Here is a 57,671-nt window from a genome sequence, read left to right on the forward strand (position 1 = left end):
AATGCATTTTGCGCCGCTTGGTGCTCTGCCAGCTGTTTCTTCGCTGCCGCCAATTCGCTTTCTAACGCCGCTTTCTGGGCTAATTTCGCGGTTTGATCCGCCAATGACGCTTGGATTTTATCCGCTTGCTGCGCTTTGTCTTGCAACTGCTTCGCCAACTGCTGGTTCTGCTGCTCTAAAGCTTTCGCCGCCGCTTGCTGTTTGGCTAACGCTTCGCGCGTGGTTTGGCTTTCTGCTTGCGCTTTTTCCAACCCAGCTTCTTTTTGTTTCAATAACGCAATTTGTTTATTCAAGTCTGCCGTCAGCGCTTTCACTTGCTCATCGCTGGCTTGGCTCATCATGGCGGTTTGTTTTTCCATGTTTGCTTGCAGTTTTTGCAGCTCTGCATTGGCTTGTTTTAACTGTGCCTGTGCCGTGGCGTAATCCTGTTCATTTTTCTGCAAACGCGCTTGCAGCGCAAGTTGCTGCTTCTCGCTGTCAGTAAACTGTTTCGATAATGCATTTTGCGCCGCTTGGTGCTCTGCCAGCTGTTTCTTCGCTGCCGCCAATTCGCTTTCTAACGCCGCTTTCTGGGCTAATTTCGCGGTTTGTTCCGCCAATGACGCTTGGATTTTATCCGCTTGCTGCGCTTTGTCTTGTAACTGCTTCGCCAACTGCTGGTTCTGCTGCTCTAAAGCTTTCGCTGCTGCTTGTTGTTTGGCTAACGCTTCGCGCGTGGTTTGGCTCTCAGCTTGCGCTTTCTCCAACCCAGCTTCTTTTTGTTTCAATAACGCAATTTGTTTATTCAAGTCTGCCGTCAGCGCTTTCACTTGCTCATCGCTGGCTTGGCTCATCATGGCGGTTTGTTTTTCCATGTTTGCTTGCAGTTTTTGCAGCTCTGCATTGGCTTGTTTTAACTGCGCCTGTGCCGTAGCGTAATCCTGCTCATTTTTCTGCAAACGCGCTTGCAGCGCAAGTTGCTGCTTCTCGCTGTCAGTAAACTGTTTCGATAATGCATTTTGCGCCGCTTGGTGCTCTGCCAGCTGTTTCTTCGCTGCCGCCAATTCGCTTTCTAACGCCGCTTTCTGGGCTAATTTCGCGGTTTGTTCCGCTAATGACGCTTGGATTTTATCCGCTTGCTGCGCTTTGTCTTGCAACTGCTTCGCCAACTGCTGGTTCTGCTGCTCTAAAGCTTTCGCTGCTGCTTGTTGTTTGGCTAACGCTTCACGCGTGGTTTGGCTCTCAGCTTGCGCTTTCTCCAACCCAGCTTCTTTTTGTTTCAATAACGCAATTTGTTTATTCAAGTCTGCCGTCAGCGCTTTCACTTGCTCATCGCTGGCTTGGCTCATCATGGCGGTTTGTTTTTCCATGTTTGCTTGCAGTTTTTGCAGCTCTGCATTGGCTTGTTTTAACTGCGCCTGTGCCGTGGCGTAATCCTGTTCATTTTTCTGCAAACGCGCTTGCAGCGCAAGTTGCTGCTTCTCGCTGTCAGTAAACTGTTTCGATAATGCATTTTGCGCCGCTTGGTGCTCTGCCAGCTGTTTCTTCGCTGCCGCCAATTCGCTTTCTAACGCCGCTTTCTGGGCTAATTTCGCGGTTTGTTCCGCTAATGACGCTTGGATTTTATCCGCTTGCTGCGCTTTGTCTTGCAACTGCTTCGCCAACTGCTGGTTCTGCTGCTCTAAAGCTTTCGCTGCTGCTTGTTGTTTGGCTAACGCTTCACGCGTGGCTTGGTTTTCAGCTTGTGATTTTTCTAAGCCTTCTTCTTGTTGCTTGAGCAAAATAATTTGCTTATTCAAATCCGCCGTCAGCGCTTTCACTTGAGCATCGCTGGCTTGGTTCATCATAGCGGTTTGTTTTTCCACATTCGCTTGCAATTTTTGCAGTTCTGCGTTGGCTTGTTTTAACTGGGCCTGTGCAACTGAGTAATTCTGCTCATTTTGGCTTAATTGAGCCTGTAATCGTGCTTGTTGTTTTTCGCTATCTACTAATTGTTTTGCGAGTGTGTTTTGTGTGGTCTGGTGATTGTTAAGCTGTTCTTGAGCTTCTTTTAATGCAACTTCTAAAGCGGCTTTTTGTTCTGCTTGAAGTGTTTTTTCTGCTAATGATGCCTGGATTTTCTCAGCTAACTGTTCTTTCTCAACTAATTGCGACTGCAACTGTTGGTTTTGTTGTTCTAATAATTTCGCACTATCTTGCTGCGCCTTCAAAGCCACTTGAACATCATCTTTTTGGCTCTGTACTGCTGCTAATTCACTTTCTTTCTGCTTAAGCAACTCTTTTTGCTGCAACAGTTCAGCAGTGACTGATTTTATTTGCTCATCAGTATTACCTGCCATCTGTAATTGATTTTTCGCATCTAACTCTAATTTAGCAATATCCGCCGTAAGTTGTTCAATCTTCAGATTTGCTGCAACAAATAATTGTTCTTTCTCAGCCAATTGCTGTTTAAGTTTTGATTGCTCAGTAATACTATCATTCAGTTGATTTTCAAGTTGAGCAATGGTTTCTTGTGTTTGTTGGTTTTCTTGGCTTAATTGTTCAAGGCTATTTTGTTTTTGCTCAATAGCTTTTTGCGCTTCAGCTAATTTAGTATTCAAAGTATCAATTAGCGATTGATCATCTGATGAATCTAATACAGCCTGTAATTGTGCGATTTGCTCTTTATTTTTAAGCACCTCAGCATTCAGTTTATCAATCTCAAATTGTTTCTCAGTGATTGTATGCGTCAACTGAGCAATACTCTTATTATGATTAATAAGTTCTGCGACTAATTGATCATCGTTCAACAAGTTGTTATACGCAATTAATTGCCCTACCCCTTGCGCAATACCAAATTTATATAAATTGGTTAATTGCTGACGTTCAATAAGTTTAGCTAATTGCTCAAGGTAAGCTGAAGCATCAATACCCGTTGGTTTCGTATATTTAGATGAATACAAACCCAGTGGATCGAGGACAAGTTGATATTTCACAAAGTCTTTCGCGAGATAGGCCGGATTCCATTGATTACTTTGGAAAAAATAAGGATAGGACGACAATAAAACAGGTGCAACCACATTTTCGGTTGTCACTGCACAAACTTCAGGAAAGGTTGTTGTATCTGAATTTTCAGCCTCAGTTTTCGCTACATCATTTTTCTTGTTTGATGCCGCAGGTGATTTTTTCTTCCCTGAGTTCTTTCCTTTGGTCCCTTTGTTGGCTGCCGCAGACTTTTGTTTTTCATTTGGCGCAGGGACCGTAGATAGCGAAGAAAAGATATCATAACCTTGGTTTTGTGTATTAACTGGTAATTGTTGTTTTTGCTCTTGCACCTTACCTTCTTTTTCTAATTGAAGGTAAGTATCAAAATCATCAATAACATTGTTAAAGCGCTCTGCTTTTGGAGCATGACTAAAAAAAGTCGTAACAAGTGCCAGCGACACACAAAGCCTAAGGTTTATTCTCATAATCCACTAATTTTCTTCAACGTTGATTCGGTAGACAATACTGAGTTATAGCGAACTTTTGCGCACAACACTTTAGTTTTAGACTCTATTGCCATTTGTAATAGTTCAATTGTGTCGGGGCTAGCAGTACCTTCAACTTGTCGATATAGGCGGTTGATTTCGCTAACCTCTTTAAATGAACCTACTAAGCGATTGTAATCTTTAGGTGAGAGCGTTTTTAATGCGTTTAATTCTTTAACACACGTATTTAGATGAGCAAATGTTTGCTGGTTAGCCGCATTACCACCATAACTTGTGGATGCTATTGGTGTGCGGTCGATAGCATTATTTAGAACTTTTTGAGATTCAGGGTAAGAATCATCAACCTGCCCTTGAGTTGCGGTTGCATCCGCTACTGGTTGAGCGGTATTAGTATTGACTACCTGCTTACTTGGGGTGTTCGGTGTTGCTGTATTGTATGTGTCTGAGCCAAATGTACAACCTGAAAGAAGAGCTGTACTTGCTATAAGCAAAGATGCAACATAAAATTTATTTTTTAAAAACATATGGTTACCTTACCAGCACTTTTCTTCGCTATTATAATGATGTCCAAGAAACCTAGTGTAAGCTAAAAATTAGCTATTTTCTATAAGCCCGAATGTAGAAATAGAGTGTTCTCATAAATTTATGATTAAATTAATTTTAGTTTCAAAATAATTTTATCGCTACATTTTAGTTATTTTTATGAGCTTATTCTCATTAATACGCCAAATAAGTGATAACTCAACACCTATGAGTAGGCTTTTTAATTATATTATGTTAGCAAAAGATTATTTAAACCGTTAACCTAATCGTAAATCAAACAGTCTAATAACATCTTAGGTCAAGCCTAATTCTAAGTATTTCTTTGTAACACTTGCTAACAAATAAAGCAGTCATCCACTTTGCAAAACAAATTTATTTTTCATTTTTATTACAAACAACGGGTTAAAGAATGCTTTAGCATAGCGAAGAGCTATCCATAATAAATGCAGTTCACTTTAAAACATTAGCTACAAACTTCGCAAAAAAAACAATAAAACTTATACTTAATCAATATGTTGCATAGAAGCACACATTAGTATAACAGTAATTTTGCGCCATCAATTATACCAGCTATCTGTCAGAATTACTTATATTAAATTGATACCATTCGTAACTCAAATTTATTTTTGATTTTAATATATGTTTCATTCGTCGTATTTAGCAGGGGCACAGCGATTAAATGTGCAAACTTAAACGAGACATTGCAATATAAAACAAACAAGGTAGTAATTTTACAACTAAAATGATGAGCTTGAATAAAGCATAAAAAGAGTAAAAGGATGGGGATAAATAAAATGCCCAGATTTAACTGGGCATATATAGTATTTAAGCTTTACTTGGACGCAATGCAGGGAACAAAATAACATCGCGAATTGTATGACTGTTAGTAAACAACATCACCATACGGTCAATACCAATACCAAGACCAGCTGTTGGCGGTAAACCATGTTCTAATGCAGTAACATAGTCCTCGTCATAGAACATCGCTTCGTCATCACCTTCATCTTTTTGACGAACTTGTTCGGCAAAGCGCTCTGCTTGGTCTTCCGCATCATTTAATTCCGAGAAACCATTACCGATTTCACGACCACCGATGAAGAATTCAAAACGGTCAGTGATGAATGGGTTATCATCATTGCGACGCGCTAATGGTGATACTTCAGCCGGATATTCGGTGATAAAAGTTGGTTGGATTAAATGACTTTCCGCAACTTCTTCAAAAATCTCACATTGAATGCGGCCAAGACCCCAGCTCTTCTCAATTTTGATACCAATTGATTGAGCAATCGCAACCGCTTTATCCATATCGTCTAAGTCAGCAACATTAGTTTCTGGACGATATTTACAGATAGCTTCTTTCATTGTTAATTTAGTAAATGGTTTACCAAAATCAAACTGCTGCTCACCATATTGAACAACCGTATTCCCTAACACTTTTTGTGTCAGTGTACGGAAGAGATCTTCAGTTAAAGCAATCAGATCACGGTAATCCGCATACGCCATATAGAGTTCCATCATAGTGAACTCTGGGTTATGGCGTGGAGATAGCCCTTCATTACGGAAGTTACGGTTAATCTCAAATACACGTTCAAAACCACCAACAACTAACCGTTTTAAGTACAGTTCTGGTGCAATACGTAAATACATATCAATATCTAACGCATTATGATGAGTAATGAACGGACGAGCAGATGCCCCGCCAGGGATAACTTGCATCATTGGTGTTTCGACTTCCATAAAGCCATTATCCACCATGAAATTACGGACTTCTGCAAGGATCTTCGAACGAACAATAAATGTATGACGTGACTCATCGTTAGCAATCAAATCAAGATAACGCTGACGATAACGTGTTTCTTGGTCTGCTAACCCATGAAATTTATCAGGCAAAGGGCGAAGCGCTTTAGTTAATAAACGCACTTCGTGACAATGAACCGTTAATTCACCTGTTTTGGTTTTAAATAAACGACCTTTTGCACCAAGGATGTCACCTAAGTCCCATTTTTTGAATTGCTCATTGTAGACGCCTTCGGCTAAATCATCGCGAGATACGTAAATCTGGATGCGCCCACCAACATCTTGTAACGTGGCAAATGACGCTTTACCCATAATACGGCGAGTCATCATACGACCTGCAATCGACACTTCAATATTTAAGTCTTCAAGCTCTTCTGATGTTTTATCATCATATTGAGCATGAATTTTGTCAGAAATATTTTCACGACGAAAATCATTGGGGAATGGAATACCCTTTTCACGCAATGCCACTAATTTTTCTTTGCGGGCTTTAAGTTCGTTATTCAAATCAGGTGCTTGTTCAGCGCCTTGTTGTTCCTGAGACATTTTTTCCTCACAGGCCAGCTTTTAAACTAGCTTCAATGAATTTATCCAAATCACCATCCAGTACGGCTTGCGTGTTACGCGTTTCCACACCAGTACGTAAATCTTTTATTCTTGCATCATCAAGGACATAAGAACGAATCTGGCTTCCCCAGCCAATATCGGATTTGTTCTCTTCCATCGCTTGCTTATCTGCATTTTTCTTCTGCATTTCCAGTTCGTATAACTTAGCTTTTAACTGGCGCATCGCTTGGTCTTTGTTTTTATGCTGCGAACGGTCATTCTGGCATTGAGTCACAATATTCGTTGGAATGTGTGTGATACGAACCGCTGACTCTGTTTTGTTAACGTGCTGACCACCAGCACCAGAAGCACGGTATACATCAATACGCAGATCCGCTGGATTAATGTCGATATCAATATCGTCATCCACTTCAGGGTAAATAAACGCAGAACTAAAAGAGGTGTGACGGCGCCCACCTGAGTCAAACGGGCTCTTACGCACTAAACGGTGAACCCCGGTTTCCGTTCTTAGCCACCCGTAGGCATAGTCACCAATAATTTTGACCGTTGCAGATTTCAGCCCAGCAACATCACCATCAGATTCTTCAATAATCTCGGTTTTAAAGCCCTTTGACTCTGCCCAGCGCAAATACATGCGTAACAGCATACTTGCCCAATCTTGCGCTTCAGTACCGCCAGAACCTGCTTGTAAGTCAATGTAGCAATCAGCGCTGTCATACTCACCTGAGAACATACGGCGGAATTCGAGCTGCTCTAACTTACCTTGTAGTAGCTCTAACTCAGCACCGGCTTCGTTGAAAGTATCTTCATCGTCGGCCTCAACAGCCAACTCCAATAAACCTTCTACGTCCTCAAGGCCTTGAACCATCTGGTCAATCGTTTCTACGATAACTTCAAGGGATGAGCGTTCTTTACCAAGTGCCTGAGCCCTTTCTGGTTCATTCCAGACATCTGGTTGCTCAAGTTCAGCGTTGACTTCTTCTAAGCGTTCTTTCTTGGCATCATAGTCAAAGATACCCCCTCAGAACCTCTGTCCGTTCAGACAGGTCCTGAATCTTACTTTTTACTGGGTTTATTTCAAACGTCATTTTTCAATATCTTATGGTTAGTCAAAAATAAAATTTTTATTTACAAACCGTTTAGTATAACGGAATTTATCTCAGGTTTATAGCGGCATCAAACGCTATTTCTCTGGCTATTTGTTAGCTCAATCCGGCCAAATATGTTCAACCATTAACTGGACATTTTTTTGCCCACGGTATTCATTTACATCAAGTTTAAACGCAATTTTTGCTTTCTTGATGCTGTTATCAGGCCACCGGCGAACATCAATATTAAACATGATGGCATCTAGCATAGGCCCACCACAAACAGGTTCTAACATCAATTTAAGGTGACGCTCCCCAACTAACCTTTGTTGTAGCAACTGGAAATGCCCGTCAAATACAGGTTCAGGGAATGCTTGCCCCCATGGGCCACTTTCGCGAAGAAGCTCAGCTGTTTCTAAACAAAATTCATGGCGCGATAACTCACCATCGCTCCAAACTACGCCTGAAAGCTGCTCGGGCTGAATGAGCTCACCCATTAATAGTTCAAAATGATGTTTAAAAACATCAAATTTATCGACGTCCAAAGTCAACCCAGCCGCCATGGCATGGCCACCAAATTTTTGCATCAGCCCAGGTTGTAAGGTATTTAGCCGCTCTAAAGCATCTCGCATATGTACACCTTGAATTGAACGCCCTGACCCTTTTAATATCCCATCCCCTGCCGGTGCAAAAGCAATAACCGGGCGATGGTATTGTTCTTTTATCCTTGAAGCCAAAATCCCAACAACACCTTGGTGCCATTCAGGATGGTAAATCGCTAAGCCATTAGGCAATGGGTTATTACCGTATTCAAGTTTATTAAACAGAACCAATGCTTCTTGTTGCATCCCTGCTTCAATATCGCGACGTGTTTGGTTTAAACCATCAAGTTCGTTAGCAAGCTCCCGAGCATGGGCCATATCATCTGTTAATAATAACTCAATACTCACGGACATATCGTCTAACCTACCCGCAGCATTTAGCCTTGGACCAAGTGCAAAACCGAAATCATTTGCGACTAACCTAGATAAGTCCCGTTTAGAAACTTCAATTAATGCTTTAATACCAACACAGCAACGGCCTGCTCTAACACGGTTTAAACCTTGATGAACTAAAATGCGATTATTGGTATCAAGGGGAACCACATCTGCCACAGTCCCTAATGCGACTAAATCAAGGTACTCTGCTAAATTAGGCTCACTAAGACCTTGTTGCGTAAACCACCCTTGTTGGCGTAAATGTGCACGCAATGCAGACATCAAATAAAAGGTCACGCCAACACCAGCGAGTGATTTGGACGCAAAACGGCAATCATTTAGATTTGGGTTAATAATTGCATCAGCTGCAGGTAAAACTTCGCCGGGCAGATGGTGATCCGTAATAATGACATTTATTCCATATTGGTTAGCTACGGCAACTCCCTCATGAGATGAAATACCATTATCAACAGTAATAATTAAATTTGTCCCGCGTTTATAAGCTTCTTCAACAACAAGCGGCGTTAAACCATAGCCATTTTCAAAACGATTAGGAACAATATAATTAAGGTTTGCATAGCCCATCGCTTTTAAGGCGCGGATAGCTAATGCCGTGCTCGTTGCCCCATCTGCATCAAAATCACCAACGATGGTGATCGCCTGATGTTCAACCAATGCGCGATAAAGCAGTGATAACGCATCCCCAATACCAGCTAATGAACGATAGTCCAATAAATTAGACGCTTTACGTTCTAATTGCGTTATGTCCGTGATCCCCCGATGCCGATAAATGCGCTGTAACAGCTCCGGTAAACCAGGTAATTGGACAGCCGAGTTATCTTGGGTTCTTTGTTGTAATAACGTTTCTACATTCACAATAATTAACTATTTTTGGTCAAGTAACTGGATAAGAGCATCTGGCTTAAGAAAACCGGGTAACATTTGGCCGTCTGGTAATATGATGGCAGGCGTCCCTGTGACTTTAAATAAATTGCCGACATTCATATGTTTGCTTAAGTCAATTTTGCAACCATCAATCATCGCAATTTCGTCCCCTTTAAATGCCTGAGTCAAGGCTTTTTGAGGGAGACCATTACACCATATTGATGCCATTTTTTTACCTACGTCGCTATCAGCGCCTTGACGCGGATATGCAAGATAACGAACCGTAACCCCTTTACTGTTTAACTCACCAACAGATTCATGCAATTTTTTACAGTAACCGCAGCTAATATCGGTAAAGACAGTAACAACATATTTTTCTCGAGGCGCTTTGAAAATAATCATTTCATTTTTTAGTGCTTCAATTTTTTTCATCAGTGGCTGATTACTAATATTGACTGGGTTTTTGCCACTCATGTCATAAATCGGCCCTTGCAGTAAATATTTACCGTCGTCAGTGATATAAACAATACCAGTTGTTGTTTCAACGACATTCAAGCCGACTATTGGTGAGGGTTTAATTGCCTCAACCGACATATCGTATTTTTCTAACGTATCGCGGATCACTTTTTCTTCGGTTGCGCCATATACTGTCGCTGTAAATGCCGTAATACACGCGGCAGCCAATAATAACAATTTGCGTTTCATAGATAATCCTTTAATCATACATCACCCCCTTGGGTGATGTTGCTCATGTAACATGCGTAACCGTTCTGTGGCAACATGGGTATAAATTTGTGTTGTGGATAAGTCACTATGACCTAATAACATTTGCACAACACGTAAATCCGCCCCGTGGTTCAATAAATGGGTTGCGAATGCATGCCTCAGTACGTGGGGTGAGAGTAGTTCAGTATCAATATGAGCAAGTACTGCATAATATTTTATCCGATGCCAAAAAGTTTGCCGTGTCATTTTAGTGCCACGCTTACTGGGAAATAAAATATCGCTGGTTTTGCCATTCAATAGTTCAGGACGACTTTCATCAATATATTTTTCTAGCCAGTATATTGCCTCTTCTCCCAATGGAATCAATCTTTCTTTATCACCCTTACCTACCACACGGATGACACCTTGACGTAAACTGATATCTGAAAATGTTAAGCCTATCAATTCAGATACTCGCAAACCACAAGCGTACAACACTTCTAACATCGCTTTATCTCGTAACTCAAGCGCATCCTCTGTTGCGGGTGCATTCAATAAATCTTCGACTTGCCGCTCACTTAAATCCTTAGGTAAACGCTGAGGGATTTTGGGTGCTGCAATAACCGCAGATGGGTCATCGAGACGTATTTTTTCACGATACAAATACTGAAATAACCTACGCATAGCACTTAATAGGCGAGCAGAGCTGGTCGCTTTATAACCGCCATCAATGCGTTCTGCTAAAAAAGATTGCAGGTCAATTGACTGAACACTTTCTAAATACAATTGGTGAGCATCAAGCCAGTTGTCTAACGACTGAAGGTCATTACGATAAGATGCCAAAGTGTTTTCGGCAAGATCTTGTTCTAACCAAATGGTATCAAGAAATTGTTCAATTAATGGATTAAGTTGTTTTGTTTCCACGAAAAATGAGCTTCCTTAGGGTAAGACCACACAATTCTATTATGCCTGAATGTAGTTGCTTCTGTTACAATACATCTCTTGTGATGAAAACCATAGCTGGACATAGTAACAATATATATGAAAATAGGTCTTTTTTACGGTTCTAGTACCTGTTATACCGAAATGGTTGCAGAAAAAATACGTGATATTCTGGGCGATGATTTCGTCACACTGCATAACGTTAACGATACACCGCCAACTGAAATGGAACAGTATGATATTCTTATTTTGGGAATACCAACGTGGGATTTTGGTGAAATACAAGAAGATTGGCTAGAAATTTGGGAAGCGCTTCCCACTCTTAACTTAGCAAATAAAATTGTTGCTATGTACGGGTTAGGAGATCAAATAGATTATAGCGAATGGTTTCTTGATGCCTTGGGCATGTTATACCACCAATTAAAACCAACAGGTGTCAAATTTGTCGGTTTTTGGCCTACTGATGGCTATGAATTCGAAAGCCCAAAACCCTTAAATGAACAGGGTGATAAATTTGTTGGGCTAGCATTAGATGAAGTTCATCAATTTGAGCAGACCGATGAGCGCATTGCGCAATGGTGTGTGCAAATTTTGCAAGAAATCGAAGCTTCCCTGTAATACATGAACATCAGTGACTAAGGTTCTTTACGGCTACTTGTTTTTCAGTAGCCTTAAATATCAGGGTATTGAAGTAATAATTGGTTCAAATTACGCCAACTTTCCTCAGAAACAGAGTCTTTAGCAACCCATAGGTGAATTTTTTGTTGCTTACCTTGTAAAGCTTCTAATGACAATAAGATGCCATAGCGGCTCAACCAAGGTGCTTTCACAATATTCCATTCATTCTTTTTCCATTGGACTTTATTACCATTAACCAACACAGCAACCCCTTTTATTTTGCTGATGTTCTTTTGGCTTTTTGCCCAACTAGCCACCACAACCGCAAGAAGTGGCAACCATATCATTGAATGAGCCGGTGCCCATGGTGCAACAAGCAAAAACATGCCTACTGCCCCATGAACACAGGTTGAAAAAAACTGTGTTTTCCATGAAATGGAAAGATTAGATTTCCACAGGACCACGATTTTTATTTTTTTCCTGAATCAGTTTTACCATACGAAATAGCTCGTCGTCATCTGGGCGACCGTGATTCATTAACCAGTTAAATAAATCAGGGTCAGCACACTCCAATAAACGGACAAACACCTGTTTATCATTGGTTGTCAGACTATCATATTCATACTCAAAAAATGGCATGATTGAAATATCTAGCTCACGCATACCGCGGCGACAAGCCCAATGAATTCGCGCCTTGTTCTCAATATCCATTCCACTACGACCTTTTGTTGCAGTTAACTGATAAGATTGATTATTTTCAATACTCTAACAGATTATCTACTGAGAAAACATGCCATAGGCTACATTGTTGTAATTTTAGTAGTAAAATGCCGTTTTTCTACAAACAGATAACAAAAAAATACTCAATAATACCCGTGGTATCATAATAACTACTTGCAATGTTATCTAGCTATTTTACCATTAAGCACCTTTATCTATCAAAGAACAACAGGTGAAATCATGACTACCCAAATTGATATTGATAGTACACAACAATTTCCCTTTGAATCACACTCTTTACCGCTCGTTTTGATTTCACTGGAAAACTGGGAACTTATCCACCTTCATGGCCTAGACGCAGAAAAATATTTACAAGGCCAAGTGACCGCAGATGTTGCCACACTCACTCAATCACATGCATTAACTGCCCATTGCGACCCAAAAGGTAAAATGTGGAGTGACCTGCGGTTATTCCATCATTTAGAAGGGTTCTCTTATTTATTAAGAAGCAGTATTGCTGATACGCAACTCGCTGAACTCAAAAAATATGCGGTTTTTTCCAAAGTAACATTTGAGAAAAAAAATGAGCTTAAGCTACTTGGGGTAGCAGGTAAAGGAGCAAGAGCAGCACTTTCAGCAGTCTTTAGCGTTTTACCTGACGAACAAAACCAAGTAGTCACTGACGGTGATTCGACTTTACTCTATTTTTCATTACCTACAGAACGTTTTTTAGTGGTTACAACAGAGGCAACAGCACAGACAATAGTGCAGACACTCGGTGCCCCACAAGTCAGTGATGAACAGTGGTTAGCACTCGATATCGAAGCAGGCTTTGCCGTTATAGACCAAGAAAATAGCGCTCAACACTTACCTCAAGCGGCTAATTTACAAGCTCTTCCTGATGGAATTAGCTTTAAAAAAGGCTGTTACACGGGTCAAGAAATGGTCGCTAGGGCCAAATTTCGTGGTGCCAATAAACGCGCAATGTATTTGTTAAAAGGAACAGGTTCAACACTCCCAAATATTGGTGAAGGCGTTGAATGGCAACTCGGCGATAAATGGCGCCGTACTGGGACAGTTCTTGCCACGGTTCGCTTAGGGAATGGCAAAATATATGTGCAAATCATTATGAATAACGATATGGAACCTGACAGTGTTTTTCGCGTTATGGGTGATGAGCAAAGCCATTTAACTATCGTACCGTTGCCATATTCATTAGAAGAAAAATAGTTGGAGTTTTTATGTCATCTGTATTAGGTAACGAGCCTATTGAGGTTATCAAGTTTGGGGCTTTTACCGAGGTCGTCCAATTTTTAATGGAATTAGATAAGCTCAAAAGTATTTACCGTAAAAATAAGTTATTGAATCGCGAACGCCAAGAAAATACTGCCGAACATAGCTGGCAGTTTGCAGTTGCAGCCATGAGCTTCGCCCCTTATGTTCAAGGTGTTAACATTGAGCATGCGATTAAATTAGCATTAGTTCACGACATAGTTGAAATTGACGCAGGTGATGTCATGGTATTCGATAATGCTGCTCGTGACGCTATCCATGAAGAAGAAGTTAAAGCGGCTAATCGTATTTTCAACCTATTGCCTAGCCCGCAAGCTGAAACGCTTTTAGCATTATGGAATGAATATGATGCGCTTGAAACTCCTGAGTCCATTTACGCCAATGCGATTGATAGGGCTATGCCAATGCTGATGAATTTACATAATCAAGGGCAAAGCTGGGTTGAAAACAACATCCGTCTTGAGCAAGTAATCAGTAAATGTGATTATATAGAGCAAATTCTTCCTGATTTTTATCAACAACTTAAATTACAGTTAGAGCAAGCCCAGCAAAAAGGCTGGTTACTGTAATTCCCGATAAGCGGCTTAACGGTCGCTTATAAAAATCCTATAACCTCCTTCAAAACTAATTTTTAATACATTTAATAGTTTGCTAATTAATAAGATGTTACCTATGGTTTAAACAAACATTCACGTGATGTATTGATTATCAATTAGGTGACATATGCCAATGAATAAAATTAGCTCATCCCCTTATCTATTGTTACTTGATGTCCATTCTCCAGCCATTATTCAGTTTAATAAATCAACCTATCAAATTACATGCCTAATAGAACAATTAGGTGGAACACCAGATGGTATCGCCGTCGACCCAACGAATAAATTAATTTATTGGAGTAATATGGGAGAGGATTATGACGCTGATGATGGTTCAATTAACGTAATGAACTTCGATGGTAGTGGGCGAAAAATGTTGTTAGGTCATGGAGATGTCAGAACACCAAAACAGCTACAACTCGATTTAATCAATCAAAGGCTATATTGGTGTGATCGCGAAGGGGGAAAAGTTGCTTCTTGCCATGTCGATGGCTCAAACTTGCAAACTCATGTGGCAAGGCCCAGAAATAAGCAAAACCAAGTTGATATTTTAGACCAGTGTGTCGGTATTTCTTTAGATATTCCCAACAATTGGGTTTATTGGACACAAAAAGGGACGCCAAAAGGTAATCTTGGTCGTATTTTCAGAGCACCACTAAAACCAAACATTCAGCAACCACCCGAGAACCGAACTGATATTGAACTATTACTTGATCGCCTACCTGAGCCTATTGACCTATTACTTGATGAAGAAGCCTGTCTTTTATATTGGACGGATAGAGGTGCCGAACCGGATGGTAATAGTTTAAATTGTGCAAATGTGACGGCGCATGGCGTCAATAATCACAAAGTTATCAGCCGTGGTTTCAAAGAAGCTATCGGTCTCACTTATGATAAACCTGCTCAATTAATGTATGTCGCAGACCTAAATGGCGGGGTTTATCGCGTAACAATACCGACCGGTGACGTTGAGAAAGTTTATCAAGGTAAAAACTATACGGGGATCACCCAGTATTCACCTTAATTTATCATGTGAATATATTAAAGAAAAAGGCCTGACTCAGTCTAATATTGAGTTCAAGCCTTATAACTAATTTATTGATAGTGCTCAACATGATATGAGCACTTTAAATTATATCTTACATATACTCTTCAATCGGAACACACGAGCAATGTAAATGACGGTCGCCATACACATCATCAAGACGTTTAACCGCTGGCCAATATTTATTAGCTTTGGTTTGCGCCGTCGGGAACACAGCCAATTCACGGCTATAACTGTGAGGCCATTCTTGCGTTAGCTCGGTTTGGACATGAGGAGAATTCACCAGAGGGTTATCCTCAAGCGTCCACTGCCCTTCAACCACTTGGTCAATCTCATCCCGTATTGCTAACATCGCCTCAATAAAACGGTCGATTTCAGTGATACATTCCGATTCCGTTGGTTCTATCATCAACGTCCCTGCCACAGGGAAAGACATGGTTGGGGCATGAAAACCATAGTCAATCAACCGTTTAGCTATATCAAGCTCACTGATGCCGGTATCCTTTTTAATTGGGCGTAAATCAACGATACATTCATGAGCAACGTAACCATCTTGCCCTGTATATAAAATGTCATAGCGGCTGGAAAGGCGTTTAGCAATATAGTTCGCATTCAAAATAGCCACTTGGCTCGCTTTGCGTAAGCCATAAGAGCCCATCATTCGGATATACATCCAGCTAATGGGCAAAATAGAAGCGCTACCAAATGGAGCAGCAGAAACTGCACCTTGGTCTGTGACCATTTCTTGTTCAACTACTGAATGCCCTGGTACAAACGGAGCTAAATGTTTTTTCACCCCAATTGGACCCATACCTGGACCGCCACCACCATGAGGAATACAGAATGTTTTATGTAAATTTAAGTGAGACACATCCGCGCCAATAAAGCCCGGTGTCGTTAACCCAACCTGAGCATTCATATTTGCTCCATCAAGGTAAACTTGCCCACCATATTGATGAATAATCTCACAGACTTCGCGAATACTTTCTTCATAAACCCCATGTGTAGATGGATAAGTCACCATGACACAAGAAAGTACATCACTATATTGCTGCGCTTTATCGCGTAAATCGTCTAAGTCGATATTCCCTTCATCATCACAACGTACAACCACGACTTCCATACCTGCCATATGGGCAGACGCTGGATTGGTTCCATGAGCTGAAGCTGGGATCAAACAAATATTCCGCCCCCCATCATTACGGCTTTCATGATAACGGCGGATAGCGAGCAGCCCTGCATATTCCCCTTGTGCACCTGAGTTAGGTTGCATACAAACCGCATCGTAACCCGTTAATTGCACCAACCAATGAGAAAGCTGTTCAATCATTTGATGATAGCCTTGTGCTTGGTCCACAGGGCAGAATGGATGTAGCTCCCCAAATTCTGGCCATGTAATCGGGATCATCTCCGCGGCTGCATTAAGCTTCATCGTACACGACCCCAGCGGGATCATCGCTTGATTCAACGCTAAATCTTTACGCTCAAGGCTATGCATATAACGCATCATTTCTGTTTCGCTGTGATAGCGATGAAAATTCGGATGAACTAAGATTTCATCTGCCCGTTGCATAGATTTTGGAATGGCGTGTTCTTGATTTGCAACAGATTGGTCTAATTTTTCAAAATCCAATTTAGTGTCAATACCCGTGATCACCGTAAACAGCTCATTTAAGTCCTGGCGAGTGGTGACTTCACTAAAGGTGACCCCCACGGCTCCACGAATATCCGTCCGTAAATTGATGTTTGCTTTTTCTGCTCGGGCTAATACTGCGGTTTTATCTTCCACTTCAACTGCTAAAGTATCAAACCAAGTTTTATGGCGTGATGAGAACCCCGCTTCGGCTAAAGCTTTAGCAAAGATTGATGTGAAGCGATGAATACGCCCAGCAATCCTTTTTAAACCTTCAGGACCATGATAAACCGCATACATAGCCGCAATATTGGCTAACAAAACTTGTGAGGTACAAATATTTGAATTCGCTTTTTCACGACGAATATGCTGCTCACGGGTTTGCATCGCCATACGCAATGCTGTATTCCCCGCGGCATCGCGTGACACACCGATAATACGCCCCGGCATTGCACGTTTAAACTCATCACGGCAAGCAAAGAAAGCTGCATGTGGACCGCCATAGCCCATAGGTACACCAAAACGCTGCGCTGAGCCAAATACGATATCGGCCCCTTGTTTACCCGGTGCAGCTAATAACACTAATGCCATCATGTCTGCAGCAACACAGCTAACGATTTGGCGCTGTTTTAATGTTGCGAATAGTTCACTGTAATCATGGATATTACCGGTTGTGCCCACTTGTTGTAACAAGGCCCCAAACACCCCTTCATGTTCAAGAACTTTTTCTGCACTATCAACAATCACTTCAAAACCAAAGGTACCGGCTCGTGTTTTTACAACGTCAAGGGTTTGCGGGTGAATATCATCAGCAACGAAGAAACGTTCAGCATTCTTTAACTTACTAATTCGTTTTGCCATCGCCATGGCTTCAGCCGCCGCAGTCGCTTCATCTAATAATGAGGCTGATGCTAAGTCTAATCCGGTAAGGTCAATCGTTAACTGCTGGAAATTAAGTAATGATTCTAAGCGGCCTTGTGAAACTTCAGGTTGATATGGCGTGTAAGCTGTGTACCAACCGGGGTTTTCCAATAAGTTACGCAAAATAACAGGGGGAAGCACCGCGGGTGCATAACCCATCCCAATATAACTTTTAAAGCGTTTATTCAGTGATGCGATAGCTTTCAATTCAGCTAAAGCTTCCTGTTCAGTTGCCCCACCACCTACTCTTGGTGGCTCTGAAAGTAAAATTGCTTTAGGAACAATTTTGTCCATCAAAGCATCTAATGAGGTTGCACCCACAGTATCTAACATGGTTTTTATTTGTTGTTCTGATGAACCAATGTGGCGTGAAATAAATTCTGAACGGTTTTCTAATTGACTCAGTGACATCGACATATCTGTGTTCCCATCCTTTGTCTGCTATGCATAAGTTGTAGGGCGGTTATTACGGAACTTGCGAGGTAACGACTTGTTGCTTGCTAATTATATTTTTCAACTCTCTAAATAGTTCATCTTGTGACTAGGCGGCAAGCGGAGACAATTTTGGGGAGCATACACTAGTATGTGACCCGAGTTGTCGAGTGCAGCCAACACCCACAAAACAAACGTATTAATAAACCCTATAAATAATTCATCTTATAACTCATACTGAAAGTATTTATTCTAAATAGTTTGCGTTGTGGCTAGGCGGCAAGCGGAGACAATCTTGGGGAGCATACACTAGTATGTGACCCGAGTTGTCGAGTGCAGCCAACACCGCCACAACACAAAATATGACGAATAAATTATTCTTCGACTTCAATCATTGAGATATAACCCGCCGCATCAATTAAGTCCGCCAGCTCAGAGGTATCCGACGCTTTAATTCGGAAAATCCAACCTTCTTGATAAGGCTGTTCATTTACTAGTTCAGGTGAATCATTCAGGTCGCTATTAACTGCAACAATTTCACCGCTCAAAGGTGCGTAGATATCAGATGCCGCTTTTACGGATTCCACAACAGCACAGTCATCACCTGCGCTAACCACGCTACCAACCTCAGGTAAATCAACAAACACCATATCACCCAGAGTTTCTTGCGCATGCTCAGTAATACCAACGGTATACTCACCGTTACCTTCATCACGCAGCCACTCATGTTCACGGGTATACAATAATTCTTTAGGTGTATTGCTCATTATTTGCCTCTCAATTTTAAAATTTGTTTATCGGGTTACCCCAAATTACACTAAGCAGTTACCTTCGCGGACAAAGCCCGGTTTAACCACTTCAACTGGCATTTCTCGATGTCGAATTTCAACAATCGCTTTGTCTTGAATTCCGTTAGGGACACGCGCCAACGCAATACTAAATCCGAGAGTTGGAGAGAAAGAACCACTCGTGATTACCCCCTCTTGTAATTTACCCAATTCATCAGTAAAGCGGACCACTTGCCCTGCTCGCAGTATACCTTTTTCACGCATCACAATACCGACGAGTTTTTCAGTTCCTTGTTCGCATAATTGTTCTAATGCCTCACGCCCAATAAATTGGCGGTCTTCCGGTTTCCAAGCAACCGTCCACCCCATATTCGCGGCTAGAGGGGAAATACTTTCATCCATATCTTGACCGTAGAGATTCATACCTGCTTCTAAACGCAATGTATCACGTGCGCCAAGGCCAGCAGGATGGACACCCGCTTTTAATAACTTATGCCAAAAACCAACAACTTGATTTTTCGGCATCGCAATTTCATAACCTTTTTCACCGGTATACCCTGTCGTGGCGATAAATAAATCCCCTGTTTGGACACCATAGAAAGGTTTCATGCCAGCAATGGCTTTATTTTGCTCATCACTGAGCAAGGAGTGTACTTTTTGCTGAGCTTGAGGGCCTTGAACTGCCAATAAGGCTAAATCATCCCGTACACGAATTTCGACAGCATAACCCGCTGCGTGCTGCTCAATCCATGCAATGTCTTTATCCCTTGTCCCAGAGTTAACCACCAAACGATAGAAACCCTCTTCCAAATAATAAACAATCAGGTCATCAATAACCCCACCGGATGCATTTAACATACCCGTGTACAAGGCTTTACCTTTCTCTGTAAGTTTATTGATATCGTTAGCGAGTAGATAACGAAGAAAGTCACGACAACCTTCACCATGTAAATCGACAATAGTCATATGGGAAACATCAAACATCCCTGCATCGGTTCTGACGAAATTATGTTCATTGATTTGAGAACCATAATGCAACGGCATCATCCAGCCATGAAAATCCACCATCTTTGCGCCGCAGGCTATATGCTCTTCATATAGTGTTGTTTGCTTTACCATGAATACCCTCTTTACATTATTTATATGACAGGGTGATTGCGTGGTTAAGAATACCTATTATCGATTAATCAATTGGCATTACTAACCTGACGCAAACGATAACATTTTTAAAAACCTACCATTGTTCGCGGCTAGATTCTATAAAAAAAAATAGGGCTACTGCTCCACTGTATTACTGATTACATCCTACTTTTACCAGTGCTTTTTGTTAAATAATTGAGAATGATCACTCAAAATGCTTACAATCAAGGCAGAATAGATTAAAAAGCAACCAGATTATATTCTTTATGAATAAAATTGGAGAGCAAAACCCAACGAGCAAAATAAATAAAACTAATGCGAAATGTAGCTGTAATTAGTTTTTTTCAGTCATACTGTGAAAATAATACTGCGCCCAAATAGCAAATTAAACGAAAGACCATGGCAGGATCAGGGATTAAACAATACGAGTTATTTCTGGCAACAGAATATGTATTAACAGACTTGGAATTTAATATGACAAGATAAAGGTATAACTGGCGCTATACCTTTACTGAACAAGAAATTAGAGCGACTCTTCTAATGATAGTTTTTCCAACCATTTAGGCATATCAGATAACCCCATAGCATGGTTCAATAACTGGGGTTTAACACCCGGCAAACTATCAGCCAAAACTAAACCAATATCACGCAGCAGTTTCTTCGCAGGGTTATTCCCCTCAAATAGCTCTCGGAAACCTTGCATCCCCGCTAGCATCAATGCAGCACTGTGTTTTCGACTACGCTCATAATCACGCAAGTAGAGATATTGGCCAAAGTCTTTACCCTCCCGATGTAAGCGTTTAATTTCACCAATTAACATCGCCACATCCATAAAACCAAGGTTAACGCCTTGACCAGCCAATGGGTGGATAGTATGTGCCGCATCACCTAATAAAGCTAAGCGTTGAGCGGCAAATTGCCTAGCATAACGCCCTATTAATGGTATTGTTAGCCTGTCACTTTCTAATTGGCAAAGACCAAGACGTAAATCAAACGCCACTGCGAGCTCTTTATCAAAACTTGCCTTATCTAACGTTTGTCGCCTTGCAGCCTCCGTTGCCCCTTGTGACCAAACAATAGAACAAAGGTGTGGGTCACTTAAGGGTAAAAACGCTAAAATGCCTTCACCATTAAAAGCTTGCCTTGCGATCCCTTCATGGGGTTTTTCGGTTCTGATAGTTGCAACAAGCGCAGTATGCTCGTAATCCCAAAAAGTCAGCGGGATATCAGCATGGCTACGTAACCATGAGTTTGCCCCATCAGCCCCAACTATTAGCCTTGCCGTCAGCATGTTTTCATCTTCTAATGTGATAAAAACATCATTTTCCCCCCAAGCCACTTTTTTTATCGCTGCAGGCGCTAATAACGTTACATCCCTTAGTTGAGACGCTTTATGCCATAAAGCATCTCGCACCACATTATTCTCAACAATATGACCTAAATGGGTCAAATTTTGTTCGTTAGCAGAAAATGTAATACGGCCAAAGCTGTCGTTATCCCAGACTTCCATACCACCGTAAGCTGAGGCTCGCATTTCTTTAATAGCTGACCAAACACCTAAGTGAGTAAGTAATTTCTCACTCGCTGCATTAATTGCCGACACTCTTAATGCGTAAGGTTCTGCCGCTGAAAATGTGCATTTAGGGGGGGTATTTTCAACCACAGCGATACGTAGGCCACTGCCTTCTAAACCACAAGCCAGCGCAAGTCCAGCCATACCCCCGCCAGCGATAACCACATCAAATGATTGCATGTTATTAATTTCCTCTCTATTTCGTGGTTATTGGTGTGTAACCCAACCCAATGTTTGGCGCGCCAAAACATCGCGAGCGGGTGGCAACATTTCCATTGCCATTAAGCCTAAATTACGGCCAACAATCAGTGGTAAGCAACGGTTAGCAAATATGCGTACTAACCCATCGGTCATTGTGACGGTTTTGTCCCTATCGAGAGCCCGTATTTGTTGGTACTGACTTAACAACGAATAGCTGCCGATATCTTGATTATCAGCATGTGCATTCACCACCGTTTGAGCTAATTGCATAACATCACGGAGCCCTAAGTTAAAGCCTTGCCCTGCAATAGGGTGTAATGTTTGTGCTGCATTACCAACCAGTACCACTCGGTGGCTGACCGGTGTCAGTGCCTTGCGTAATACTAATGGGTAGCAATGACGCTTACCGGCCATCACAACCTCACCTAAACGCCAACCAAATGCTTGTTGTAGCCTGTGAATGAATGTTGCATCATCCCATGCATTAATGGCATCAGCTTGTTCTTGATGGTGGCACCAAACCAAAGAGCTACGCCCTTGTGACATAGGTAATAGTGCAAGGGGGCCAAATTCAGTAAAGCGTTCAAATGCTTGGCCTTTTGGGTCAACCGCCGTTTTCACATTAGCGATGATGGCTACTTGCCCATAATCATCCTGTTGCCATTGTATGTTACATGCTTTACCAATCGCAGAATGGCTACCATCAGCGGCAACCAATAATTGACCAGTTACTGTATCACCATTGTCCAAAGTCACGCTAACAGAGCCTTGTTCACGATGAACACTTTCGACTTTGGCGGGGCAGTATAATGTCACCCCCGGCGCTTTATGCAGAAGGGAGAATAAACGGGTTCCAGCCTCATGTAACTCAATCACATTACCCAATGCGGCAATATGATAATCTTTTGCGGCAATATTGACAAAACCCGCATGCCCTCTATCAGAAACATGAACGTGATTAATCGGTGTCACACAATCTGAGAATGCAGGCCACACCCCTATTTTTGATAAATACTGGCAAGTACCATGTGCTAATGCAATGGCTCTAGCATCAAACCCAGGGTGTTTGCCTTCCGGTAAAGCGGCCTCGATGAGTGAAACCGATAACTTTCCTTGGCTAAGGGAAGAAATAGCGAGTGCTAACGTCGCGCCCGCCATTCCGCCCCCCACGATAATCACATTCATGCGTTATTTCTTACCTTTATTAATAACTCTTTTTAAACCAAACGCTGTTTTGCTTGCAACATTAAAGCTTCTATTTCATCTGGGTCTTTCACGACCAGATCTGTCAGATTTTCGTTGCCCTCTGCAGTGATCACAATATCGTCTTCAATACGTATGCCGATACCACGGTATTGAGGAGGCACATCAGCATCTGGTGCAATATATAAACCAGGCTCGACGGTTAATACCATCCCAGGCTCAAGTATACGGTCTCTATCGGTCCCATAAAAACCGACATCATGCACATCTAGCCCTAACCAATGACTTAAACCATGCATAAAGAAAGCTTGATATGCTTTGTTTTCGATCAATTGATCGACATCGCCTTGTAAAATACCTAAGGCCACTAAGCCTTCGGTTTTGATACGCACAATCTGGCGAGTAACCTCATGCATACTCGTTCCCGGGCGATACAATTCTAATGCGGTATTTAGAGCTTTCAGCACGATATCGTAGACTTCGCGCTGAGCTTGGCTAAATTTACCATTAACAGGAAATGTACGCGTAATATCCCCCGCATATCCCTCAAACTCTGCCCCTGCATCAATTAATACCAGCTCACCATCCTTCATTTGGCATTCATTTTCGGTGTAATGCAAAATACACGCGTTTTCACCGCTTCCAACAATAGAATTATAAGAAGGGAAACGTGCACCATGACGGGTAAATTCGTGCTCTAACTCACCGCATAACTGGTATTCATACATATTTGGCCGACAAGTTTCCATTGCTCGGATATGTGCAAGGGCTGAAATCCGCCCTGCCTCGCGCATCGTATTAATTTCTGCTTCCGATTTAAATAAACGCATTTCATGCACAATCGGACGCCAATCCACCATAGTTTCTGGCGCACGCAGATTACGACGGCTTCCCTTACGTAAAACATCTAGTGCATCAAAAACGAGTTTATCTGCGTAAGCAAATTCACCTTGAGCATGGTAAACCACATCTAATCCGTTGAGTAACTGATACAACTGCTCTTCAACTTCGTTAAATGGTAAGGCTTTATCAATGCCTAGCTTTTCAGGAGCGGCCTCTTGACCAAGACGACGCCCAAACCAAATTTCAGCTGTTAAATCGCGGACCCGATTAAAAAGAACAGTATGGCTATGTTTTTCATCACTTTTAATTAAGACTAATATAGCTTCAGGCTCGCTAAAACCGGTCAGATAAAGGAAATCACTGTGCTGACGATAAGGGTATTCACAATCCGCATTGCGCTGTGCAGGCGGGGCAGAAAAAATAATTGCTGCACTACCTGACTGCATTTTTGCCAATAATGCGTTACGACGAGAAATAAATTCCTGTTTATTCATACCGTTTTTGCCTTATTATCTGAATTATGATGTTGCTAATATTATGCTAGCGAACAATACGCGCTGGCGACAATGACCCAAAGCTGGATAAACCAGCTCTAAGTTCCCCTATTTTAGTGATAAAACAGAGCTCATGTGTAAAACTGACGCGATTAGAATTAATGAAGGATAGGCTTATTATTCTCAACCGCTGTTGGGCCTTTATTTGGCTCAACTAATGCGATATAACATAGCTGTACCGCAACCCTGACGTACTCAACCACTTCTTCTAGCGCTTGCTCAAGCTCTTCTTGGTCTTCGTCTTCGTCATACCCAAGCATTCCGATATTACGTAAATCTGTAATAACTTCTGCAATCTCTTTTTTATCCGCCAGTTTGGGTTGAGCCACCCCAACGCCTAATAAAAAGTGATTAACCCAACCCGCTAATGCGTCTGCATGGTCAAAAATAGAGGCGTCTTCATCAGGGAATAGCATAGTAAATGCAAATTCACTGTCATCTAGCGACTCAAAAGTGGTGTCAAATAAATCACGTAGTGGCTGTGAAATTGTTTGAGGAAATGCTAAACCATCGTTAGCAAGGTCATGGACTAATGTTTGCCAGCTATGATCACGGCTACCACCACAAATTAACCCCGTTATTAGACCATGGATTTCAGCTGCGGTAAGTGCTATTGAGTGCTGTTGTAACAGTTTGTCCAGTGTTTCATAGTTTGGTAAAGATTTTTGTATAGACATCTGAATTCGTCATGTTAGCTTATGATTCGTGATATGCTACCATCAAGGATAGCCGCTAGACCAGTATGCTTTTGTCTTATCTATTAATTGCGCCAAATATGTTGTATTTATGGCGAACATTATTCAGTATGGAGGTAACATGTCCGCACAACCTGTCGACATTCAAATTTTTGGGCGCTCACTGCGAGTCAACTGCCCTGCAGAACAAAAGGAAGCCCTTCTTGAGTCGGCTAAAGAATTAGAACAGCGCTTGCAGAACCTAAAAGATAGAAGCGGTGTCACCAATATGGAACAACTTATTTTTATCGTAGCATTGAACGTCTGTCACGAATTAGCACAAGAAAAGACAAAAACGCGTGATTATGCTTATAATATGGAAGAAAAGATAAAAATGTTGCAACATACTATTGAACAAGCGTTGCATGATCAGGTAAAAATTACTGAGAGGCAAGTATTGCCCCTAGAGTAAATTCGCTTATTAATCAGACACTAGTAGAAAAAAATATCCAAAATTAAGGTTGCATTTTAAATCTAGTTTTGTACAATGAAATCACTGGGTAACGAAAGTACTCAAACCAAATTTCTCTGAGATGCGCGTGAGTGGGCGAGTCCCCTGAGCCGATATTTCTACCAAACAGAATGTGGTTATTGCGCTGGTGAGCATGCCTGATTCGTTCAGGAAGCCTAAAGGTTGCTAAACTGCGTTCACCTTGAACCAAGGGTTCAAGGGTTACAGCCTACAACGGCATCTTGGAGACCCTCTACTGTATTCCTATTTACCTTTAATAACACACACCAATAATACAACGTCGTATTGATTCAGACGATTTACTTTTCTACAATAATTTTCGCCTTGCGATATACTCTAAATAGTTAATTATTTCCTATTGCTGATAGAGTAGGTTTTCATATGCAAGATGCCCTTTCCACACAACGCCAGCAAGTACGCCAATCCATCCGTCAGGCTCGTCGTCAATTAACCACGAAACAACAACAGTTAGCCGCTCAACTGGTCATGAAGAATGCCTTACAGCACCCAAAGATTAACTCAGCGAAATGCATTGCTCTATTTCTCTCGTTTGATGGTGAAATTGATACTAGGCCATTAATTAGTGCACTGTGGGAACAAAGCAAACAGGTTTACCTTCCTGTTTTACACCCTTTCAGCCGCCATCATTTACTTTTTCTTCGCTATCACGCAAAAACACAGTTAGTCAAAAACCGCTTTAATATTGATGAACCCCCACTCAATGTACAAGATGTACTCCCTATAGAAAAACTGGATATCATGTTCATTCCCCTTGTGGCTTTTGATAGCCAAGGGCAGCGATTAGGAATGGGGGGTGGGTTTTATGATAGGACATTAGCTCATTGGCAACAAACCGGTTTTTACCCCATCGGCTTAGCCCATGATTGCCAGCAGGTCGAGGCACTTCCCGTAGCGCACTGGGATATTCCGTTACCTGAAATTATTACGCCACAAAAAATATGGCGCTGGTAATTAATACCTGCGCCATCATCAAGTAAAAGCAACCAATGCTAATTTAGAATAGCAAACGTGCTCGGATAGTGCCTGGCAGTGCTTTTAGCTTAGCTAAGGCATCATCTGTTTGACTTGGGCTCTGCGTTAACACATCGATCACCACATAGCCAACATTACCAGCTGTACGTAAATACTGCCCAACTACGTTGATATTATTCTCCGTAAATACTTGGTTAATGCTATTAAGAATACCTGGGCGGTTTTCATGAATATGCAAGAAACGGTTAGTATCCTCGGTATGTACTGGCAGTGAAACCTCAGGGAAGTTAACAGCAGATAACGTTGAACCATTGTCTGAGTATTTTGCTAATTTACTTGCAACTTCTAACCCGATGTTTTCCTGAGCCTCTTCAGTCGAGCCACCAATGTGCGGTGTTAAAATCACATTGTCGAATTTAATTAATTCAGAGATAAACGGGTCGTTCGGGTCATTATTCGCCGCTGGCTCTGTTGGGAATACGTCAACGGCGGCACCTGATAAATGCTTGCTTTCCAGCGCAGCTGCCAATGCTGGGATATCCACCACTGTACCTCGAGAAGCATTAATAAAAATAGAACCCGGCTTCATACGGTCAAACTGCTCTTTAGCAAACATATTTTTGGTGCTTGCTGTTTCAGGTACATGTAAGCTCACGACATCACTCATATTAAGCAGTTCAGTTAAAGAACGGACCTGAGTTGCATTACCTAATGGCAATTTGTTTTCTATATCATAGAAGAAAACATTCATACCGATCCCTTCAGCTAAGATCCCCAACTGAGTACCAATATGACCATATCCAACAATCCCTAAACGCTTACCACGAGCTTCAAAGCAGCCTTTAGCTTGTTTTTCCCATATCCCACGGTGTGCTTGCATATTCGCTTCGGGAATACGGCGTAATAACAGTAATAGTTGACCTAACACCATTTCTGCAACGGAACGAGTATTGGAAAATGGCGCATTAAATACTGGAATACCGCGTTTTGCCGCAGCATCTAAATCAACTTGGTTAGTCCCGATACAAAAACAGCCGACTGCAACTAATTTCTCTGCTGCCGCAAAAACCTCTTCAGTAAGGTGAGTACGGGAACGGATACCAACAAAACGTGCATCTTTAATCGCTTTTTTTAATTCTTCGTCGGATAACGCGCTTTTGTGGTATTCAATATTGGTGTAACCTGCTGCTTTTAGGTTCTCAACCGCACTTTGATGCACACCTTCTAGCAGTAAAAATTTTATTTTGTCTTTTTGCAAAGATACCTTGACCATTTCCCCTACCCTATCGTGAACGTACTAATAATTTATAACCGATGAATTTGCATGTTTGCTTCGCATTCTTCAAAGCACCTGTAAAAATCGACATCCACCCACCTTGAAGTATGCAGCTATACCAACATAACAAAAAACGGCGCAGTATCAATACAACCGTTTGCTTTATGGATACTAAAAATAGCAAAGAAAAAGAAGTTAAACGGTAGAAAATCAGGAGCAGTAACACAAAATAAGTTTTTTTCCTGCACAATGCGCATTAGTGTGAGATATATCACCAAAATAACGGGGTATTAAAAAAAATGAAATAAATTTCAAATCATCGATATTTATAAAACTGGTTAATTAATTTAGTGCTATCTCAGAAATAACACCCGCTCAATTCTCAATCAAACATAAAAAAAGCCAGTAAATATGACATCTACTGACTTATTTTAAGACGCTGAATTTATCTATTTGTTATAACATAAATTATAACTTAATAGTTTTAACCCCTTCATCAGAGGTTCCCATTAATACGACATCTGCACCACGGTTAGCAAATAGCCCAACAGTCACCACGCCAGCAATACCATTGATAGTATTTTCTAATGCAACAGGGTCTACAATGCTTAAATTATGGACATCTAAAATCACATTTCCGTTATCAGTTACGACATTTTGACGATATTCAGGGGTCCCCCCCAATTTCACCAACTCACGTGCCACATAGCTACGAGCCATAGGGATCACTTCAACGGGTAATGGGAACTTACCTAAAACATCAACTAATTTGGATTGGTCAACAATACAGACAAATGTTTTTGCAATAGCTGAAACAATTTTTTCTCTTGTTAAGGCTGCCCCGCCACCTTTAATCATATTCATATGATGGTCGACTTCATCAGCGCCATCGACATAAACATCTAATGAATCAACTTCATTACAGTCAAATACAGTGATCCCCAGTGATTTTAGCTTTTGGGTTGATGCTTCTGAACTGGATACCGCCCCTTCTATTTGCCCCTTCATCGTTGCCAAAGCATCAATGAAATGAGAAGCTGTTGAACCCGTTCCAACACCAACAATAGTACCCGGTTTAACGTAATCGAGTGCTGCCCAACCTACCGCTTTTTTTAATTCGTCCTGAGTCATGATCATGCCTTTTGCTAATTAATTGAGTCGTGATTAAGGTTATGAATAGCTAGTATATACCGGACACTGGCTAAGTTGCAGTATTGTTCTTTACATTTATGCCGTTGTTTTTGGGATTTATCTAGCAACAATAATATTTTCAAGTGTTATCACTAAAAATATGGCATAGTGATTTAAGGTTACTGCTCTTTGTTAATAACCCTAGCTGAGCTTTTACACTGAGTTGGAAATTCGCCTTGTGTGTTTTCCCCATCTATTTTATGGAACAGCAAAGGTCAATAGCCTCGAATAGAATAACAATAAGGAGATCTTTTCGATGAAGCGCCCTGATTATCGCGCGTTACAAGCACTGGATGCCGTCATTCGTGAACGCGGCTTTGAGCGTGCGGCTCAGAAACTTTGCATCACACAATCTGCTGTTTCACAACGTATCAAGCAGCTAGAGAACCTGTTTGGGCAACCTTTACTTGTCCGCACTGTTCCGCCTCATCCAACAGAACAAGGGCAAAAACTGCTAGCGCTACTTCATCAAGTAGAACTATTAGAGGAACAATGGCTTGGCGATGAAAATGGGGGCTCAACACCACTTCTTCTGTCCCTTGCCGTTAACGCAGACAGCTTAGCAACTTGGTTGCTACCCGCGTTAAACCCAGTACTGGGTAATAGCCCTATTCGGCTAAATATACAAGTTGAAGACGAAACTCGAACTCAGGAAAGGTTAAGGCGTGGTGAAGTCGTGGGTGCTATCAGTATTCAACCCCAAGCATTACCCGGCTGCTTAGTTGATAAACTCGGTGCTCTCGACTACATTTTTGTCGCTTCCCCTGACTTTGCCGCTAAATATTTCCCTGATGGTGTAACTCGTTCTTCATTACTTAAAGCCCCCGCGGTTGCATTTGACCATTTAGATGATATGCACCAAGCCTTTGTGCAACAAAATTTTGGGCTATCACCGGGGAGTGTTCCTTGCCATATCGTGAATTCATCCGAAGCCTTTGTCCAACTGGCGAAACAAGGCTCAACTTGCTGCATGATCCCTCATTTGCAAATAGCAGATGAGCTGAAAAATGGTGAATTGGTTGATTTAACGCCGGGGTTATGCCAAAGGCGTATGCTGTATTGGCACCGGTTCGCACCTGAAAGCCGTACAATGAAGAGAGTAACCGACGCCCTATTGAAAACAGGGCGCCAAATGTTAAAACAAGAAGATGATATAGCCTCTGAAAATTAACGTTTCAACTCAAACACCACATCCACTTGGTCATTAAAATCAATACTCTGTTGTTCATAGGTCTCATCAACTTTGAGGTCTTGAGCAACAGAGGCTTTCATTGCCCCACCGTAATTTCTTGCAGCGATTGGATATGGCACCGCAGCTGGCGCATTATAGTTAATGCTATACACTGGGCCTAACTGAACATTAAAACCTTTCGCTAAGATATTGGCTTGTTCTGTCGCATTTTTAATCGCTTGAGACCGTGCTTCATCACGGTACTGTTGCGGGTTAGCAACACCAAACTGTACTGAGTTTATTTCATTAAGACCAGCTGCTAAAGCGCCATCTAATAAAGTATTCAGTTGATCAAGTTTTTTAACCTTAACTTCCACTGAGCGTGTTGCAGTATAACCTTCAATCGTCGATTTTTGCTTCACACTACTGTAATCGTATTTTGGCTGAGTACGCACATTAGCAGCATTAATATCTTGTTTTTCAATGCCATTTTTCTTCAAAAATTCAAAATACTCAGCGACTCGTTTATCAACACCCGCTTTAGCCGCAGCCGCATCTTTTGCTGTTACCTCGACCAAAATATTCAGTGTTGCCATATCAGGGGCTGCTTTTACGATTGCGTTCCCTGATGTCGTAATATGTGGGCCATTCGGTAGTGGATCGGCGAATGAGAAGCCCGGAACCGCAGCACCAGCTACCATAGTAGCAAAAACTAAAGACTTTAATTTCACAGAACCTCCCAATGATATTATTTATCGCTAAAAAAAGGATAGTTCATAACAAACTATCCCTCAATACAACTTAACAATATCACACTAAATAAAAAACGTAGTTCAGAATAATAAGAAACTGAAAGGCGTTTTCAATCTGTTGATGTAATATTGTCTTTTAAAACCCTTTTAAGCCTTGCAATGCTAACTGAACAGCAATAAACCACATAACACTACCAACAAATACGTTGATCAAGCGTTGTGAACGAGGTTTATTAAGTACAGGTGAAAACCATGCAGCTAATATAGCTAAAGCAAAAAACCATACAAAGGATGCCGTCAGTGCACCTGCGGTAAACCAAGGCCGTAGCTGGCTTTCTAGTTGGCCACCTACGCTACCTAACACAACAAAAGTATCTAAGTACACGTGTGGGTTTAACCATGTCACGGCAAACAAAGTTACAATTACTTTCCACCGAGTAATCACTCGGTTTTCAACTTGAAGAATTGTCTCATCTGGGCTCATTGCAATACGGAATGCACCATAGCCATACCACAAAAGAAACAATACCCCAGCCCAAGTTATCAATTGCATTAATATTTCTGACTGACTCAGTAATGCACTACCACCAAAAACACCAGCACTAATTAAAACGGCATCACTTAAAGAGCATAACAATGCACTCATTAAATGAAACTGCTTACGACTTCCCTGCTGTAAAACAAATGCATTTTGTGGTCCTAATGGCAATATCATTGCTGCACCCAATAATATCCCCTGAAAATAAATCGTAATCATGCATAAATTCCAAATAGTTATTCAATTTATATGCGGGATATTAGCGAGAAACAATTATTAGCGGAAATGATTTACTCTAATGGGTCATAAGTCAGACTTATGGCGTTTAACTTAATTAAGCTAGATTTTCTGTCATAAATGCCAATGTCATATTGGTATATTAAAAACAAAAATGGAGCCAAATTGGCTCCATTTTTAAATATTAATGCAAATTACTCTGCTGATACTTTATTCGTTGCTGTATCTTGTTTGTATAAATGGACATCCATTTGTGGGAATGGAATACCAATTTGGTGCTTATCTAAGGCACGCTTGAATTCTTCTAGCAGATCCCAATACACTGGCCATGCATCCCCATTTGTCGTCCAAAAACGCACTACGTAATTTAATGAAGATGGCGCCATATCATGTAAACGTATCGTGACCCCTTTGCTGTGCTGAATACGTTCATCAGCCGCAACAATATCACCTAATACTTTTTTCACGGTATCAATATCAGAGTCATAAGCCACCCCGACAATGATATCTTGACGACGGTTAGGTTCACGTGAGGTGTTAATTATGTTATCAGCAATTATTTTGCCATTTGGAATAACAATAATGCGGTCATCAACTGTTTTTAGTGTAGTTGAGAATATTTGCACATTTTGCACCGTGCCTTCAACCGCACCTATAGTGACATACTCCCCCGCTTTTAATGGCCTAAATATTACCAGTAATACACCAGCAGCAAAGTTACCGAGTGAATTTTGTAATGCCAAACCAACCGCTAAACCTGCCGCACCCATTACCGCAATAACAGAAGCTGTCTGTACACCAATTTTGCCTAATACCGCGATTAAGGTAAACGCAACAATCGTATAGCGAACTATTGCAGATAAAAAGTCACTCACTGTAGCGTCAATGCCTTTCATCGTCATTACGCGATGCAAACCGCGCCCGACTGCTTTTGCTACCATCATACCGACTATGAGGATAACAATAGCTGACACGATGTTCACCACATACTGAACTAACAGATCTTGGTTTGCCACAAACCAATTCGTTGCATTATTCAACGCCCCTGTAACATCATCAGTATTCATATATATATGCCCTTTTGGATCTCATTATCAATATCAACCCTAGCCATTTAAGTTTCTAATAAAAAGTTTAATAGCTAGCTATACCCTGAAAATAATAGCGATAATTTATAGAAATACAAAACAAATCACTAAAAAAATTATTTTTTCCCATTTTCAATAACAAAAACACGGTAATCTTTTAACATTAAAAGAAAGTCATCGATACCGCAAAATGCAATACTTTCATTATCGTAATAACTCATTCCCTCTTCTAGGCCATCTGTTTCAAAGAATAATTGATTAGCTCGGATCATCACCTCTTCATCATCAAGTAACAGTGTATATTCATGACCAATAAGCTCCCACTGCTTTTCACTGCCTTTGACTTTTTTATAATTATCTTCGATAGCATCTAACAGACTAAGGTTATTTTTAACCTCTTCATTAAGCCAATATCCAATAGCCTCATGATCCATCGAGAATTTAGCGGAGATAGCTCCGGTGATATCTTGGAAAAATTGGTAGTCCATATGCAATACCTCTACTCTTTGCGTCATTATGACCAGTATAACGTGAGACAATCACGTTTGTTGAGAGGTATTACCTGCTCGCTGAAAGAAAATTCGATAAAACACCAATTTCAACACTATAGTTTTTATATTCACTTAATATTAAATGACTAAAAAATGATAATAACCTCTGTTTAGATTATAGGAGTTCCAATGATCAACCGCTTAGACCATTTAGTCCTAACAACCACTCACCTTGATGCCTGCCTTGATTTCTACCAGCGTGTATTAAAGATGTCAGTGATGACCTTTGGTGAACAACGCTATGCCCTGCAATTCGGTCAGCAAAAAATAAATATTCATCAATATGGAAAGGAATTTGAGCCGAAAGCACATTTACCCGTTCCCGGCGCATTAGACCTGTGTTTTATTAGCGATATCCCCCTTGAACAGGTACAGGCACACATCGAACAACAAGGTGTAAAAATTGTAGAAGGGCCAGTGAAACGTACTGGTGCAGTGGGGCCAATTATGTCAATTTATTTACGCGACCCTGACTTAAACCTAATTGAAATTTCACAATACATTTAACTCAATATTCTGCAATAGAGACAAAAAAGGCCCCTAAATTAGGAGCCTTTACGGTTAATATAAAAAGTGGCTTAAACCGCTGTTTGGAAAATCACGCCATCCGCTTTTTCGGTATATTGTGATAATTGGTCAAAGTTCAAGTAACGGTATGTATCCGCTGCTGTTTCGTCGACTTTATCCATAAATTGCTGGTACTCTGCAGGCGTTGGTAAACGGCCTAACAATGAAGCAACTGCAGCAAGCTCAGCTGATGCAAGATACACATTCGCCCCTGTTCCTAAACGGTTAGGGAAGTTACGGGTTGATGTCGAAACAACCGTTGCCCCATCCGCCACACGCGCTTGGTTACCCATACACAGTGAACAGCCTGGAACTTCTATCCTTGCACCACTCTTACCAAACACACTGTAATAACCTTCTTCGGTTAATTGTGCTGCATCCATCTTAGTGGGTGGAGCAACCCATAAGCGGGTTGGTAACTGGCCTTTGTGAGAATCCAGTAATTTACCTGCTGCACGGAAGTGACCGATGTTTGTCATACAAGAACCGATAAACACTTCATCAATTTTCTCGTTTTGGACATCAGACAGTAAACGTGCATCATCAGGGTCATTTGGTGCACACAAAATTGGCTCTTTAATATCGTTTAAGTCAATTTCAATCACTGCTGCATATTCTGCATCTGCATCGCCTTCGAGCAGTTGCGGATCAGCTAACCAACTTTCCATACCTTTAATACGACGTTCGATAGTGCGGCGGTCGCCATAACCTTCAGCGATCATCCATTTCAATAAAACGATATTCGATTGCAAGTATTCAGTGATTGGCGCTTTATCTAATTTAATAGTACAACCCGCAGCTGAACGTTCTGCTGAAGCATCAGCTAATTCAAACGCTTGTTCAACTTTCAGTTCTGGCAAACCTTCGATTTCTAAAATACGACCTGAGAAAATATTTTTCTTACCTTTTTTCTCAACAGTCAGAAGGCCGTCTTTAATCGCATACAAAGGGATGGCATGAACAAGGTCACGTAATGTGATACCTGGTTGCATTTCACCTTTGAAACGAACTAAAACAGACTCAGGCATATCCAGAGGCATTACCCCTGTTGCCGCTGCGAACGCAACTAGCCCTGACCCTGCTGGGAATGAAATACCAATAGGGAAACGCGTATGTGAGTCACCACCTGTACCGACGGTATCAGGCAAGAGCATACGATTTAACCAAGAGTGGATAATACCGTCGCCCGGACGCAGAGAAACACCACCACGGTTCATGATGAAATCCGGTAATGTATGGTGCGTAGTAACGTCAACAGGTTTTGGATACGCCGCAGTGTGACAGAATGACTGCATCACTAAGTCAGCAGAAAAACCAAGGCAAGCTAAGTCTTTTAGCTCATCACGTGTCATTGGGCCTGTTGTATCCTGTGAACCTACTGACGTCATTTTTGGCTCACAATACTCACCTGGGCGGATACCCGGGCGACCACAAGCACGACCAACCATTTTCTGTGCCAATGAGAAACCACGGTTGCTTTGAGCTACAGATTTCGCATGACGGAATACATCAGTTGCTTCTAAACCTAATGATTCACGAGCCTTGTTAGTTAAACCACGGCCAATAATCAATGGAATACGGCCACCGGCACGGACTTCATCAATTAAAACATCCGTTTTTAATTCAAATGTTTCAAGCAGCTCACCTGTTTCATGGTTGCGTACTTCACCTTTAAATGGATAGATATCAATAACATCACCCATATTTAGTTTAGACACATCCACTTCAATCGGTAACGCACCAGCATCTTCCATCGTATTGAAGAAGATTGGGGCAATTTTGCCGCCTAATACTACCCCACCACCACGTTTATTTGGCACAAATGGGATATCATCACCCATAAACCACAGCACGGAGTTAGTGGCTGATTTACGAGAAGAACCGGTACCGACTACGTCACCCACGTAAGCTAATGGGAAGCCTTTCTTATTTAGCGCGTCGATTTGCTTGATTGGGCCAACATTGCCCGCATCGTCTGGTTCAATACCATCGCGCGCATTTTTCAGCATGGCTAAAGCGTGTAGAGGGATATCAGGACGTGACCATGCATCCGGAGCTGGAGATAAGTCATCAGTATTCGTTTCGCCAGTGACTTTAAAAACAGTCACGGTCATTTTTTCTGCTAATGCAGGGCGCTGTTTGAACCACTCAGCATCAGCCCATGATTCAATAACTTGTTTCGCATGTGCATTTCCAGCTTTCGCTTTTTCTTCTACGTCGTAGAAGTTATCAAACATTAATAATGTATGGGAAAGGGCTTTCGCTGCGATAGGCGCTAATTTAGCATCATCAAGAGCTTCAATTAGTGCATGGATGTTATATCCGCCCTGCATGGTACCTAGTAATTCAATGGCTTTTTCAGGGGAGATAAGAGAAGAGGAAGTTTCGCCTTTAGCAATTGCGGCTAAAAATCCAGCTTTTACGTACGCTGCTTCATCAACACCAGGGGGGACGCGGTTGGTTAGCAGGTCTAACAAGAAATCTTCTTCACCTTTGGGTGGGTTTTTTAGTAACTCTACCAGTGCAGCTACTTGTGACGCATCTAATGGCTTAGGGACAATCCCTTGAGCGGCACGCTCGGCTACGTGCTTACGGTATTCTTCTAGCACGACGTTCTCCTCGCTTCTTTGTTATTTATATACCCGGCTGTCTGCACCTTACTGATAAAAATATCATCCGGTGCCAGGTCAGAGGAATTTGCTCGCATAATCTCAATGGCGGTAAAATTATGTCCAGCTTCGGGCTCTCAGCATAGCAGAATTTAAACGCAATGTTAATTCATTCACAAGAAAGTAACATTTATCTACTAACTTCATGCCTTAACACTTAATTACGGGTTATTTTTTAGCTTAAGAGATTATAAATCTTTATAAAAAGCTGAAAAAACCATACTTTTTATAATGCATTTTGCTGATTAAAGCACCCTCTTTTATGGCTTTTTCCTTTGGGTATCACAAATTATATTTATTATCGTAATTTTATTTACATTACTAATTGATAAGGTAAATCACTACGATTGGTTTTAATCTATTTAAAGGATTTTATTGATTTTATTAACCTTTTATTCCAAGTAAATTTCCGAAGCGGTCAATAAACTGGCACATGTGGTTGTTATCATCGATTAACATTGGCCCTCGATATAATTTTGCTCCTAACTGAGTGAAATGTTCACAGGCCAAATTAAAATTATCGACTTGCCAATAAAGCACAGTGCCTTTACTGCTTAATTTCTACTTCTGATGCTCCATTAAAAACCTTTGCGTTACCTTTATTTGGCATTTCAATTAAAGTCCTATTTCCTATTTGAATGCCATTTTTATGTACAAGGATATTTTTGTGGGTCAATTAAAAATTTCCAGCTGAGCGATTTTTCAATCTCCGCAATGTTCTTTCTGAAGGTAATTAAATTATTTTCAATTAATATTTGTTTAGATTTTAATAAATAATTGAACTGAAACATGTGACTAGTTGTTTATATTCACAAAAACAAAAAAAAGCCAACATGTTTCCACATTGGCTTCAATTCGCTTTGGTGATAAACAGCATACTAGAGATACTGTTTATCAGTGCAGTTAAAGAAAATTATTTTTTCTTTTTCGCTTTAGCGTTTGGTAAATCAGTAATGCTACCTTCGTAAATTTCAGCAGCCATACCGATTGATTCGTACAGTGTTGGGTGCGCGTGGATAGTTAATGCTAAATCTTCGGCATCACAACCCATCTCAATTGCTAGGCCGATTTCACCCAGTAATTCACCACCGTTGACACCGACAACAGCACCACCAATAACACGGTTAGATTGCTTGTCGAAAATCAGTTTAGTCATACCTTCTGAACAATCAGATGCGATTGCACGGCCTGATGCTGCCCATGGGAAAGTCGCAACTTCATAGCTGATATTTTGCTCTTTCGCTTCTTTCTCAGTTAAACCAACCCATGCAACTTCTGGCTCAGTATAGGCAATAGAAGGAATAACTTTCGGGTCAAAGTAATGTTTCAGACCAGAGATAACCTCAGCGGCAACATGACCTTCATGCACACCTTTATGCGCTAACATTGGCTGACCAACGATATCACCGATAGCGAAAATATGTGGCACGTTAGTGCGCATTTGTTTATCCACATGGATAAAGCCACGATCATCAACTTCGACGCCTGCTTTGCCTGCATCCAAGTTTTTACCGTTAGGAACACGGCCGATAGCCACTAATACCGCATCATAACGTTGTGGTTCTGCGGAAGCTTTTTTACCTTCCATCGAAACGTAGATACCGTCTTCTTTCGCTTCAACTGCTGTTACTTTAGTTTCTAACAGTAGGTTGAATTTTTTACTGATTTGTTTGGTGAATACTTTAACCACATCTTTGTCAGCCGCTGGGATGACTTGGTCAAACATTTCAACCACATCGATTTGAGAACCCAGTGCATGATACACAGTCCCCATTTCTAAACCGATAATACCACCACCCATCACCAGCAGACGCTCAGGAACTTCAGTCAGTTCTAATGCATCTGTTGAATCCCAAATACGTGGGTCTTCATGTGGGATAAATGGTAATTGAATTGGACGGGAACCTGCAGCAATGATTGCGTTATCGAAATTGATAGTCGTACTACCATTTTCGCCTTCAACAACCAGAGTATTAGCGCCTGTAAATTTACCGAAGCCGTTAACCACGTTAACTTTACGGCCTTTAGCCATACCAGCTAGACCGCCAGTCAGCTGATTAATCACTTTTTCTTTCCATAAACGGACTTTGGAAATGTCAGTTTTTGGCTCACCAAAAACAATACCGTGCTCAGCTAAAGCTTTTGCTTCTTCGATCACTTTTGCAACATGCAATAAAGCTTTTGAAGGGATACAGCCAACGTTTAAACAAACCCCACCAAGCGTTGAATAACGTTCTACTAAAACAGTTTCTAAACCTAAGTCAGCGCAACGGAAAGCCGCAGAATAACCTGCAGGGCCTGCACCAAGCACAACGACTTGGGCTTTAATTTCAGTACTCATCATGACCTCTTTTTGTTTTGTCCAGCGGTACTGCTGAATAAACGATTTTCCACTGGAAAAGTACACACCGAGAGCAGTTTACAGAATTGTTAACACCCTGAAAAGGCTCATTTCGTGATGTAACTCCCAACCTTTCGTAGCAGCAGCAAAAAATTCTGTCTCAGCCTAAATAAAGCAGACCGGCCTATAAGCCGGTCTTATTATTTACATCACTAAGCGGCGAATATCGCTCATTAATTGCCCTACTAAGGTAATGAAGCGAGCTCCATCAGCGCCATCAATAACACGATGGTCAAAGGACAGTGACATAGGCAGGATCAGGCGAGGAACAAACTCACTACCATTCCAAACTGGTTTCATTGCAGAACGTGACAGCCCCATAATCGCAACTTCTGGTGCATTCACAATTGGTGCAAAGCCGGTTGTTCCGATACCACCAAGGCTAGAAATAGTGAAACATCCGCCTTGCATATCAGATGCAGTCAGTTTACCTGCACGTGCTTTCTTAGAAACTTCCATCAGTTCACGAGATAACTCTAAAATGCCTTTTTTGTTAACGTCTTTAAAGACAGGAACAACTAAGCCATTTGGTGTATCAACTGCAATGCCGATGTTGATGTATTTTTTCAGGAATAAACGCTGCGCATCTTCAGAAATCGAGCTATTAAAGCGTGGCATTTCTTCCAGTGCGCGAGCAACGGCTTTCATGACAAATACCAGTGGGGTAATTTTCACGCCAAGCTGTTTTTTCTCTGCTTCTTTATTTTGTTGCTTACGGAATTCTTCAACTTCTGTGGTATCTACTTCTTCCATTAGCGTAACATGCGGGATCATCACCCAGTTACGGCTCAGGTTAGCACCAGAGATTTTTTGAATACGGCCCAGTTCAACTTCTTCGACTTCACCGAATTTGCTGTAATCCACTTTTGGCCACGGCAACATGCCTGGTAAACCACCACCAGCTGCTGCTGGAGACTCTGCGCGTTTAACCGCATCTTTCACGTAAGCTTGAACGTCTTCACGCAGGATACGACCTTTACGACCTGTACCTTTTACTTTCGCTAAGTTAACACCAAATTCACGCGCTAAGCGACGAATAACTGGCGTTGCATGTACATATGCATCGTTTTCAACGAATTCATTTTTGCTATCAGCGGCTTTAGCTGGAGTAGCCGCCGCAGGAGCTGGCGTTGCTGCTTGAGCAGGTGCTGATGCTTGAGGTGCTGGTGCCGCAGCTGGCGCTGCACCCGCAACTTCAAAAGTCATAATCAGCGAGCCAGTTTTCACTTTGTCGCCAGTCGCAATTTTGATTTCTTTAACAGTTCCCGCAAATGGTGCAGGCACTTCCATTGATGCTTTATCGCCTTCAACCGTAATGATTGATTGCTCAGCTTCAACGGTGTCACCCACTTTAACCATCACTTCGGTAACTTCAACTTCATCGCCACCAATATCTGGAACATTAACATCTTTAATTGCTGAAGCTGCTGGAGCAGCTGGTGCCGCCGTTTCAGAAGCTGGAGCTGCTGCTGGCGCTGCGCCTGCCACTTCAAAGACCATAATTAGCGAGCCAGTTTGTACTTTGTCGCCAGTCGAGATCTTGATTTCTTTAACAGTACCTGCAAATGGAGCAGGTACTTCCATCGAAGCTTTATCACCTTCAACAGTAATCAATGATTGCTCAGCTTCAACGGTGTCACCGACTTTTACCATGATTTCGGTAACTTCAACTTCATCACCACCGATATCTGGTACAGCAACGTCTTTTGACGCTGCTGCGCTTGGTGCTGCCGTTGGAGCCGCTGCAGGTGCTTCTGCTGGAGCAGGTGCTGCTGCACCCGCTTCTGCTTCAAACAGCATAATCAATTTACCGGTTGTGACTTTATCACCAACTGCAATTTTAATTTCTTTAACCACACCCGCTTGTGGAGATGGGACTTCCATAGAAGCTTTATCACCTTCAACGGTAATAAGCGATTGCTCAGCTTCTACTTTATCACCCACTTTAACCATCACTTCGGTGACTTCAACTTCATCAGCACCGATATCTGGCACTTTGATTTCAATAGACATTGATTTTTACCTCTTATGCCAAACGTGGGTTAACTTTATCTGGGTTGATGTTGTATTTTTTGATCGCTTCTTCAACGACCTTAACATCAATCTCACCACGTTTAGCTAATTCACCTAATGCTGCAACGATCACATAGCTAGTATCCACTTCAAAGTGGTGACGTAAGTTTTCACGGCTATCTGAACGACCGAAGCCATCTGTACCCAGAACACGGTAGTCACTTGCTGGTACATAAGTACGAACTTGTTCAGCAAACAGTTTCATGTAGTCAGTTGACGCTACTGCTGGTGCATCGTTCATCACTTGTGCGATATATGGAACACGTGGAGCTTCAGATGGGTGTAGCATATTCCAACGCTCACAGTCTTGGCCATCACGCGCCAATTCAGTAAATGAAGTCACGCTGTATACATCAGAGCCGATGCCATAATCTGCAGACAGAATATCCGCCGCTTCACGCACATGACGCATCATAGAACCTGAACCTAACAACTGAACTTTGCCTTTACTACCTTCAACTGAAGCCAGTTTATAGATACCTTTACGGATACCTTCTTCTACACCTTCTGGCATTGCAGGCATATGATAGTTTTCGTTCAGAGTTGTGATGTAGTAATACACGTTCTCTTGTTTTTCACCGTACATGCGCTCTAAACCGTTTTGCATGATCACAGCAACTTCATAAGCAAATGCTGGGTCATAAGAAATACAGTTAGGGATTGTCAGTGATTGAATATGGCTATGGCCATCTTCGTGTTGTAAACCTTCACCATTTAGCGTTGTACGACCTGAAGTACCACCAATCAAGAAGCCACGTGCTTGTTGGTCACCCGCTGCCCACATTAAGTCACCAATACGTTGGAAACCAAACATTGAGTAGTAGATATAGAATGGGATCATCGGCAAGTTGTTAGTGCTGTAAGATGTTGCAGCAGCTAACCAAGAAGAACCTGCACCCAATTCATTGATACCTTCTTGCAGGATTTGACCTTTCGAATCTTCTTTATAGTATGCGACTTGTTCTCTGTCTTGTGGTGTGTATTGCTGGCCTTTCGGGCTATAAATACCAATTTGACGGAATAGACCTTCCATACCAAAAGTACGCGCTTCATCAGCGATGATTGGCACTAAACGCTCTTTGATAGACTTGTTTTTCAACATAACGTTCAATGCACGAACGAAAGCGATCGTGGTCGAAATTTCTTTCGATTGTTCTTCTAATAATTGGCTGAAATCTTCCAGTGCAGGGATTTCCAACTTCTCATCAAAAGTTGAACGACGAGCAGGTAAATAACCACCCAGCGCTTGACGGCGCTCGTGCAGATATTTGTATTCCTCTGAATCTTTTTCAAAAGTAACGTAAGGCAGTTTTTCGATTTGCTCATCAGCGACTGGAACATTGAATTGATCACGGAAATGACGAACGCCATCCATGTTCATTTTTTTCACTTGGTGCGCAATGTTTTTACCTTCTGCTGTTTCACCCATACCATAACCTTTAATGGTTTGAGCTAAGATAACAGTTGGTTTGCCTTTGGTTTCTTGTGCTTTTTTGAATGCTGCATACACTTTCTTCGGATCATGACCACCGCGGTTCAGTGCCCAAATCTCATCATCAGTCATATCTTTAACTAATGCAGCCGTTTCAGGGTAGCGGTTGAAGAAGTGCTCACGGACATATGCGCCATCACGTGATTTAAAGGTTTGGTAGTCACCGTCTAAGGTTTCGTTCATCAGTTGAACAAGTTTGCCACTCGTATCTTTACGCAGCAGTTCATCCCAACGGTCGCCCCACATCACTTTGATAACTTGCCAGCCAGCGCCACTAAAGACACCTTCTAATTCGTTAACAATTTTACCGTTACCTGTAACTGGGCCATCCAGACGTTGCAGGTTACAGTTAATAACGAAAACTAAGTTATCTAATTGATCACGTGTTGCAATAGTAATTGCACCTTTAGATTCTGGCTCATCCATCTCACCATCACCAAGGAATGCATACACACGCTGAGCGGATGTATCTTTCAGACCACGGTTGTTTAGGTATTTCAGGAATTTAGCTTGATAAATAGCATTAATTGGCCCCAGCCCCATTGATACGGTTGGGAACTGCCAGAAATCAGGCATTAATTTAGGGTGCGGGTAAGAAGACAGACCATTGCCGCCAATTTCTTGACGGAAATTGTTCATTTGCTCTTCAGTTAGACGACCTTCTAAGAAAGCACGTGCGTAGATCCCCGGAGAGATATGACCTTGGAAAAATACTAAGTCACCGCCATCATTGTTATTATGAGCGCGGAAGAAGTGGTTGAAGCATACTTCATATAAGGTTGCTGATGACTGGTAAGAAGCCATATGGCCACCCAGTTCTAAGTCTTTTTTAGAAGCCCGCAGAACAGTCATTACTGCGTTCCAGCGAATTGCCGAGCGAATACGGCGCTCTAAATCCATGTTACCAGGGTATGCCGGCTCATCTTCAACAGCAATTGTGTTGATGTAATCAGAACGACCAGATGCACCAGCGGCAATATTAACACCGCCTTTACGCGCTTCGCTTAATACCTGTTCGATAATAAACTGAGCACGATCAACACCTTCTTCACGGATGACCGATTCAATCGCCTGTAGCCAGTCGCGAGTTTCAATCGGATCCACGTCATTTTTTAGCATATCTGACATGGTGTATTCCTTATCTGTTATCTATTTTATATGGTTATATGGAGCCTATCTTCCTGCCATTTTCCCAATATGACTAAAAATAGCGGGAAGATAGGCCCTGATGTAGTTGCCGCTTTAACTCTCGTTTAGAGTATTCACAATAATATAGACGCAGCAGTCAGGATCTATATTATTAATTTAAATCAGGATGTTGCTGTAACCGACGTAAAGAACGTTCTCGTCTTGTCTGTTCACGGCTGATATCCAATAACAAATCTTCGATAAAAGCTAAATGACGATGAGAAGCTTCACGCGCTTTTTCTGGCTCTCTTGCCATTATAGCTGCAAAAATCTGGGCTCTATGTTCACTAACTGCTTTATACATTTCTTTACGGGTATATAAGAACTCAAAATTCTGACGAATATTTTGTTCTAGCATTGGGATCATGCAACGCAATAGGTGTAATAGCACAACATTATGGGCAGCTTCCGTCACAATTAATTGATATTGCAATACGGCATCTGACTCAGCTTCTAGGCCGCCATTTTCTTGTGCTGTCTTAATTAGTTCATAGCTTTGCCGAATTCGTTCAAGATCCTCTTCAGTGCCGCGAAGTGCAGCATAATAAGCTGCAATACCTTCGAGGGCATGGCGAGTTTCAAGCAGATCGAATTGAGATTCGGGATTACCTTCAAGTAGTTGGGCTAAAGGATCACTGAAGCTTTGCCACATTTTCTTTTGAACGAAAGTGCCGCCACCTTGGCGACGAGATAGAAGCCCTTTAGCTTCTAACGTTTGAATTGCTTCACGCACTGATGGCCTAGATACGTCGAATTGCTTGGCAAGTTCACGCTCAGGAGGCAGCTTTTCGCCGGGCCTTAGTGTCCCTTCGAAAATAAGATGTTCGAGTCGTTGCTCTATCACATCTGATAACTTTGGTTGGCGAATTTTACCGTAAGTCATAATCTGCCATATTCATTAGTGAGTAATTATTGATTAGGTATTACCCAGTGTTAATTGGTAATACCAATTTTCTTATGGGGTAATAAAGTAACAAAGTATTCACTATCTGTCCATAAAGACCTTGCGCTAAATCATAAAATCCTGCAAATCTTAACAATTTTTTTTAATATTTAGCATGATTTGATAACTTAATAACCAATCACATATGAATATTTTTAACATTAAAACCGATTTTTTATGCTAAAAAACAAAAGCTGAAGCGTTAAAGTAAGTCATTCTTTAAATTTAAATTCATATTTTTTGAATAAGTAATCGATAATAAAAACCAACCTATATTCAGGCTCTAAAAAACACTATCTATTGTAATGAAAATGTTAACAAAAGAGTTAACCCTGACTTAAGTGAAACACAGTGTGTTGATAACACACTTTTTTTACCATAAAACTTCAGAATAAAATGGAAGTAATGAATAGAATAACACGCTAATATTTCAATATTGCGGATAGGCGCAAGCCTATTTATTTAGTTTAATCATGGGGCGACAAAAATAATGACATTTTACCGCCCTCCGATTCCACTAACTCTTTGATCTAATTAATTTTAAAAGTAAAAGAAAGGCCAATTTATACTTTACTTTCAACAAAGCGCATTGATAAATCCATTGCTTTAATATGCTTAGTCAATGCCCCTACAGAAATAAAATCAACCCCTGTTTCCGCGAATTCCTTTATTGTATTTAATGTAACATCCCCTGAGACCTCAAGTGCTGCTTTCCCTGCGGTGAGTACTACGGCTTCTTTCATCATCATTGAAGTGAAGTTATCTAACATAATGATGTCAGCCTCTGCCTTCAAAGCACGTAATAGCTCAGCTAAACTTTCAACTTCGATCTCAATCGGTACATCAGGGTGAGCTTGGCGAGCTAACTCAACAGCGCGCTCAACAGACCCTGCGGAGATAATATGGTTCTCTTTTATTAGATAAGCGTCAGACAACCCTAGTCGATGGTTAAAACCACCGCCCATCAGCACAGCATACTTTAAAGCGGTTCTCAGCCCAGGTATGGTTTTACGGGTATCAAGCAGTTTAGCTTTCGTCCCCTCGATTTGTTTCACATACTGCGCGGTTACACTTGATACCGATGAAAGTGTTTGAATAAAGTTCAACGCAGTACGTTCGCCAGTTAATAAAATTTGTGATGGGCCATGCATCTCACACAATACTTGGTTTGGCGTAACAACTTCGCCATCTTGTACTTTCCAGTCAATTTTGACTTGCCCCCCTAGTTGAAGAAACACCTCTTCTAACCATTGTTTCCCGCAAAAGACCCCATTTTCACGGGTGATAATGCGTGCTGTCGCTTGAGTATCCGCATTCAATAACTGACCTGTTATATCCCTTTTATAATCAATGACCTGACCTAAATCTTCTTTCAGAGCAACACCAACCATAAATGGAATATCCGTATCCAATCTTGCCTGAAGAATTGTACGTCTTTGCTGTTCATCATAACGTCGTATAGGCATTTATAACTCCAAAATATGCACCCGTCTTATTTTATCTATGCTAATCTTTTCATTCGCAGATAACGAGTATTAACAAAAAAGAAAAGAGAATACTATGGATAACGATATGAAAATACATGATGGTTGGCTAAATAATGTGACTCATATCCCTTCCCCACACCACGACCAACGCCCTGAGAATGTTATTCCTTCTCTTTTGGTTATCCATAATATTAGCCTCCCCCCCGGTAGGTTTGGTGGACCTTATATTGATCAACTCTTTACAGGGAAGTTAAACCCTAAAGAACACCCCTTTTTTGAAGAAATCAAACACCTTCGTGTTTCTGCACACTGCTTAATACGCCGTGATGGTGCGATCGTTCAATATGTACCTTTTCATTTACGAGCTTGGCATGCAGGGCAATCTAGCTACCAAGGCAAAGAAAAATGTAATGATTTTTCAATTGGCATTGAGCTGGAAGGTACAGATTTTGAACCATTCACTGAAGCGCAATACCAGTCTCTTGCCCAACTAACCCAGTTGCTTATTTCTGTGTACCCATTAATTAAACATAATATTACTGGTCACAGTGATATAGCCCCTGAAAGGAAAACAGACCCAGGCCCATTTTTCGATTGGCAAAAATATAAAAATAAATTAAAACGTTAATAGTTATTATACTTAATTAACAGCTAATATTTTTATTTTAATATATATTAGCTGTTAATAGCACCGAACTTATCTTATATAACAATTCATTACCTAACACTGTTTTAAAAGCAATTCTTTTTTTATTGCGAAGCCACTCGAAAAAAAATAATGTAACGCATCCTTTCACACTACAAAACTTACAAAACGCTTTCTATTTTTTTATTTATCGATAAGTTTATTAAAAAAAATTAATTATGATTAAACCTCACTAAACAAAAGAGGTTTTAATTATGAATCAGCAAGGTTTTTCTCTTATCGAAATAATGGTAGTCATCGCAATCATTTCTATACTTAGTGCTATTGCTATTCCTGGTTATCAAGGGTATATGCAAAAAGCTGCGATGACAGATGTACTACAAATGGTGCTCCCCTATAAAAGTAGTATAGAACTGTGTAGTTTTGAGCAAGGAAGTTTATCACAATGTAATAATGGAAATAATAACATACCTACTAATATAACAGGAAAGTACATTAGTAAAATAGAAGTAAAGTCTGGGGTTATTAAATTAACGGGTGATAAGTCACTATCAGCACTTAATATAACCTTAACACCGTCAATCCCAGCAAATAGCATGCCTTTTAAATGGTCAGTTCTTTGTGAAAGTAAAACTGATGCAAATTTAAAATCATTATGTGAAAAAACATTTGTATTTTAATTAGGAGTTTTCATGAACACACTCAAGGACAAGCAATATATTTTAAAAGAGTTAAAAAATATATGTGATAGAAACTATATGATCATAATTGATTATAATCACAAAAGGTTATCTATCGCTGTCGCAAAAAAGCCTAATGACAATTTAATTGCCACACTAAAATTTATTGCAAGTGTACCCGTTTGCTACGATATTTGGCCAAAAGAGAAAATCGACCATTATTTCAACAGTGAAATACATCAAATAAAAGAAGAAGAGACTCAATATCAACCTAAAGAGGCTGAGTCCCTTAATGTTAGCTCACCCGCTGTTGATTTTGTTGAGGACCTACTAAAAACCGCTGTTCATAAACGTTCATCGGACATCCATCTTGAACCTACCAAACAAGGGTTAAAGATTAGGTTGCGGGTTGATGGGAAATTATATTTTATCCCTTCCCCACCATATGAAATTAACAATGAAATCATTGCTCGTATAAAAATACTCGCAAAAATGAATATCGCAGAAAAACGGCGTCCACAAGATGGGCAAATGAGTTGGCATTTTGATGGGAAAAATTACAGTATCCGCCTATCAAGTATTCCAACTCTTCATGGTGAAAAACTAGTATTACGCATTTTGAATACACAGTTAAAATATTCTTTAGAGCACATTGGGATGTGCTCTTCCCTTCTTTCTTCACTACAAGACTATCTAAATCAGCCACAAGGGTTAATTTTAGTTACAGGCCCTACAGGTAGCGGTAAAACAGTAACGTTGTATAGTGCCCTTGAATATTTAAATAAGTCCTCTAGAAATATCTCAACCATCGAAGACCCAATTGAGATCCCTTTACAAGGGGTCAATCAAACTCAAGTCAATGAAAAATATGATCTTAGCTTCGCTTTTATTCTGAGAGCATTACTAAGACAAGACCCAGATATTATTATGATTGGGGAAATTAGAGATGAAGAAACCGCTAAAATTGCCACGCGTGCCGCACAAACAGGGCATTTAGTTTTATCAACATTACATACTAATTGTACCTTTAGTGCGATAGAGCGCATGAATCAGCTAGGCGTTAGTCATATTGAATTAAAATCGTGTTTAAAAATGGTAATAGCACAAAGGTTAGTAAGAAAGCTTTGCCCTTATTGTAAAGGAATTACAGCGCAGCCCGTTAAACTGAATGATGATCTAATTATTAATCAGTGGTCGTCTAAAGGGTGTGAGCTCTGCTTCTCTGGCTTTATGGGCAGAACCGCTATTTATGAGTATATCGATCAACCAAAGATAGGCAAATTATTTTCTGGTCAGCCCTCTAGCATAGAGGGTTTCGATAACTTATTTAAAGCAGGCCTAACTTTAGTTGAATCAGGTGAAACAACTCTGCAAGAAATTTATTCTGTTATTGGGCATGGAAAACTATAATTATGTTTATTTATTCATATATTGCTATTGACAGTAACAACAATTTAATTAAAAAAAACCTTTTAGCCAGTAGTAAGAAAAATGCTTTTTTGGCAATTACTAAAAATAACCTAACCCCATTAAAAATTAAATTTAAAATGATTTTTATTTTAAATCGTGAGAATATAGATTATCGAATACATTTCTTTCACCAATTAAGTATATTGACATCTTCAGGTATTAACCTAGTTCAATGCCTAAAAATACTACTATCTAATTGCCACCTTCCTTATTGGCAAAACATGATAGAAAATTCAATTGAAAACCTAGAAAAAGGCGATAAGCTTTCACAGCATCTAACTAAGCACCCTCTTATTTTTAATAACACAATAGTCAGCCTAATAATTGTTGCCGAAAAAACAGGGCGTTACGATGAAAGCTTTCAAGTTATTAGCACAATGTTAGAACACAATGAAAAAAATGCATTACTTATCAAAAAAGCAATACGTTATCCAATCGCACTATCACTATTTTCAATCTTACTATTAATAATTATGATGTACTATGTTGTCCCTCAATTTGAAAGTATATATGGTAATTTTCAACATGAATTACCTTTTGTTACTAAAGTTGTTATTTTTACCTCTGAATATATACAAGAAAAATCAATCATTCTGTTATTTATATTTTTCATTTTATCAGTATTAACAGTTAAATTTAAATTTACACTTAAATCTATTTTAAATAGAGTCATGATGCGCATACCATTACTCAAAGATTTAATACAAACCCATTACTTAAGCCTTTATTTTTTAACCATGCACTCAACATTAAGAGTCGGATTATCATTATCTGAATGCTTAAATTGCACTATTCAAACTATCAGCAATTACCAATACAATAAAGATTGTAGGCAAATACAAACCTCTGTACACCAAGGGGAATTACTTTCTTATGCAATGAAGCACACTAAATTCTTCCCTGATTTATCTGTACAGCTACTCTCTATTGCTGAAGAGTCAGGAAAGCTTCAGTATTTCACCCAATATTTATTTAAATATTATTCAGAGCAATATCTATTTTTAACTGAAAAATCGCTCAAAAACCTAGAGCCTATTTTATTGGTTTTTATTGCAATTTTAGTCGGTACGATTATGTTAGCGATGTATTTGCCGATATTTAATTTAGGTAATGTAATAACTGGGTTATAACTTATTTTAATAAAGATACAATTGTTATATTTACAGAATATCAATATCATATGGCATACTTTCACTAGTTATTTTTAACTAGTAAAATTAATACAAAATTGAGTAAAGACAAACTGATTGTTTCAGTGTAATCTATTTTTCTTCGATGAATAAATGAATAATTTTATGCCCTATATAGTTGCTTTGACAGGTGGTATTGGTAGCGGAAAGACAACGGTTGCAAACGAGTTTGCAAAATACGGTGTCCCTCTTGTCGATGCGGATGTCATCGCGCGTCAGGTCGTAGAGCCAAATACACCAGCATTAGAAACCATTAAATCTCATTTTGGTGAAGAGGTTATTCTCCCTAATGGCTCTCTCAACCGGCGTAAGCTCAGGGAAATTATTTTCTCTAACCCTAATGAAAAAAAATGGTTGAATGCACTGCTACACCCCCTTATTCAGCAAGAAACACAAAAGCAATTCCAACAAGCAAATTACCCTTACGTGCTCTGGGTTGTTCCATTATTAATTGAAAATAATATTTATCATTTGGCTAATAGAGTGTTAATTGTAGATGTAACACCCGAAGAACAAATTCAGCGAACCCTGAAAAGAGATAATACCAGTCTTGAGCAAATAACGAATATACTAAATGCGCAGGTAAGCCGTGAAAAACGTCTATCTTATGCCGATGACATAATTACAAACCACACTAACGACACAGATATTTCAGATAAGGTAGCAATTCTACACAATCAATATTTAGCATTAGCAAAAATAAAAAAATAGGAATAAAAATGGGCGAACTAATTGCAACAAATTTTATTACTTATGAGTATCCGATGAATGAAAAGATCCGTTCATGGTTGCGCCTTGAAACACTTTTATCTCAAATTTATGAGCTTAGTAATATTACCTCTTATTCTTCAGGTATCGCTTTTTTTCGCTCTGTTTCAGAATTAATTGAAATTCTCGATAGAGGGGAAGTTCGTTCTGAGCTAATTAAAGAACTTGAAAAACAACGGACTCGGTTATCCAATTGGGCTGAAGCCCCTAACGCAGATAATGAATTGATTTCCTCATTATTAGAACAATTATCCGGTAAAATTTCCCATTTAATGTCTGCGCCTCGTTTTGGTCATCACTTACGTACAGATAAAATTATTAGTATGGTGCGCCAACGCCTAAGCATTCCTGGAGGATGCTGTAGTTTTGATCTTCCTACATTACAACTCTGGTTAAATATCCCTCAAGTTGAACGAGATAAAGCGATTAACGGCTGGCTACAAAGTATTGAGCCTCTAAATGACGCATTAAAAACTGTTCTTACTTTAATTCGGCAAAGTGGAAAATTCGAAGTCAGAGAGTCTAATAATGGCTTCTACCAAGATAATGTAGAAGGCAAAGAATTGTTGCGTATCAAGCTATCTACAGAATACCTGATTTACCCGCAAATCTCAGGGCACAAAACACGGTTTGCTCTACGTTTCCTGCATATTGACAGTGAGAATGGTATACTACCAGACGTAATTAATTTTGAATTATCCTGTTGCTAGCTAGAGTTATAATTTATGAGTGAAATTATTGAGGTAAATTGCCCCACATGCAAAAAAATAGTGGTCTGGGATGAAACTAGCCCTTATCGACCTTTTTGCAGTAAACGTTGCCAACTTATTGATCTTGGTGAATGGGCAAGTGAAGAAAAACGCATTGCGAGTCAAGGTGACATATCTGACAGCGATGATTGGAGTGAACAACCCGATAAGTAATATCTATAATTTAGGTGGAAAATACAAAATATGGTGATTATCCCCTTATGTATTTTCCACTTATTATGCTTTCAGGTACGATTCTTTATGTTTAGGCCTCAATTAGTACCGGGCTAAAAACTACCCGATTTTACCTTAGCATATCAACAATAACACGGTTTGCTGGTGGGAATTCATCCGCAACCAGATCTTGTTGAGCAACCCAACGTGAAACCTGCCCTTCTTTACCATAAGGTTCATTATCCCATGCGGAAACCATAAAGAAGTAAAGTGTAATAAACCGATCATCAAACTCATGGTCAACGCGGTGAAATAATTCACTTTGAGTGACAATAATGCCAACTTCTTCTTCAAGTTCACGGATTAATGCCGCTTCTGGTAATTCTCCTTTTTCAAGCTTGCCGCCCGGAAACTCCCAAAAACCAGCCATGTGAGTACCTTCTGGGCGTTTAGTAATAAAAATTTGCTGCTGTGAATTGCGTATAATCCCAGCTGCAATATGCAAATGTTTTTTTTCCATTATTTCTTCACCAAAAAGGCGGGTACCCCCGCCTTTTTTATAGTATTGATATTTTTAACAACGAATTAGTTTAAGCGGCCATGGCATTGCTTATACTTTTTACCTGAGCCACAAGGACATGGGTCATTACGACCGATTTTATGGCCTTGTGTTGCTATTTTGGCTTCAGTTTCAGTCATTAAAGATTCCGAACCTGCTTCGTGACTAAGTTGTTGTTTCTTCGCTAAACGCTCTGCTTCTTCACGGCGCTGTTGTTCTAAAGCTTCGACCTCTTCAGGTAAACGAACTTGTACTTTAGATAACGTACTGATCACCTCATATTTCAGTGCTTCAAGCATATTTGCAAACATGCTGAAAGACTCACGTTTATATTCTTGTTTCGGGTCTTTTTGGGCATAACCACGTAAATGAATACCTTGACGTAAATAATCCATTGAAGCTAAATGCTCTTTCCATAAGGTATCTAATGTTTGCAACATTACCCCTTTTTCAAAGTTACGCATTGCTTCTGCACCGACAATTTCTTCTTTGCGATCATAAACTTCAATGGCTTTTGCCATGATACGTTCACGCAATGTTTCCTCGTGCAGTTCTGGTTCTTTATCTAACCACTCTTTGATTGGTAAATCGAGGTCAAAATCATTAACTAAACGCTGATGTAGCCCTTCAATATCCCACATTTCTTCTAATGATTGCGGAGGAATATATGCATCCATTGTTGTTGTGAATACATCTTCACGAATGCTATCAACGGTTTCCTTGATATCACCACCATCCAACAATTCATTACGCTGAGTATAGATAGCACGACGTTGGTCGCTCGCTACATCATCATACTCAAGTAATTGTTTACGAATATCAAAGTTACGGCTTTCAACTTTACGTTGCGCATTCGCAATCGCTTTAGTGACCCATGGATGCTCTATTGCTTCACCAGGTTTCATCCCCAGTTTTTTCATCATCCCAGTGACACGGTCAGAGGCGAAAATGCGCATAAGTGCATCTTCCATCGATAAGTAGAAACGTGATGAACCTGCATCCCCTTGACGACCAGCACGGCCTCGTAACTGGTTATCAATACGGCGAGACTCATGACGCTCTGTACCAATGATATGTAAACCGCCGGATGCTAATACTGCATCATGACGAATTTTCCATTGGGCTTTGATTTCATCAATTTGTTCTTGAGTTGGGTCTTCCAAAGCGGCAATTTCAGATTGCCAGCTACCACCCAACATAATATCAGTACCACGCCCCGCCATGTTCGTTGCAATGGTGACAGCACCCGCTTGACCCGCATTGGCGATAATATCAGCTTCCATTGCGTGGAATTTAGCATTAAGAACATTGTGCGCAATCTTAGCTTTTTTCAATGCATTAGAAATTAGCTCTGATTTTTCAATCGAAATAGTACCGACCAGTACTGGCTGACCATTGGCAGTTCTTTCACGGATATCTTCAATAATTGCAGCGAATTTATCTGCTTCATTCATATAAACCAGATCAGGTAAATCTTTACGAACCATTGGGCGGTTAGTTGGAATAACGATGGTATCAAGTTTATAAATAGAGCTAAATTCAAACGCTTCTGTATCTGCGGTACCCGTCATACCGGCTAGTTTTTCATACAAACGGAAGTAATTTTGGAATGTTATAGACGCGAGTGTCTGGTTTTCATTTTGGATTTCAACACCTTCTTTCGCTTCAACAGCTTGGTGCAAACCATCAGACCAACGACGCCCTTCCATTGTACGACCTGTATGTTCGTCGACAATAACAATTTGGCCATCTTTTACAATATAATCAACGTCTAACGTAAATAAAGCATGCGCACGTAAGCCAGCCATAACATGGTGCATTAACATAATGTTAGATGGAGAATATAACGACTCTCCTTCAGCCATTAAGCCTTCTTTTGCCAATAACTCTTCGATTAATACTAGCCCACGCTCAGTAATGGTAACTTGACGTGCCTTTTCATCAACCGAAAAATGACCTTCCCCTTGGAAAGTATCGGAGTCTTCTTTTTCTTGGCGTTGCAGATGTGGAATTAGTTTATCCACTTTTTGGTACAATTCTGAGCTATCTTCAGCAGGACCTGAGATAATTAGAGGTGTACGAGCTTCATCGATAAGGATTGAGTCAACCTCATCCACTAAAGCATAATGAAGCTTACGTTGAACGCGTTCTTCAGGACTAAACGCCATGTTGTCACGTAAGTAGTCGAAGCCAAACTCGTTATTAGTTCCATAAGTAATATCCGCAGCATACGCTTCGCGTTTCGCTGGAGGAGCCATACCCGGTAAGTTAATACCCACCGTTAAGCCTAAGAACTCAAATAATGGGCGGTTATTTTCCGCATCTCGTTTTGCTAAGTAGTCGTTTACTGTTACAACATGAACACCTTTGCCACTTAATGCGTTAATATATGCAGGTAACGTTGCGGTAAGTGTTTTACCTTCACCTGTGCGCATTTCAGCGATACAGCGTTCATTCAGTACCATCCCACCAATTAACTGTACATCAAAGTGACGCATACCAAATACACGTCGACTCGCTTCACGTACCGTAGCGAACGCTTCAGGAATGATGCTTTCTAAGCTTTCGTTTTTCTCTAGACGCTCACGAAACTCAATTGTTTTAGCTTTTAGTTCATCATCCGATAACTTTTCGAAATCAGGCTCTAAACGGTTAATTTTTTCAACTTCTTTGCGTAAGCGGCGTAGTGTGCGGTCGTTACGGCTACCAAAAACTTTGGTTAGGATCTTTGTTAACATATCTTTAATCTCTAATATATCAATTAGTTATTTAATTTTTTATTCATTGTTATGCCATAAAATAATACAGCGATATCTGCTGATACTTTATGAGGGAGATTAAGAAGTTAACGGCCCTGCACGAATACCATGGACTTGTGCCACCCACATCGCAGGTTGGTAGGAAATAAAGTGAGGGTAATCATAATGATTAACTTGAACAATACGTTCATCCCATTGAAGTGAACGCTGAGCCAACATGGCATACAACGTATCTAACATCAATTGTGGTACAATAAGTTGTTCTGATTCTTTTTTGGCCGTACTTGCATCGTCATCTTCGGTTGCTGAAAAGGCAAAAGTTAACTGACGGATGACATTTCTTACCGCATGTTGCTGCCAATAATTAACCGAAAAAGAGGATGAGGATGAAGAACGTTGAGAATTTTGCTGAGCAAATAAATTATCAAACGCATTAACCGCCTGACTTTGGCGATTAACTGGTGAAGAGTTAATTTGTGTTAATTGAGACTCAGATAATGCATTTAAAATTGTAGGCAAGCCGACACCCGTGGCAACCACACCTAATAATAGGTGGGACCAAAAGTATTTTCTACCAAGTTGTCGCCAAAAATTTAAAATGCCCATTAAACTCTTATATCATCAATTCGTGACAATGCTATTATCTGTCTATACGTTTTATCATTGCACATTGTTAGCTGGAGCCAAAAATGAGAGATAGTCATCCCCAAGCACTTTTTGATGTTCTTGAAGGGTCATTGGCAACATCATCGAGCACGTTGCAGACAATTCAGCGCAATGCAAAAGCCATTGTTAAACTGAACCGCGCAGTAAAAGGCTTACTTCCTAGTGAAATCAAACCAATGTGCCGTGTTGCAAACTACCGTAACAATGTTATGGTCCTCGAAGTGGCTAATGCCAGCTGGATGACCCGCCTTAATTATGAAAAAATAAACCTTCTTTCTGCATTAAGGACATCTATTCTACCATCTTTATCTTCTATCGACATCAGAATCAATCCCGATCTAATGCGAAAATCGAAGCAAAATAGTTCAGTAACTAAGCAAACAGACTCAGCGAGTCAAAAAATGAACAACCGTCAGATAAGCACGCAAACAGCACTAACATTATTAAAATTAGCGGAGAATAGCCCAAAAGGGTTAAAAGAAAGGTTTGAGCGGCTGGCTGCACTAGCCGGAGAGAGTACTAGCACAGCCAACAGAAAGGGCTAACCCCGATTATTTTCGGTGATAGCCGCATAACCAACGTTATGCGTATACAGCTGAAGGGGCTTTAAATGCCACTGGCAATTGAGCTTCATCTTCAAAGGTAACAAGATCCCAAGCGGACTCTTTCGCTAAAACCGCTTGTAGAAGTTTGTTATTCAGTGCATGACCAGATTTGAACGCAGTAAATGCGCCAATAATGTTATGCCCACACATGAATAAGTCACCTATTGCATCCAACATTTTGTGACGAACGAATTCATCTTCAAAACGTAAGCCATCTTCGTTAAGAACTTTATAGTCATCAACAACGATAGCGCAGTCGAAACTACCGCCTAAGCATAAGCCTTTTGATTGCAGATATTCAATATCACGCATAAAACCAAAAGTACGTGCTCGGCTGATTTGATTAACAAATGATTCCGCAGAGAAATCAAGTGAATAGCGTTGTGTGCTGCTATCAATAGCCGGGTGTTGGAAATCAATAGTGAAATCAAGACTAAACCCATTATAAGGTTTCATCTCTGCCCATTTATCACCATCTTCAACACGTACAGTTTCTTTAATACGCAAAAATTTCTTTGCACAATTTAACTCTTCGATACCGCCATCAAGCAGTAAGAAAACAAATGGTGCTGCACTGCCATCCATAATAGGGATTTCAGGCGCATTGACTTCAATAACAATGTTATCGATACCTAACCCTGCTAAGGCAGCATTCAAATGCTCAACAGTTGAAATACGTACGTTATCTTCGTTGACTAAGCAAGTACATAACATAGTATCGCGAACTGATTTCGCATCTGCCGGAAAATCAACCGGTGGATTAAGGTCAGTACGACGGTAGATGACCCCGGTATTGGCCGGCGCTGGACGTAAAGTAAGCGTAACTTTTTTGCCGGTATGTAGACCGACACCAGTCGCTGTAATTATACGTTTTAATGTCCTTTGTTTGATCATCGTATTTTTCTCGCAATGTTATAAGTCCTACTGATTATCTTACAGGATAACCAGTAGGAAATTTTAGCACAAAAAGCGGAGAAACCAATATAAATTAAAATTAATCGGCCTGCTTACGCAAGAACGCAGGAATATCAAGATAATCTGGTTCTTTATTTGTTTGCGTATTTTGGTC

49 protein-coding genes and 1 other RNA gene (1 of these 50 running past the window's edge) are annotated in these 57,671 nt (G+C 40.6%); 17 read left to right on the forward strand and 33 right to left on the reverse strand.

All coding sequences use genetic code 11. The annotated features are described in order from the left end of the window. From ACPEH5_RS07210 to xerD, 7 genes are all read right to left on the reverse strand, one after another. The coding region (locus tag ACPEH5_RS07210; RefSeq protein WP_423727026.1) for a hypothetical protein at positions 1–3,404 on the reverse strand (3,404 nt) is incomplete at its 3' end. Between the two features lie 20 nt (positions 3,405–3,424). Next, on the reverse strand, positions 3,425–3,973 hold the full coding sequence (locus ACPEH5_RS07215) for a hypothetical protein (protein ID WP_281110411.1): 549 nt from the start codon (positions 3,971–3,973) through the stop codon (positions 3,425–3,427). 844 nt (positions 3,974–4,817) lie between these two features. Beyond that, positions 4,818–6,335 (reverse strand): lysine--tRNA ligase, encoded by a 1,518-nt coding sequence (gene lysS / locus ACPEH5_RS07220; RefSeq protein ID WP_042845032.1) that lies wholly within the window; start codon positions 6,333–6,335, stop codon positions 4,818–4,820. A gap of 7 nt (positions 6,336–6,342) precedes the next feature. Continuing rightward, a protein-coding gene (prfB, locus tag ACPEH5_RS07225; RefSeq protein WP_105881210.1) for a peptide chain release factor 2 occupies positions 6,343–7,444 on the reverse strand; the annotation gives its coding sequence in 2 pieces (ribosomal slippage) (positions 6,343–7,365 and positions 7,367–7,444; 1,101 coding nt in all). A 119-nt stretch (positions 7,445–7,563) separates the two neighbouring features. Then, entirely contained in the window at positions 7,564–9,297 is a 1,734-nt protein-coding gene (recJ, locus tag ACPEH5_RS07230) for a single-stranded-DNA-specific exonuclease RecJ (protein ID WP_210815194.1), read from the reverse strand. Between the two features lie 9 nt (positions 9,298–9,306). Further along, positions 9,307–10,011 carry a bifunctional protein-disulfide isomerase/oxidoreductase DsbC gene (gene dsbC / locus ACPEH5_RS07235; RefSeq protein ID WP_042845413.1) on the reverse strand — a complete coding sequence of 235 codons (705 nt, stop codon included), beginning with the start codon at positions 10,009–10,011 and terminating at the stop codon, positions 9,307–9,309. Positions 10,012–10,032: 21 nt separating this feature from the next. Continuing rightward, positions 10,033–10,935: a site-specific tyrosine recombinase XerD gene (xerD, locus tag ACPEH5_RS07240; protein ID WP_129466206.1), complete on the reverse strand. Its 903-nt coding sequence runs from the start codon at positions 10,933–10,935 to the stop codon at positions 10,033–10,035. 117 nt (positions 10,936–11,052) lie between these two features. Between xerD and fldB the strand changes: the two genes are divergently transcribed. Beyond that, positions 11,053–11,571, forward strand: coding sequence for a flavodoxin FldB (gene fldB, locus ACPEH5_RS07245; protein ID WP_206226968.1), 519 nt, complete (start codon positions 11,053–11,055; stop codon positions 11,569–11,571). 53 nt (positions 11,572–11,624) lie between these two features. Here fldB and ACPEH5_RS07250 read toward each other — a convergent pair whose 3' ends face one another. After that, complete coding sequence (locus ACPEH5_RS07250; protein WP_042845040.1) at positions 11,625–12,035, reverse strand: protein YgfX; 411 nt, start codon at positions 12,033–12,035, stop codon at positions 11,625–11,627. Next, the gene (sdhE, locus tag ACPEH5_RS07255; RefSeq protein ID WP_042845042.1) at positions 12,016–12,282 is read right to left on the reverse strand and encodes an FAD assembly factor SdhE; all 267 of its coding nucleotides are present in this window, start codon (positions 12,280–12,282) and stop codon (positions 12,016–12,018) included. Before sdhE ends, ACPEH5_RS07250 begins: the two co-directional genes overlap by 20 nt. A gap of 249 nt (positions 12,283–12,531) precedes the next feature. Here sdhE and ygfZ point away from each other — a divergent pair, with 249 nt between their 5' ends. The 3 genes from ygfZ (at position 12,532) to ACPEH5_RS07270 (ending at position 15,204) form a co-directional block, all read left to right on the forward strand. Continuing rightward, positions 12,532–13,521 carry a tRNA-modifying protein YgfZ gene (ygfZ, locus tag ACPEH5_RS07260; protein WP_129466207.1) on the forward strand — a complete coding sequence of 330 codons (990 nt, stop codon included), beginning with the start codon at positions 12,532–12,534 and terminating at the stop codon, positions 13,519–13,521. 11 nt (positions 13,522–13,532) lie between these two features. Further along, positions 13,533–14,153 carry an HD domain-containing protein gene (locus ACPEH5_RS07265; RefSeq protein ID WP_042845046.1) on the forward strand — a complete coding sequence of 207 codons (621 nt, stop codon included), beginning with the start codon at positions 13,533–13,535 and terminating at the stop codon, positions 14,151–14,153. A gap of 160 nt (positions 14,154–14,313) precedes the next feature. After that, positions 14,314–15,204 carry a hypothetical protein gene (locus tag ACPEH5_RS07270; protein ID WP_225832977.1) on the forward strand — a complete coding sequence of 297 codons (891 nt, stop codon included), beginning with the start codon at positions 14,314–14,316 and terminating at the stop codon, positions 15,202–15,204. Between the two features lie 115 nt (positions 15,205–15,319). On the opposite strand, the gene gcvP is transcribed toward ACPEH5_RS07270, so the two are convergent. The 7 genes from gcvP to ACPEH5_RS07305 form a co-directional block, all read right to left on the reverse strand. Then, on the reverse strand, positions 15,320–18,196 hold the full coding sequence (gene gcvP / locus ACPEH5_RS07275; RefSeq protein WP_281110416.1) for an aminomethyl-transferring glycine dehydrogenase: 2,877 nt from the start codon (positions 18,194–18,196) through the stop codon (positions 15,320–15,322). Between the two features lie 389 nt (positions 18,197–18,585). Next, positions 18,586–18,978, reverse strand: a complete 393-nt coding sequence (gene gcvH, locus ACPEH5_RS07280; RefSeq protein ID WP_042845049.1) for a glycine cleavage system protein GcvH — start codon at positions 18,976–18,978, stop codon at positions 18,586–18,588. Positions 18,979–19,023: 45 nt separating this feature from the next. After that, the gene (gene gcvT, locus ACPEH5_RS07285) at positions 19,024–20,118 is read right to left on the reverse strand and encodes a glycine cleavage system aminomethyltransferase GcvT (protein WP_281110418.1); all 1,095 of its coding nucleotides are present in this window, start codon (positions 20,116–20,118) and stop codon (positions 19,024–19,026) included. A gap of 544 nt (positions 20,119–20,662) precedes the next feature. After that, complete coding sequence (gene ubiI, locus ACPEH5_RS07290) at positions 20,663–21,892, reverse strand: FAD-dependent 2-octaprenylphenol hydroxylase (protein ID WP_129466211.1); 1,230 nt, start codon at positions 21,890–21,892, stop codon at positions 20,663–20,665. A 27-nt stretch (positions 21,893–21,919) separates the two neighbouring features. Continuing rightward, the gene (gene ubiH / locus ACPEH5_RS07295) at positions 21,920–23,098 is read right to left on the reverse strand and encodes a 2-octaprenyl-6-methoxyphenyl hydroxylase (protein ID WP_166687129.1); all 1,179 of its coding nucleotides are present in this window, start codon (positions 23,096–23,098) and stop codon (positions 21,920–21,922) included. Positions 23,099–23,130: 32 nt separating this feature from the next. Continuing rightward, the gene (pepP, locus tag ACPEH5_RS07300; protein WP_042845055.1) at positions 23,131–24,453 is read right to left on the reverse strand and encodes a Xaa-Pro aminopeptidase; all 1,323 of its coding nucleotides are present in this window, start codon (positions 24,451–24,453) and stop codon (positions 23,131–23,133) included. A gap of 158 nt (positions 24,454–24,611) precedes the next feature. Then, complete coding sequence (locus ACPEH5_RS07305; RefSeq protein ID WP_042845057.1) at positions 24,612–25,190, reverse strand: YecA family protein; 579 nt, start codon at positions 25,188–25,190, stop codon at positions 24,612–24,614. 139 nt (positions 25,191–25,329) lie between these two features. On the opposite strand from ACPEH5_RS07305, the gene zapA reads away from it, so the two are divergent. The 3 genes from zapA to ACPEH5_RS07320 all read left to right on the forward strand — a co-directional run bounded on the left by zapA (position 25,330) and on the right by ACPEH5_RS07320 (position 26,691). After that, positions 25,330–25,659 (forward strand): cell division protein ZapA, encoded by a 330-nt coding sequence (zapA, locus tag ACPEH5_RS07310; RefSeq protein ID WP_042845059.1) that lies wholly within the window; start codon positions 25,330–25,332, stop codon positions 25,657–25,659. 110 nt (positions 25,660–25,769) lie between these two features. Beyond that, a non-coding RNA gene (gene ssrS, locus ACPEH5_RS07315) (6S RNA) lies at positions 25,770–25,951 on the forward strand. Positions 25,952–26,100: 149 nt separating this feature from the next. Continuing rightward, positions 26,101–26,691, forward strand: coding sequence for a 5-formyltetrahydrofolate cyclo-ligase (locus ACPEH5_RS07320; RefSeq protein WP_129466212.1), 591 nt, complete (start codon positions 26,101–26,103; stop codon positions 26,689–26,691). Positions 26,692–26,734: 43 nt separating this feature from the next. On the opposite strand, the gene serA is transcribed toward ACPEH5_RS07320, so the two are convergent. Continuing rightward, complete coding sequence (serA, locus tag ACPEH5_RS07325) at positions 26,735–27,985, reverse strand: phosphoglycerate dehydrogenase (RefSeq protein WP_042845062.1); 1,251 nt, start codon at positions 27,983–27,985, stop codon at positions 26,735–26,737. Between the two features lie 471 nt (positions 27,986–28,456). After that, a complete protein-coding gene (rpiA, locus tag ACPEH5_RS07330; RefSeq protein ID WP_042845064.1) occupies positions 28,457–29,119 on the reverse strand; it encodes a ribose-5-phosphate isomerase RpiA in 663 nt (220 codons plus the stop codon). A 316-nt stretch (positions 29,120–29,435) separates the two neighbouring features. On the opposite strand from rpiA, the gene ACPEH5_RS07335 reads away from it, so the two are divergent. Continuing rightward, the gene (locus ACPEH5_RS07335; protein WP_042845066.1) at positions 29,436–30,350 is read left to right on the forward strand and encodes a LysR family transcriptional regulator ArgP; all 915 of its coding nucleotides are present in this window, start codon (positions 29,436–29,438) and stop codon (positions 30,348–30,350) included. Here ACPEH5_RS07335 and ACPEH5_RS07340 read toward each other — a convergent pair. The 4 genes from ACPEH5_RS07340 to ACPEH5_RS07355 form a co-directional block, all read right to left on the reverse strand. Then, positions 30,347–31,081, reverse strand: a complete 735-nt coding sequence (locus tag ACPEH5_RS07340) for an oxidative stress defense protein (RefSeq protein WP_042845068.1) — start codon at positions 31,079–31,081, stop codon at positions 30,347–30,349. The two genes, ACPEH5_RS07335 and ACPEH5_RS07340, sit on opposite strands and share 4 nt — an antisense overlap. A gap of 157 nt (positions 31,082–31,238) precedes the next feature. Continuing rightward, entirely contained in the window at positions 31,239–31,859 is a 621-nt protein-coding gene (argO, locus tag ACPEH5_RS07345) for an arginine exporter ArgO (RefSeq protein WP_042845070.1), read from the reverse strand. 212 nt (positions 31,860–32,071) lie between these two features. Beyond that, complete coding sequence (gene mscS / locus ACPEH5_RS07350) at positions 32,072–32,944, reverse strand: small-conductance mechanosensitive channel MscS (protein ID WP_048607929.1); 873 nt, start codon at positions 32,942–32,944, stop codon at positions 32,072–32,074. A 137-nt stretch (positions 32,945–33,081) separates the two neighbouring features. Continuing rightward, positions 33,082–33,453 carry a YacL family protein gene (locus ACPEH5_RS07355; protein WP_042845072.1) on the reverse strand — a complete coding sequence of 124 codons (372 nt, stop codon included), beginning with the start codon at positions 33,451–33,453 and terminating at the stop codon, positions 33,082–33,084. A 192-nt stretch (positions 33,454–33,645) separates the two neighbouring features. Between ACPEH5_RS07355 and ACPEH5_RS07360 the strand changes: the two genes are divergently transcribed. Next, entirely contained in the window at positions 33,646–34,023 is a 378-nt protein-coding gene (locus tag ACPEH5_RS07360) for a VOC family protein (protein ID WP_042845074.1), read from the forward strand. A gap of 71 nt (positions 34,024–34,094) precedes the next feature. Here the strand turns inward: ACPEH5_RS07360 and acnB are convergent, their stop codons facing one another. The 6 genes from acnB to nadC all read right to left on the reverse strand — a co-directional run bounded on the left by acnB (position 34,095) and on the right by nadC (position 46,315). Next, a complete protein-coding gene (acnB, locus tag ACPEH5_RS07365) occupies positions 34,095–36,692 on the reverse strand; it encodes a bifunctional aconitate hydratase 2/2-methylisocitrate dehydratase (protein WP_042845076.1) in 2,598 nt (865 codons plus the stop codon). A gap of 973 nt (positions 36,693–37,665) precedes the next feature. Continuing rightward, positions 37,666–39,093: a dihydrolipoyl dehydrogenase gene (lpdA, locus tag ACPEH5_RS07370; RefSeq protein ID WP_094301215.1), complete on the reverse strand. Its 1,428-nt coding sequence runs from the start codon at positions 39,091–39,093 to the stop codon at positions 37,666–37,668. Between the two features lie 204 nt (positions 39,094–39,297). Beyond that, the gene (gene aceF / locus ACPEH5_RS07375; RefSeq protein WP_048607932.1) at positions 39,298–41,166 is read right to left on the reverse strand and encodes a pyruvate dehydrogenase complex dihydrolipoyllysine-residue acetyltransferase; all 1,869 of its coding nucleotides are present in this window, start codon (positions 41,164–41,166) and stop codon (positions 39,298–39,300) included. 13 nt (positions 41,167–41,179) lie between these two features. Further along, the gene (gene aceE / locus ACPEH5_RS07380; protein ID WP_042845081.1) at positions 41,180–43,846 is read right to left on the reverse strand and encodes a pyruvate dehydrogenase (acetyl-transferring), homodimeric type; all 2,667 of its coding nucleotides are present in this window, start codon (positions 43,844–43,846) and stop codon (positions 41,180–41,182) included. A 172-nt stretch (positions 43,847–44,018) separates the two neighbouring features. Then, positions 44,019–44,789 (reverse strand): pyruvate dehydrogenase complex transcriptional repressor PdhR, encoded by a 771-nt coding sequence (gene pdhR / locus ACPEH5_RS07385; protein WP_042845083.1) that lies wholly within the window; start codon positions 44,787–44,789, stop codon positions 44,019–44,021. Positions 44,790–45,412: 623 nt separating this feature from the next. Further along, the gene (gene nadC, locus ACPEH5_RS07390; protein ID WP_042845085.1) at positions 45,413–46,315 is read right to left on the reverse strand and encodes a carboxylating nicotinate-nucleotide diphosphorylase; all 903 of its coding nucleotides are present in this window, start codon (positions 46,313–46,315) and stop codon (positions 45,413–45,415) included. A 106-nt stretch (positions 46,316–46,421) separates the two neighbouring features. Between nadC and ampD the strand changes: the two genes are divergently transcribed. The 7 genes from ampD to yacG all read left to right on the forward strand — a co-directional run bounded on the left by ampD (position 46,422) and on the right by yacG (position 52,013). Further along, positions 46,422–46,964: a 1,6-anhydro-N-acetylmuramyl-L-alanine amidase AmpD gene (gene ampD, locus ACPEH5_RS07395; RefSeq protein WP_370661217.1), complete on the forward strand. Its 543-nt coding sequence runs from the start codon at positions 46,422–46,424 to the stop codon at positions 46,962–46,964. A 272-nt stretch (positions 46,965–47,236) separates the two neighbouring features. After that, positions 47,237–47,662, forward strand: a complete 426-nt coding sequence (ppdD, locus tag ACPEH5_RS07400; protein WP_042845088.1) for a prepilin peptidase-dependent pilin — start codon at positions 47,237–47,239, stop codon at positions 47,660–47,662. A 12-nt stretch (positions 47,663–47,674) separates the two neighbouring features. After that, positions 47,675–49,072 (forward strand): ATPase, T2SS/T4P/T4SS family, encoded by a 1,398-nt coding sequence (locus ACPEH5_RS07405; protein WP_129466216.1) that lies wholly within the window; start codon positions 47,675–47,677, stop codon positions 49,070–49,072. Between the two features lie 2 nt (positions 49,073–49,074). Beyond that, the gene (locus tag ACPEH5_RS07410; RefSeq protein ID WP_129466217.1) at positions 49,075–50,262 is read left to right on the forward strand and encodes a type II secretion system F family protein; all 1,188 of its coding nucleotides are present in this window, start codon (positions 49,075–49,077) and stop codon (positions 50,260–50,262) included. A 165-nt stretch (positions 50,263–50,427) separates the two neighbouring features. Further along, positions 50,428–51,033 (forward strand): dephospho-CoA kinase, encoded by a 606-nt coding sequence (coaE, locus tag ACPEH5_RS07415; protein ID WP_042845092.1) that lies wholly within the window; start codon positions 50,428–50,430, stop codon positions 51,031–51,033. 8 nt (positions 51,034–51,041) lie between these two features. Next, positions 51,042–51,800: a cell division protein ZapD gene (zapD, locus tag ACPEH5_RS07420; protein ID WP_042845094.1), complete on the forward strand. Its 759-nt coding sequence runs from the start codon at positions 51,042–51,044 to the stop codon at positions 51,798–51,800. 15 nt (positions 51,801–51,815) lie between these two features. Next, positions 51,816–52,013: a DNA gyrase inhibitor YacG gene (yacG, locus tag ACPEH5_RS07425; RefSeq protein ID WP_042845096.1), complete on the forward strand. Its 198-nt coding sequence runs from the start codon at positions 51,816–51,818 to the stop codon at positions 52,011–52,013. A gap of 130 nt (positions 52,014–52,143) precedes the next feature. Here yacG and mutT read toward each other — a convergent pair whose 3' ends face one another. The 3 genes from mutT to secM all read right to left on the reverse strand — a co-directional run bounded on the left by mutT (position 52,144) and on the right by secM (position 55,937). Next, complete coding sequence (mutT, locus tag ACPEH5_RS07430) at positions 52,144–52,533, reverse strand: 8-oxo-dGTP diphosphatase MutT (RefSeq protein WP_166685530.1); 390 nt, start codon at positions 52,531–52,533, stop codon at positions 52,144–52,146. Between the two features lie 65 nt (positions 52,534–52,598). After that, positions 52,599–55,310, reverse strand: a complete 2,712-nt coding sequence (gene secA, locus ACPEH5_RS07435) for a preprotein translocase subunit SecA (RefSeq protein WP_042845099.1) — start codon at positions 55,308–55,310, stop codon at positions 52,599–52,601. Positions 55,311–55,409: 99 nt separating this feature from the next. Then, positions 55,410–55,937 carry a secA translation cis-regulator SecM gene (secM, locus tag ACPEH5_RS07440; RefSeq protein ID WP_042845101.1) on the reverse strand — a complete coding sequence of 176 codons (528 nt, stop codon included), beginning with the start codon at positions 55,935–55,937 and terminating at the stop codon, positions 55,410–55,412. An 83-nt stretch (positions 55,938–56,020) separates the two neighbouring features. Between secM and ACPEH5_RS07445 the strand changes: the two genes are divergently transcribed. Continuing rightward, on the forward strand, positions 56,021–56,542 hold the full coding sequence (locus tag ACPEH5_RS07445; RefSeq protein WP_129466220.1) for a DUF721 domain-containing protein: 522 nt from the start codon (positions 56,021–56,023) through the stop codon (positions 56,540–56,542). Positions 56,543–56,578: 36 nt separating this feature from the next. On the opposite strand, the gene lpxC is transcribed toward ACPEH5_RS07445, so the two are convergent. Both lpxC and ftsZ read right to left on the reverse strand, forming a co-directional pair. Continuing rightward, positions 56,579–57,496 (reverse strand): UDP-3-O-acyl-N-acetylglucosamine deacetylase, encoded by a 918-nt coding sequence (lpxC, locus tag ACPEH5_RS07450; RefSeq protein WP_042845110.1) that lies wholly within the window; start codon positions 57,494–57,496, stop codon positions 56,579–56,581. A gap of 100 nt (positions 57,497–57,596) precedes the next feature. Next, on the reverse strand, positions 57,597–57,671 hold the final stretch of the coding sequence (gene ftsZ / locus ACPEH5_RS07455; protein WP_042845111.1) for a cell division protein FtsZ. It continues 1,083 nt past the right edge of the window; 75 of the gene's 1,158 nt are visible here — the last part of the coding sequence; its start codon lies beyond the right edge, outside the window; it ends in the stop codon at positions 57,597–57,599.

Source organism: Providencia sp. NPDC089933 (assembly GCF_049545585.1).
GTDB lineage: Bacteria > Pseudomonadota > Gammaproteobacteria > Enterobacterales > Enterobacteriaceae > Providencia > Providencia huashanensis.

Excerpts from the sequence above, each read along its gene's own strand:
- ACPEH5_RS07215 (WP_281110411.1), bottom strand. The coding sequence starts at position 3,973 with ATGTTTTTAAAAAATAAATTTTATGTTGCATCTTTGCTTATAGCAAGT.
- lysS (WP_042845032.1), bottom strand. The coding sequence starts at position 6,335 with ATGTCTCAGGAACAACAAGGCGCTGAACAAGCACCTGATTTGAATAAC.
- dsbC (WP_042845413.1), bottom strand. The coding sequence starts at position 10,011 with ATGAAACGCAAATTGTTATTATTGGCTGCCGCGTGTATTACGGCATTT.
- fldB (WP_206226968.1), top strand. The coding sequence starts at position 11,053 with ATGAAAATAGGTCTTTTTTACGGTTCTAGTACCTGTTATACCGAAATG.
- sdhE (WP_042845042.1), bottom strand. The coding sequence starts at position 12,282 with ATGGATATTGAGAACAAGGCGCGAATTCATTGGGCTTGTCGCCGCGGT.
- ygfZ (WP_129466207.1), top strand. The coding sequence starts at position 12,532 with ATGACTACCCAAATTGATATTGATAGTACACAACAATTTCCCTTTGAA.
- ACPEH5_RS07265 (WP_042845046.1), top strand. The coding sequence starts at position 13,533 with ATGTCATCTGTATTAGGTAACGAGCCTATTGAGGTTATCAAGTTTGGG.
- ACPEH5_RS07270 (WP_225832977.1), top strand. The coding sequence starts at position 14,314 with ATGAATAAAATTAGCTCATCCCCTTATCTATTGTTACTTGATGTCCAT.
- gcvP (WP_281110416.1), bottom strand. The coding sequence starts at position 18,196 with ATGTCGATGTCACTGAGTCAATTAGAAAACCGTTCAGAATTTATTTCA.
- gcvH (WP_042845049.1), bottom strand. The coding sequence starts at position 18,978 with ATGAGCAATACACCTAAAGAATTATTGTATACCCGTGAACATGAGTGG.
- gcvT (WP_281110418.1), bottom strand. The coding sequence starts at position 20,118 with ATGGTAAAGCAAACAACACTATATGAAGAGCATATAGCCTGCGGCGCA.
- ubiI (WP_129466211.1), bottom strand. The coding sequence starts at position 21,892 with ATGCAATCATTTGATGTGGTTATCGCTGGCGGGGGTATGGCTGGACTT.
- ubiH (WP_166687129.1), bottom strand. The coding sequence starts at position 23,098 with ATGAATGTGATTATCGTGGGGGGCGGAATGGCGGGCGCGACGTTAGCA.
- pepP (WP_042845055.1), bottom strand. The coding sequence starts at position 24,453 with ATGAATAAACAGGAATTTATTTCTCGTCGTAACGCATTATTGGCAAAA.
- ACPEH5_RS07305 (WP_042845057.1), bottom strand. The coding sequence starts at position 25,190 with ATGTCTATACAAAAATCTTTACCAAACTATGAAACACTGGACAAACTG.
- zapA (WP_042845059.1), top strand. The coding sequence starts at position 25,330 with ATGTCCGCACAACCTGTCGACATTCAAATTTTTGGGCGCTCACTGCGA.
- ACPEH5_RS07320 (WP_129466212.1), top strand. The coding sequence starts at position 26,101 with ATGCAAGATGCCCTTTCCACACAACGCCAGCAAGTACGCCAATCCATC.
- serA (WP_042845062.1), bottom strand. The coding sequence starts at position 27,985 with ATGGTCAAGGTATCTTTGCAAAAAGACAAAATAAAATTTTTACTGCTA.
- rpiA (WP_042845064.1), bottom strand. The coding sequence starts at position 29,119 with ATGACTCAGGACGAATTAAAAAAAGCGGTAGGTTGGGCAGCACTCGAT.
- ACPEH5_RS07335 (WP_042845066.1), top strand. The coding sequence starts at position 29,436 with ATGAAGCGCCCTGATTATCGCGCGTTACAAGCACTGGATGCCGTCATT.
- argO (WP_042845070.1), bottom strand. The coding sequence starts at position 31,859 with ATGATTACGATTTATTTTCAGGGGATATTATTGGGTGCAGCAATGATA.
- mscS (WP_048607929.1), bottom strand. The coding sequence starts at position 32,944 with ATGAATACTGATGATGTTACAGGGGCGTTGAATAATGCAACGAATTGG.
- ACPEH5_RS07355 (WP_042845072.1), bottom strand. The coding sequence starts at position 33,453 with ATGGACTACCAATTTTTCCAAGATATCACCGGAGCTATCTCCGCTAAA.
- ACPEH5_RS07360 (WP_042845074.1), top strand. The coding sequence starts at position 33,646 with ATGATCAACCGCTTAGACCATTTAGTCCTAACAACCACTCACCTTGAT.
- lpdA (WP_094301215.1), bottom strand. The coding sequence starts at position 39,093 with ATGAGTACTGAAATTAAAGCCCAAGTCGTTGTGCTTGGTGCAGGCCCT.
- aceF (WP_048607932.1), bottom strand. The coding sequence starts at position 41,166 with ATGTCTATTGAAATCAAAGTGCCAGATATCGGTGCTGATGAAGTTGAA.
- aceE (WP_042845081.1), bottom strand. The coding sequence starts at position 43,846 with ATGTCAGATATGCTAAAAAATGACGTGGATCCGATTGAAACTCGCGAC.
- pdhR (WP_042845083.1), bottom strand. The coding sequence starts at position 44,789 with ATGACTTACGGTAAAATTCGCCAACCAAAGTTATCAGATGTGATAGAG.
- nadC (WP_042845085.1), bottom strand. The coding sequence starts at position 46,315 with ATGCCTATACGACGTTATGATGAACAGCAAAGACGTACAATTCTTCAG.
- ampD (WP_370661217.1), top strand. The coding sequence starts at position 46,422 with ATGAAAATACATGATGGTTGGCTAAATAATGTGACTCATATCCCTTCC.
- ppdD (WP_042845088.1), top strand. The coding sequence starts at position 47,237 with ATGAATCAGCAAGGTTTTTCTCTTATCGAAATAATGGTAGTCATCGCA.
- ACPEH5_RS07405 (WP_129466216.1), top strand. The coding sequence starts at position 47,675 with ATGAACACACTCAAGGACAAGCAATATATTTTAAAAGAGTTAAAAAAT.
- ACPEH5_RS07410 (WP_129466217.1), top strand. The coding sequence starts at position 49,075 with ATGTTTATTTATTCATATATTGCTATTGACAGTAACAACAATTTAATT.
- coaE (WP_042845092.1), top strand. The coding sequence starts at position 50,428 with ATGCCCTATATAGTTGCTTTGACAGGTGGTATTGGTAGCGGAAAGACA.
- zapD (WP_042845094.1), top strand. The coding sequence starts at position 51,042 with ATGGGCGAACTAATTGCAACAAATTTTATTACTTATGAGTATCCGATG.
- yacG (WP_042845096.1), top strand. The coding sequence starts at position 51,816 with ATGAGTGAAATTATTGAGGTAAATTGCCCCACATGCAAAAAAATAGTG.
- mutT (WP_166685530.1), bottom strand. The coding sequence starts at position 52,533 with ATGGAAAAAAAACATTTGCATATTGCAGCTGGGATTATACGCAATTCA.
- secA (WP_042845099.1), bottom strand. The coding sequence starts at position 55,310 with ATGTTAACAAAGATCCTAACCAAAGTTTTTGGTAGCCGTAACGACCGC.
- secM (WP_042845101.1), bottom strand. The coding sequence starts at position 55,937 with ATGGGCATTTTAAATTTTTGGCGACAACTTGGTAGAAAATACTTTTGG.
- ACPEH5_RS07445 (WP_129466220.1), top strand. The coding sequence starts at position 56,021 with ATGAGAGATAGTCATCCCCAAGCACTTTTTGATGTTCTTGAAGGGTCA.
- lpxC (WP_042845110.1), bottom strand. The coding sequence starts at position 57,496 with ATGATCAAACAAAGGACATTAAAACGTATAATTACAGCGACTGGTGTC.